The 57671-nt window shown below is 45.0% G+C and carries 56 protein-coding genes (1 of these 56 only partly in view); 19 read left to right on the plus strand and 37 right to left on the minus strand.

What is annotated here, in order from left to right; all coding sequences use genetic code 11:
• The first annotated feature begins 53 nt into the window (after positions 1–53).
• Together Aso01_RS09035 and Aso01_RS09040 are read left to right on the plus strand one after the other, a co-directional pair.
• Entirely contained in the window at positions 54–1025 is a 972-nt protein-coding gene (locus Aso01_RS09035; RefSeq protein ID WP_039909834.1) for an MBL fold metallo-hydrolase, read from the plus strand.
• A gap of 124 nt (positions 1026–1149) precedes the next feature.
• Complete coding sequence (locus tag Aso01_RS09040) at positions 1150–2517, plus strand: nucleobase:cation symporter-2 family protein (RefSeq protein WP_039910013.1); 1368 nt, start codon at positions 1150–1152, stop codon at positions 2515–2517.
• 101 nt (positions 2518–2618) lie between these two features.
• Here Aso01_RS09040 and Aso01_RS09045 read toward each other — a convergent pair whose 3' ends face one another.
• From Aso01_RS09045 to Aso01_RS09075, 7 genes are all read right to left on the minus strand, one after another.
• Positions 2619–4112 (minus strand): amino acid permease, encoded by a 1494-nt coding sequence (locus tag Aso01_RS09045; protein WP_004935114.1) that lies wholly within the window; start codon positions 4110–4112, stop codon positions 2619–2621.
• A gap of 157 nt (positions 4113–4269) precedes the next feature.
• Complete coding sequence (astE, locus tag Aso01_RS09050; protein WP_004935110.1) at positions 4270–5256, minus strand: succinylglutamate desuccinylase; 987 nt, start codon at positions 5254–5256, stop codon at positions 4270–4272.
• A gap of 35 nt (positions 5257–5291) precedes the next feature.
• Entirely contained in the window at positions 5292–6632 is a 1341-nt protein-coding gene (gene astB, locus Aso01_RS09055) for an N-succinylarginine dihydrolase (protein WP_004935107.1), read from the minus strand.
• A gap of 33 nt (positions 6633–6665) precedes the next feature.
• On the minus strand, positions 6666–8135 hold the full coding sequence (gene astD, locus Aso01_RS09060; protein ID WP_004935105.1) for a succinylglutamate-semialdehyde dehydrogenase: 1470 nt from the start codon (positions 8133–8135) through the stop codon (positions 6666–6668).
• Entirely contained in the window at positions 8135–9178 is a 1044-nt protein-coding gene (gene astA, locus Aso01_RS09065) for an arginine N-succinyltransferase (protein WP_004935102.1), read from the minus strand. The genes astD and astA overlap by 1 nt, the downstream gene beginning before the upstream one ends.
• 19 nt (positions 9179–9197) lie before the next feature.
• Positions 9198–10403 carry an aspartate aminotransferase family protein gene (locus Aso01_RS09070; protein ID WP_004935099.1) on the minus strand — a complete coding sequence of 402 codons (1206 nt, stop codon included), beginning with the start codon at positions 10401–10403 and terminating at the stop codon, positions 9198–9200.
• A gap of 75 nt (positions 10404–10478) precedes the next feature.
• A complete protein-coding gene (locus Aso01_RS09075; RefSeq protein WP_171063738.1) occupies positions 10479–11753 on the minus strand; it encodes a Glu/Leu/Phe/Val family dehydrogenase in 1275 nt (424 codons plus the stop codon).
• Between the two features lie 226 nt (positions 11754–11979).
• Between Aso01_RS09075 and Aso01_RS09080 the strand changes: the two genes are divergently transcribed.
• The gene (locus Aso01_RS09080) at positions 11980–12402 is read left to right on the plus strand and encodes an Lrp/AsnC family transcriptional regulator (protein ID WP_004935092.1); all 423 of its coding nucleotides are present in this window, start codon (positions 11980–11982) and stop codon (positions 12400–12402) included.
• 160 nt (positions 12403–12562) lie between these two features.
• On the opposite strand, the gene Aso01_RS09085 is transcribed toward Aso01_RS09080, so the two are convergent.
• From Aso01_RS09085 to Aso01_RS09095, 3 genes are all read right to left on the minus strand, one after another.
• A complete protein-coding gene (locus Aso01_RS09085; protein ID WP_004935089.1) occupies positions 12563–12754 on the minus strand; it encodes an NF038215 family lipoprotein in 192 nt (63 codons plus the stop codon).
• A gap of 161 nt (positions 12755–12915) precedes the next feature.
• Complete coding sequence (locus Aso01_RS09090; RefSeq protein ID WP_088459361.1) at positions 12916–13497, minus strand: LysE family translocator; 582 nt, start codon at positions 13495–13497, stop codon at positions 12916–12918.
• An 84-nt stretch (positions 13498–13581) separates the two neighbouring features.
• Entirely contained in the window at positions 13582–14346 is a 765-nt protein-coding gene (locus Aso01_RS09095; protein WP_039910011.1) for a class I SAM-dependent methyltransferase, read from the minus strand.
• A gap of 184 nt (positions 14347–14530) precedes the next feature.
• Between Aso01_RS09095 and Aso01_RS09100 the strand changes: the two genes are divergently transcribed.
• The 6 genes from Aso01_RS09100 (at position 14531) to Aso01_RS09125 (ending at position 20781) form a co-directional block, all read left to right on the plus strand.
• Entirely contained in the window at positions 14531–15100 is a 570-nt protein-coding gene (locus Aso01_RS09100; protein ID WP_004935079.1) for a TetR/AcrR family transcriptional regulator, read from the plus strand.
• The gene (locus Aso01_RS09105; protein ID WP_004935073.1) at positions 15093–16754 is read left to right on the plus strand and encodes an MFS transporter; all 1662 of its coding nucleotides are present in this window, start codon (positions 15093–15095) and stop codon (positions 16752–16754) included. Before Aso01_RS09100 ends, Aso01_RS09105 begins: the two co-directional genes overlap by 8 nt.
• A 15-nt stretch (positions 16755–16769) precedes the next feature.
• On the plus strand, positions 16770–17939 hold the full coding sequence (locus Aso01_RS09110; RefSeq protein ID WP_004935071.1) for an HlyD family secretion protein: 1170 nt from the start codon (positions 16770–16772) through the stop codon (positions 17937–17939).
• Between the two features lie 81 nt (positions 17940–18020).
• Positions 18021–18629: an HAD family hydrolase gene (locus tag Aso01_RS09115; RefSeq protein WP_004935067.1), complete on the plus strand. Its 609-nt coding sequence runs from the start codon at positions 18021–18023 to the stop codon at positions 18627–18629.
• A 3-nt stretch (positions 18630–18632) separates the two neighbouring features.
• The gene (locus Aso01_RS09120) at positions 18633–19505 is read left to right on the plus strand and encodes a 1-aminocyclopropane-1-carboxylate deaminase/D-cysteine desulfhydrase (protein ID WP_004935064.1); all 873 of its coding nucleotides are present in this window, start codon (positions 18633–18635) and stop codon (positions 19503–19505) included.
• 79 nt (positions 19506–19584) lie between these two features.
• Positions 19585–20781 carry a BaiN/RdsA family NAD(P)/FAD-dependent oxidoreductase gene (locus tag Aso01_RS09125; RefSeq protein ID WP_004935062.1) on the plus strand — a complete coding sequence of 399 codons (1197 nt, stop codon included), beginning with the start codon at positions 19585–19587 and terminating at the stop codon, positions 20779–20781.
• Here Aso01_RS09125 and Aso01_RS09130 read toward each other — a convergent pair.
• The 3 genes from Aso01_RS09130 to Aso01_RS09140 all read right to left on the minus strand — a co-directional run bounded on the left by Aso01_RS09130 (position 20778) and on the right by Aso01_RS09140 (position 23219).
• Complete coding sequence (locus Aso01_RS09130) at positions 20778–20978, minus strand: hypothetical protein (RefSeq protein ID WP_004935059.1); 201 nt, start codon at positions 20976–20978, stop codon at positions 20778–20780. The two genes, Aso01_RS09125 and Aso01_RS09130, sit on opposite strands and share 4 nt — an antisense overlap.
• Positions 20979–21069: 91 nt before the next feature.
• On the minus strand, positions 21070–22743 hold the full coding sequence (locus tag Aso01_RS09135) for a mechanosensitive ion channel (RefSeq protein ID WP_004935058.1): 1674 nt from the start codon (positions 22741–22743) through the stop codon (positions 21070–21072).
• A gap of 239 nt (positions 22744–22982) precedes the next feature.
• Positions 22983–23219: a flagellar basal body-associated FliL family protein gene (locus tag Aso01_RS09140; RefSeq protein WP_004935055.1), complete on the minus strand. Its 237-nt coding sequence runs from the start codon at positions 23217–23219 to the stop codon at positions 22983–22985.
• A 153-nt stretch (positions 23220–23372) separates the two neighbouring features.
• Between Aso01_RS09140 and Aso01_RS09145 the strand changes: the two genes are divergently transcribed.
• Complete coding sequence (locus Aso01_RS09145; protein WP_004935052.1) at positions 23373–23795, plus strand: hypothetical protein; 423 nt, start codon at positions 23373–23375, stop codon at positions 23793–23795.
• A 47-nt stretch (positions 23796–23842) separates the two neighbouring features.
• Here the strand turns inward: Aso01_RS09145 and Aso01_RS09150 are convergent, their stop codons facing one another.
• The gene (locus Aso01_RS09150; protein ID WP_004935049.1) at positions 23843–24604 is read right to left on the minus strand and encodes a ferredoxin--NADP reductase; all 762 of its coding nucleotides are present in this window, start codon (positions 24602–24604) and stop codon (positions 23843–23845) included.
• Between the two features lie 86 nt (positions 24605–24690).
• Between Aso01_RS09150 and gigC the strand changes: the two genes are divergently transcribed.
• Positions 24691–25584 carry a LysR family transcriptional regulator GigC gene (gene gigC / locus Aso01_RS09155; protein WP_004935044.1) on the plus strand — a complete coding sequence of 298 codons (894 nt, stop codon included), beginning with the start codon at positions 24691–24693 and terminating at the stop codon, positions 25582–25584.
• A gap of 53 nt (positions 25585–25637) precedes the next feature.
• Here the strand turns inward: gigC and upp are convergent, their stop codons facing one another.
• The 14 genes from upp to ndhC all read right to left on the minus strand — a co-directional run bounded on the left by upp (position 25638) and on the right by ndhC (position 41431).
• Complete coding sequence (gene upp, locus Aso01_RS09160) at positions 25638–26273, minus strand: uracil phosphoribosyltransferase (protein ID WP_004935042.1); 636 nt, start codon at positions 26271–26273, stop codon at positions 25638–25640.
• A gap of 108 nt (positions 26274–26381) precedes the next feature.
• Entirely contained in the window at positions 26382–27878 is a 1497-nt protein-coding gene (nuoN, locus tag Aso01_RS09165) for an NADH-quinone oxidoreductase subunit NuoN (protein WP_004935040.1), read from the minus strand.
• Between the two features lie 3 nt (positions 27879–27881).
• Positions 27882–29480, minus strand: coding sequence for an NADH-quinone oxidoreductase subunit M (nuoM, locus tag Aso01_RS09170; protein WP_004935038.1), 1599 nt, complete (start codon positions 29478–29480; stop codon positions 27882–27884).
• 1 nt (position 29481) lies between these two features.
• The gene (gene nuoL / locus Aso01_RS09175; protein WP_004935036.1) at positions 29482–31377 is read right to left on the minus strand and encodes an NADH-quinone oxidoreductase subunit L; all 1896 of its coding nucleotides are present in this window, start codon (positions 31375–31377) and stop codon (positions 29482–29484) included.
• Positions 31374–31682, minus strand: a complete 309-nt coding sequence (gene nuoK, locus Aso01_RS09180; RefSeq protein ID WP_004922503.1) for an NADH-quinone oxidoreductase subunit NuoK — start codon at positions 31680–31682, stop codon at positions 31374–31376. The genes nuoL and nuoK overlap by 4 nt, the downstream gene beginning before the upstream one ends.
• A complete protein-coding gene (gene nuoJ / locus Aso01_RS09185) occupies positions 31682–32200 on the minus strand; it encodes an NADH-quinone oxidoreductase subunit J (protein WP_171063737.1) in 519 nt (172 codons plus the stop codon). Before nuoJ ends, nuoK begins: the two co-directional genes overlap by 1 nt.
• Positions 32200–32742, minus strand: a complete 543-nt coding sequence (nuoI, locus tag Aso01_RS09190; protein WP_004935031.1) for an NADH-quinone oxidoreductase subunit NuoI — start codon at positions 32740–32742, stop codon at positions 32200–32202. The genes nuoJ and nuoI overlap by 1 nt, the downstream gene beginning before the upstream one ends.
• Before the next feature lie 18 nt (positions 32743–32760).
• Positions 32761–33777 carry an NADH-quinone oxidoreductase subunit NuoH gene (gene nuoH, locus Aso01_RS09195; RefSeq protein ID WP_004935029.1) on the minus strand — a complete coding sequence of 339 codons (1017 nt, stop codon included), beginning with the start codon at positions 33775–33777 and terminating at the stop codon, positions 32761–32763.
• 3 nt (positions 33778–33780) lie between these two features.
• The gene (nuoG, locus tag Aso01_RS09200; RefSeq protein WP_004935026.1) at positions 33781–36465 is read right to left on the minus strand and encodes an NADH-quinone oxidoreductase subunit NuoG; all 2685 of its coding nucleotides are present in this window, start codon (positions 36463–36465) and stop codon (positions 33781–33783) included.
• Positions 36466–36476: 11 nt separating this feature from the next.
• Positions 36477–37808, minus strand: coding sequence for an NADH-quinone oxidoreductase subunit NuoF (gene nuoF, locus Aso01_RS09205; RefSeq protein WP_004935024.1), 1332 nt, complete (start codon positions 37806–37808; stop codon positions 36477–36479).
• Positions 37805–38314 (minus strand): NADH-quinone oxidoreductase subunit NuoE, encoded by a 510-nt coding sequence (nuoE, locus tag Aso01_RS09210; RefSeq protein ID WP_004935022.1) that lies wholly within the window; start codon positions 38312–38314, stop codon positions 37805–37807. Before nuoE ends, nuoF begins: the two co-directional genes overlap by 4 nt.
• Positions 38315–38326: 12 nt before the next feature.
• On the minus strand, positions 38327–40114 hold the full coding sequence (gene nuoC, locus Aso01_RS09215) for an NADH-quinone oxidoreductase subunit C/D (protein WP_004935021.1): 1788 nt from the start codon (positions 40112–40114) through the stop codon (positions 38327–38329).
• A gap of 81 nt (positions 40115–40195) precedes the next feature.
• Complete coding sequence (locus Aso01_RS09220) at positions 40196–40873, minus strand: NuoB/complex I 20 kDa subunit family protein (protein ID WP_004935017.1); 678 nt, start codon at positions 40871–40873, stop codon at positions 40196–40198.
• A gap of 6 nt (positions 40874–40879) precedes the next feature.
• Positions 40880–41431: an NADH-quinone oxidoreductase subunit A gene (gene ndhC / locus Aso01_RS09225; protein WP_004935016.1), complete on the minus strand. Its 552-nt coding sequence runs from the start codon at positions 41429–41431 to the stop codon at positions 40880–40882.
• Between the two features lie 451 nt (positions 41432–41882).
• Between ndhC and Aso01_RS09230 the strand changes: the two genes are divergently transcribed.
• Complete coding sequence (locus Aso01_RS09230; RefSeq protein ID WP_004935015.1) at positions 41883–43295, plus strand: GGDEF domain-containing protein; 1413 nt, start codon at positions 41883–41885, stop codon at positions 43293–43295.
• A gap of 94 nt (positions 43296–43389) precedes the next feature.
• Positions 43390–43749: a hypothetical protein gene (locus Aso01_RS09235; RefSeq protein WP_004935014.1), complete on the plus strand. Its 360-nt coding sequence runs from the start codon at positions 43390–43392 to the stop codon at positions 43747–43749.
• 27 nt (positions 43750–43776) lie between these two features.
• Here the strand turns inward: Aso01_RS09235 and bfmS are convergent, their stop codons facing one another.
• On the minus strand, positions 43777–45438 hold the full coding sequence (bfmS, locus tag Aso01_RS09240) for a sensor histidine kinase BfmS (RefSeq protein WP_004935013.1): 1662 nt from the start codon (positions 45436–45438) through the stop codon (positions 43777–43779).
• A 46-nt stretch (positions 45439–45484) separates the two neighbouring features.
• Entirely contained in the window at positions 45485–46201 is a 717-nt protein-coding gene (gene bfmR, locus Aso01_RS09245) for a response regulator transcription factor BfmR (RefSeq protein ID WP_004935012.1), read from the minus strand.
• A gap of 544 nt (positions 46202–46745) precedes the next feature.
• Here bfmR and Aso01_RS09250 point away from each other — a divergent pair.
• The 3 genes from Aso01_RS09250 (at position 46746) to Aso01_RS09255 (ending at position 51178) form a co-directional block, all read left to right on the plus strand.
• On the plus strand, positions 46746–49568 hold the full coding sequence (locus Aso01_RS09250; protein WP_004935011.1) for a ribonucleoside-diphosphate reductase subunit alpha: 2823 nt from the start codon (positions 46746–46748) through the stop codon (positions 49566–49568).
• 60 nt (positions 49569–49628) lie between these two features.
• Positions 49629–49760: a hypothetical protein gene (locus tag Aso01_RS15950; RefSeq protein ID WP_004935008.1), complete on the plus strand. Its 132-nt coding sequence runs from the start codon at positions 49629–49631 to the stop codon at positions 49758–49760.
• Between the two features lie 134 nt (positions 49761–49894).
• A complete protein-coding gene (locus Aso01_RS09255) occupies positions 49895–51178 on the plus strand; it encodes a ribonucleotide-diphosphate reductase subunit beta (protein ID WP_004935006.1) in 1284 nt (427 codons plus the stop codon).
• 107 nt (positions 51179–51285) lie between these two features.
• On the opposite strand, the gene Aso01_RS09260 is transcribed toward Aso01_RS09255, so the two are convergent.
• From Aso01_RS09260 to Aso01_RS09285, 6 genes are all read right to left on the minus strand, one after another.
• Positions 51286–51621, minus strand: coding sequence for a YegP family protein (locus tag Aso01_RS09260; RefSeq protein ID WP_004935003.1), 336 nt, complete (start codon positions 51619–51621; stop codon positions 51286–51288).
• 148 nt (positions 51622–51769) lie between these two features.
• Positions 51770–52174 carry an NUDIX hydrolase gene (locus Aso01_RS09265; RefSeq protein WP_004934999.1) on the minus strand — a complete coding sequence of 135 codons (405 nt, stop codon included), beginning with the start codon at positions 52172–52174 and terminating at the stop codon, positions 51770–51772.
• 45 nt (positions 52175–52219) lie between these two features.
• Positions 52220–52564 carry a zinc ribbon domain-containing protein YjdM gene (locus Aso01_RS09270; RefSeq protein ID WP_004934995.1) on the minus strand — a complete coding sequence of 115 codons (345 nt, stop codon included), beginning with the start codon at positions 52562–52564 and terminating at the stop codon, positions 52220–52222.
• 63 nt (positions 52565–52627) lie between these two features.
• Positions 52628–53197 (minus strand): DUF2939 domain-containing protein, encoded by a 570-nt coding sequence (locus tag Aso01_RS09275; RefSeq protein WP_004934992.1) that lies wholly within the window; start codon positions 53195–53197, stop codon positions 52628–52630.
• A 103-nt stretch (positions 53198–53300) separates the two neighbouring features.
• Positions 53301–53687, minus strand: coding sequence for a ribonuclease E inhibitor RraB (locus Aso01_RS09280; protein ID WP_004934989.1), 387 nt, complete (start codon positions 53685–53687; stop codon positions 53301–53303).
• A 126-nt stretch (positions 53688–53813) separates the two neighbouring features.
• Positions 53814–54473, minus strand: coding sequence for a pseudouridine synthase (locus tag Aso01_RS09285; protein WP_004934988.1), 660 nt, complete (start codon positions 54471–54473; stop codon positions 53814–53816).
• Positions 54474–54663: 190 nt separating this feature from the next.
• On the opposite strand from Aso01_RS09285, the gene ygfZ reads away from it, so the two are divergent.
• Both ygfZ and Aso01_RS09295 read left to right on the plus strand, forming a co-directional pair.
• Positions 54664–55389 carry a CAF17-like 4Fe-4S cluster assembly/insertion protein YgfZ gene (gene ygfZ / locus Aso01_RS09290; protein ID WP_004934984.1) on the plus strand — a complete coding sequence of 242 codons (726 nt, stop codon included), beginning with the start codon at positions 54664–54666 and terminating at the stop codon, positions 55387–55389.
• 144 nt (positions 55390–55533) lie between these two features.
• Complete coding sequence (locus tag Aso01_RS09295) at positions 55534–56241, plus strand: DsbC family protein (protein WP_004934981.1); 708 nt, start codon at positions 55534–55536, stop codon at positions 56239–56241.
• A 21-nt stretch (positions 56242–56262) separates the two neighbouring features.
• Here the strand turns inward: Aso01_RS09295 and Aso01_RS09300 are convergent, their stop codons facing one another.
• Positions 56263–56985, minus strand: coding sequence for an aspartate/glutamate racemase family protein (locus Aso01_RS09300; protein ID WP_004934978.1), 723 nt, complete (start codon positions 56983–56985; stop codon positions 56263–56265).
• 173 nt (positions 56986–57158) lie between these two features.
• Here Aso01_RS09300 and Aso01_RS09305 point away from each other — a divergent pair, with 173 nt between their 5' ends.
• A protein-coding gene (locus Aso01_RS09305; protein WP_004934974.1) for an NCS1 family nucleobase:cation symporter-1 crosses the window boundary here: on the plus strand, positions 57159–57671 show its 5' portion. The gene runs 924 nt beyond the window's last position; the window shows 513 of its 1437 coding nt (coding positions 1–513); its start codon is at positions 57159–57161; the stop codon falls past the right edge of the window.

The following is a 57671-nucleotide window of genomic DNA, read 5'->3' on the forward strand; positions in this document are numbered from 1 at the left end:
GTATTGGTCATGCTAAAACAAAGTTACGTATATCTATTTTTATAAGAATGCTCATGACATTATTAAGATCAACAGTTATAGCGACCAGCCTTGTTTTGGGTACAATTTCCACACTACAGGCTGCAAGTTTGTCTATGCCGACTTCACAAAAACAAGTCGCAGGCTATTACCAATATCAAGCAGGCAATGTTCAAATCACCGCCCTGCTCGACGGTACAAACTTTATGTCCCCTACACTGTTTAAAGATATTCCACAGCAACAAGTACATGAAATTTTAAAGAAATACTATGCCGATCAAGAGAAAGGCGTTCAAACCTCAGTCAATGCATTTTTGGTCAATACTGGAAAATCGCTGGTACTGGTCGATAGCGGTGCTGCCAGTTGCTTCGGGGCGCATTTAGGTTCTGTTTTAACCAATTTAAAAGCAGCGGGCTACCAGCCTGAACAGGTCGATACTATTTTACTGACTCATTTACATCCCGATCATGTTTGCGGTATCAGTAAAAACGGCACTGCCAATTTTCCAAATGCCACCGTATATGCTTCACAAGATGAAGCCAATTATTGGTTAGATGCAAAGCAGGCCAGCAAAGTGCCAGAAGCCAAACGTGCAGGCTACTTGGGTACTGTCGAAAAAATCAAAGCAGCGCTGGCACCGTATCAAGCAAAACAACGCTTTAAAACCTATAAGCTTGGCGACGAAATCCAAGGCTTTAAGGTGATCAGTACCGCAGGTCACACACCGGGACACTTTAGCTATGCCCTTAAAACTGATAGCGAAACCGTGGTATTTATTGGCGATATTGTTCACTCGCATACGGTGCAGTTTGATCGGCCAAAAACAGCCATTGAATATGACATCAACCCACAACAAGCTGTTCAAACACGCTTAAAACAATTTGCAGATTTTGCCAAAAATGGACAAACCATCGCCGCACCACATTTACCCTTTCCGGGAATTGGGCATGTGTATTCGGCAGATGGAAAAAGCTATCAATGGATTCCAGTGCACTTTAAAGATTAACCTATAAACAAGTTGGGTTATATCAATTTCGTTATTTCAAAATTCATGAAATTACGAAGTGGGGATGCGTGGCATGCATGTTGCAAAATTTCTTGAAACTCTATCAAGAACCGAAGCACCTGATATGAACACGAATCCGACAGCATCATCGCCAGAGCACGAGCATCTCGGACTGGCTAAAAATCTGACTTATGGCTTCCAGCATGTACTCACGATGTACGGTGGACTCATTGCAGCCCCACTGGTTGTTGGTCTTGGTATTGGGTTATCTCAAGCCGATATCGGCCTGCTCATTACAGCCTCAATTTTAGTGGCCGGCTTAGCCACTTTGCTTCAAACCCTTGGCGTGAAGTGGTTTGACTCTAAACTGCCAATCGTGCAAGGCACCTCGTTTGCTGCCGTTGCAAGTATGATCGCAATTGGTGCAAATGGAGGGAGCTTTCAGTCCATTCTTGGTGCAATTATCGTCAGTTCAATTTTTGGTGTGGTGATCGCACCATTTTTTTCCAAAATTGTTCGCTTCTTTCCACCGATTGTGACGGGTTCGATTATCACCATTATTGGAGTTTCGCTATTACCTGTCGCGATTCGCTGGATCATGGGCGGTAATCCTAAAGCGCCTAACTGGGGTTCGCTTGAAAATCTGGGACTGGCAGGCATCACACTGGTGTTTTTACTCCTGATTACCAAATTCGGTTCTGCCGCAATACGTCGTTTGGCGGTACTCTTGGCGATTGTTTTTGGTGCTGTCGTGGCATTTACATTAGGACTGGCAGATTTTTCCAAAGTCAGTCAGGGCGCTTGGGTGGCATTACCGAATATTCTGGGCTTTGGTATGCCTGTATTTGAATGGCCAGCAATTTTATCGATGTGTATTGTAACGCTGGTCATTTTGACCGAAACCACGGCGAGCTTGCTGGCAATTGGTGAAATTGTCGAAACCAAAGTAGACAATACCCGTATTGCCGATGGCCTACGTGCAGATATGCTCTCCTCTGCGATTGCACCATTTTTTGGGGCATTTATGCAGTGTGCATTTGTTCAAAATGTCGGTCTGGTTGCCATTACTGGCGTGAAAAGCCGCTTTGTGGTGGCAAGTGCTGGGGCAATTTTAGTGGTACTTGGCTTACTGCCGGTATTTGGTCGCTTGGTGGCGTCTATTCCAATGCCGGTTCTGGGCGGTGCGGGTTTGGTACTGTTTGGTAGTGTTGCCGTCAGTGGTATTCGTACACTGTCTAAAGTCGATTATCAGGTTCAATCCAATATGATTATCGTGGCTGTATCACTCGGTGCTGGCCTCATTCCACTCATCAGTCCTGAATTTTTCCATGCCATGCCAAACGCTATTCAAACCTTATTTCACTCTGGTATCAGTATCACGTGTTTGGCTGCGGTATTACTTAATCTCTTTTTTAATCATTTGCATTTCGGTAAAAAAACAGCCTCGGATGAACTCGGCAAAACCACTGCTACTGCACCTCATTCTTCATAATTCTGAATCAAGATCCGTTCAAAAGCCAGTCTATTCCTAGACTGGCTTTTGTGTGGAGTGACATTTACAACTGACGCCATAAATGCAGGCAGATTTTTGAATTACATTGATGTTTTTTCTTTATAAAAGAAGAAGTAACTGGCATAGCAAGCTGCAATAAACAAGATACAGCACACAAATCCAACTTGCATTGAAGGATCGGCCACCATACTGATACAGGTAATGGTACAAAATACCCCGCCCAATATCGGCGTTAGTGGGAAGAGCGGCGCCGCAAATTTTAGATCTTTAGCGGTTTTACCAGATTTGATCCATTGTCTACGAAAGTTAAACTGGCACACACAAATTGAAATCCACACCACCACCATAGTAAATGCCGCCACGCCTAGCAGATTTTTAAAAATGGTTTCGGGTGCAAAATGTTCAGAAAGCAGACCCGGAATGGCGCCAAACATAGTGACCGTAATTGCTACAATCGGTGTACCTGAAGCAGTGAGCTTTTTGAAAACTTTAGGAAGCTGATTTTTGGCCGACAATGACCACATCATACGAGATGCCGCAAACAAGCCAGAATTGGCTGCCGAAAGTAAGGCGGTAATAATCACAAAGCGAATAATATCTTCGGCATAAGGGATGCCGATGTAGTTAAATACCGTCACAAATGGACTGTTGCTGACACTATTTGAATTCAGCCCCGCCATTTCATACGGTAGCAATGCACAAATCACAATAATTGTGCCGACAAAGAAAATTAATAACCGCCAAATCGCCGCATTGATGGCTTTAGGTACGGTTTGAGCTGGATTTTCAGCCTCACCTGCTGCCACACCAATCAATTCGGTGCCCGAAAAGGCAAAATTGACAATGAGCATTGTGGCAAAGATGGGGAAAACACCATTAGGAAACCAGCCATGTTCGGTTAATTTACTAAATAGCGGCGCAGATTCATGCCCATGATAAGAAATCACCCCAAAAATGGCGGCAAGTCCTAAACCAATAAAGCAGATAATGGTGAGCACCTTCACCAAGGAGAGCCAAAATTCCGATTCTGCAAACAATCGAGTAGAGCTGACATTCAGTGTAAAGATCGACCCTGCAAAAATCAGGGTCCATGTCCACATTGAAACTGAAGGAAACCACTCCTGCATCAGTAAAGCCGCCGCAGTAAATTCGGTTCCCAGTGTGGCGGTCCATGTCAGCCAGTAAAGCCATGTAATCATGTAGCCTGTTCCCGGGCCAATGTACGTTCTGGCATATTCACCAAACGAACCCGACACCGGCATATGCACCGCAAGCTCCCCCAAACAGAGCATGACCATGTAGGCAATCACGCCACCGAGCAAATACGATAAAATAGCTCCCACCGGCCCTGCCTGTGAAATCACATCGCCCGAACCTAAAAAAAGCCCCGTTCCAATGGCACCACCCAATGAAATCATGACCAGATGACGTTTGGTCATAGCACGCTTTAACGGCTTTCCTGTATCGTGATCTCGGGCGATCGCACTGGTTTGTGCGTTACTTCGATCTTGATAGCCTGATTGCTCGTTCAGGAATCCGCCTGCCTGCAATGTCTTTTCATTGTCATTACTCATCCACATTCACTCCAACTATTTTTTTGACAACATGTCCTTGCTGTATATATCGCCCACCGGGCATTTCATCCACGTTCTGGGTCTCAACGTCCGTTTAATGAATCTCCATCTTCATACTCCATGAATGTCTATTCCTGACTGATTGGCCTCTGACGAGTTATTTTTTGTGCTGTGTGGTTTCCTCTAACACCAGTCCGGCACGTAAGCCCTTTTTTACCTGAGGGTTTGGAAATAATATCCAGACCTGCTCGTGTTCAACGATTTGATTTTCGCCTGACTGTATCGCCAGCACATCGCCCTTTTGAAAAGTCGAAAAGTTGGGTGCATCTGCCGCAAGTTGAAGCTGAAAATCATCACTGTGTTTGATGATCGAACTCATCACCTTAAATTCGCGTATTGCAGGCTTATGTCGCACAGGTAAAACCGTGTCGCTTAAAATGGCACGCAGCACTTGATCAATTTGATCAAACTCAGATAAATCATTGTGTCCAAACGCTTTGGCTTTACCCAGTTCGAGCGTGGTACTGGCTGCTTGAAAATGCGTTGCAGTAAATTGGGTAAAGGTTTTGCCAAAACTGTTGTGATAAACCAGCGCATCCAGATCGGCTGCATCCAACTGTGCAAGCAATGCTGCATCATAGGGATGACTTTGATATGGAAACAAAGCAAAGAGAGGCAATCGCGAGGCACGGATGGCAGTGTGCAAATCGTAATGATAAGCCTTGGCCTGCACATCTGAAGTGTGAAAAAAATGCGATGTGATGTGCTCAAGCTCAGCTGCACGGCGAGTTTCTACATCTGCTCTAAGTGCCTCATGAGCGCCACAAAACATCCGGTTCATATCATTTTCAAGATAACGTACACCTTGACGAATCGCCTCCGGATTCCCCAAGACAAACAGCACCCGATGCTTGAGCATCAGTTTTGCAGCAAATAAATCTTTGAGTATGTTGTCGATCAATTCAATTGGGGCCGTTTCATTGCCATGAATTCCGGCAGAAAGCAAAATGGTTTTTTCATAACCCGAAACAGGCGTGCACTGCAGCAATCCCTCGCCTAACCACTGCCAGTGAAATCCTGCTGATTCACCTGTGTCTTGTTCAGGATCACGTTGCGTGAGTGTCAATGCCAATAGATCAACCATATGCTTTCATCCTTTAAAGTCTGCCTTGCCATGTGTTAGCGCTGGAAGTGATACACCGAACCTAATCCTAAAATTTGAGTCAGCTCGTCTAAAGCCGTTCTGCTCTCGATTAATAACTGTGGATCGGCCAGATCATCCTGCGCCAGTCGATCCCGATAATGACGCTCAACCCACTGATTTAACGTGCTAAACAATGCGTCATTCATCATGATGTTCGGATTAACCGCTGCCAATTCGGCATCATTTAGCGCCACGCGCAAACGCAAACACGCAGGTCCACCGCCATTACGCATGCTTTCTCTCAAATCAAAGACTTTGATTTGATCGATTGGTGTTCCCATTTGCAGCAAATCTGTCAGATAAGCCCACACCGACGCATTTTGACGCGACTCCTCTGGCACCACCAGTGTCATGGCACCATCTGGACGGGTCAAAATCTGGCTGTTAAACAGATAGGTCGAGACCGCATCTTGGACCGATACACGTTGCTCAGGTACTTCAATCGCAACAAAGTCTTGCCCAATGGCAGCCATCTTTTCACGAATTTCTGCAAGCGCCTGTGACTGATTTAAAAACGCCTGCTGATGATGAAACAGCACCTGCTGATTACTCACGGCGATCACATCGTTATGAAATACCCCCTGATCGATCACCTCAGGGTTTTGCTGTACAAACACTGTCCGGTCGGCATGCAAACCATGTAGGCGTGCAATTGCTTCGCTTGCTTCACGGGTTTGACGTGCCGGAAACTTTTTGGGTGCAACGGTACCGCCGAGTTGCTGCTGACCGTATACAAATACCTGAATACCTGCCTGATCATAGGCACCGCCCAAACGATTATGGTTGGCAGCACCCTCATCACCAAACAAGGCCGCTTCAGGTAATGCTTCATGATGCGCGAAATATACATCATGATTGAACATGGCTTGTAGGATTCGGCTGGTTGTCTGGTGCTCAATTGAACGATGGAACTTATTATTTAGGTTTGCGGCGGTAAAATGTACACGTCCATCTGCACTGTCGGCCGATGGCGAAACGGTACATGAGTTGGCTGTCCACATCGAAGAGGCCGAGCTGAGCGCAGACAATAACGCTGGTGCGGCGCGCATTGCTGCTGCAATGACGTCGCTATCGCTTCCACTAAAGCCTAATCGGCGAAGCGTAGGCACATGCGGGCGTTCTTGGGGCGCAAATACACCTTGCTTAAGGCCCAAGTCGGCCAAGGCCTTCATTTTGAGTAAGCCTTGCTGCGCCGCCAGCTTCGGATTAGACAGATTGTTGCGGTTGTTGGTTGATGCGACATTGCCAAATGACAATCCTGCATAATGATGGGTTGGGCCCACCAATCCATCAAAATTAATTTCATAACCCGACATGTTTTCTTCCTTTTAGGTGTTATGCAGTCCGTACTAGAGCACAATGCCCGGTGATAATTTCTCTGGTAATGTGAGCTGTTCACTTTCTAGCGATGCCATTGGCCATGCACTATAATCCGCCGCATAAAATGCGCTGGCACGATGGTTGCCCGAAGCCCCCACACCACCAAACGGTGCTGCACTTGAAGCGCCCGTTAACGGCTTATTCCAGTTCACAATACCGGCCCGCGCTTCAATCAGTACGCGCTCAAACAGTTCGCGAGAAGGTGAAACCAAACCTACCGCCAAGCCAAATCGTGTGGCATTGACAAGACTCAAGGCCTCATCAAACTGCTCATAACGATAAATACAGGTGAGCGGGCCAAAATATTCTTCATCTGGTATATCTGAAACCTGCGTGACGTCTAAAATACCCGCCGTTAATAGCGAACTGTGTTCATCTGGTCGGGTCATTTCAAGCAGTGGCTTGGCACCTAGCGCAATCAGCTTGGCTTGCGCTTTGAGCATCATGTCGGCAGCGGCAGATGAAATCACGCCCCCCATAAACGGTTGTGGCTGTGCATCCCACGGCCCAATCACCAACTGCTTGGCCACCTGCGCAAATCTGGCAATAAAGGCATCGCCTTGTGGTCCAGATTTGACCAAAATACGGCGCGCACAGGTGCAACGTTGCCCAGCAGAAACAAATGCAGACTGAATCGCCAGATTGACGACGGCATCCAGATCGACAGCGTCATCAATAATCAAGGCATTGTTGCCGCCCATCTCAAGCGCCAGAATTTTTTCAGGTGCGCCTGCCAGTTGCTTATGTAGCTGATAGCCTGTTGATGCACTGCCGGTAAATAACAGCCCGTCAATTTGCGCTGCTGCGGCAAGCGCCTCACCCGTGCTTCGTCCGCCTTGCACCAAATTAAGTACGCCCTGAGGCAAACCCGCTTCGTACCAAAGCTTAACCGTCTCTTCGGCAGTCCAAGGTGTGAGTTCACTTGGCTTAAACACAAGAGTGTTACCTGCAATCAAAGCCGGAACAATATGCCCATTGGGTAAATGACCCGGAAAATTATAGGGACCAAATACCGCCAAAACACCATGCGGCTTATGGCGTAACGATGCAACACCGTCCGGCATTTGAGTTTGGGTAAATCCGGTACGCTGATGATACGCACGAACTGAAATAGCCACTTTTGCAATCATCGACTGGACTTCGGTGAGCGTTTCCCAGCGCGGTTTACTGGTCTCACGGCTAATCACCTCTGCCAGATGCTGTTTATTTTGCTCAAGTAATGCTGCAAAACGCTCAATTATTTCAATGCGGGCTTCTAGACCTAAACGTGCCCATGCTGGAAAGGCCTCACGTGCCGCCAGACATGCTGTTTCAACCTCTTGGGCAGTTGCTTCGTATCCGCGCCAGATTAACTCGTTACTAATCGGGTCAGTTTTGATCATCACTGCACCAGATCCTTGTCGCCATGTTCCATTGATGGCAAGTGCGCCTGTTGTCATTATTGATTCTCCATTTGATCTAATACTAAAACACGAACCTGATCCTGCTCGGTCACGTGAAGAGCTGCTGCCTGTTCTGGGGTCAGACAAATACTGTGCTCATCGGTTAGTGCGACCTTAAGCAGTAAAACCCGATAATGGTGATAATCGTCGTTGGCGATCAAATAGCATCGCTCTGAAACCGAAACGTGATCTGAAATCACAACGCTTACGCAGCGGCTGTCTTTCACTGCACGTAAATCTGAAGTATTTGCTTCAAGCGTTGGTCCTGCATCGAAAATATCAACATAACCTTGATACTGCAGGCCTTCGGTCATCAACACCTTTGCTGCGGGTAAGGTATGCGGATGCACCTGAGCAATCACGTGACGTGCTGCTTCGGGTAACAACGCCACATAAACCGGAAAGCGCGGCATCAATTCGGCAATAAAGACTTTTTGCCCCACCCCACTTAAATAGTCTGCTGTGGCAAAATCCATATGAAAAAAGTGCGATCCCAAGGCATCCCAAAACGGAGAGTGTCCATTTTGATCGGAATAACCGCGCATCTCTGCAATCAGTTTTTCTTTAAACAGTGAGCGAAATGCGGCAATAAACAAGAACCGAACCTTGGAAAGAAATTTTCCATTTTGATTTTTACGATAATCTGGATCGAGAAATAAGGTACACAGCTCACTACAGCCAGTGTAATCATTGCTCATAAACAACGTGTCGAGCGCGGTATATACATTAAGCTCTTTTGAAGCATGTACCTGTTTGGCAACGCGAAAATTATAAAACGGCTCATTGAGGCCAACCGCGACCTCAATTGCGCTTACCCCAACAATTTTTCCAAGCGCAGTATCTTCAAGTACAAATAAATAGCTGGCCTCGTAGGCTTCAGCTAAACCATCGAGTGTCCGCGTAGTACGGTCAATGCGAGCCGCCAGAATTTCTTTATTTTGTGGCAGTGAAGTCAGACCAATACCTGACTCTCCTGCCCGCCCTGCCAACCGAAAAATATCATCTAAGTCTCGGTGTGCAGCATGTCTCACAATCATCATGATCAGATTCGCTTTTGACTTAAAGACGAGCTAATGCGCGTGCAAAACGATTTAAACCTTCATCGATATCTTCAAATGGAATAATCAGCGACGGCGCAAATCGAACCACGTCCATACCCGCCACCAAAGCCAACAGACCTTCTTCGCCCGCTAAGGTCACGATATTTTTGGCTTTGCCTGCATATTCGTCTTTGAGTACACAGCCTAAAAGCAGACCTTCACCACGGATCTGTTTGAACAGACCCAACTTTTCATTGATGGTGTTAAGCCCAGCAACAAAATGTTGATGACGGTCTTTGACGCCTTGCAGTACCTCAGGCGTGTTGACAAACCCATAGACTGCACTGGCCACCGCAGCGCCCAAAGGATTACCGCCATAGGTCGTGCCATGATCACCGACCACAAACATATTGGCAAAATGATCGGTGGTGAGCATCGCACCAATTGGGAATCCACCTCCTAATGCTTTTGCCGTGGTCAGGATATCAGGCGTAACACCTGTATTCATGTAGGCGTAGAGCGAGCCAGTACGCCCAACACCAGTTTGTACTTCATCAAAAATTAAGACCGCGCCAAACTGATCGCATAGCTCACGTAGCCCCTGTAAAAATTCACGTGTTGCTGGCACCACACCGCCTTCACCTTGGATAGGTTCAACAATCACCGCACAGGTATGTTCATTAATCAGCGCTTTGGCAGCGTCTAAGTCATTAAAAGCTGTGTGCTGAATACCTTCTGGAAGTGGCGCGAAATCTTGCGAATATTTTGGCTGACCGCCTGCGGTCACGGTAAATAAGGTACGACCATGAAAGGCATTTTTAAAAGCCACAATCTGGTTTTTATGCGCCTGACCGCTCATCATGCCGACTTTACGTGCCAGCTTTAGTGCCGCTTCGTTGGCCTCTGCACCTGAGTTGCAAAAGAAGACCTTATCGGCAAAGGTACTTTCAACCAATTGACGTGCCAAATTTAGCACCGGTTCGTTGGTATAACCGTTGCCCACATGCCAAAGTTTTTGAGCCTGTTCGGTCAGTGCGTTCACCGCAACAGGATGCGCATGCCCCAGTGCATTAACCGCAATACCACCTGCAAAATCGATATATTCTTTTTCGTTTTGATCCCAAAGACGCGAGCCTTCACCACGGACCAAAATGAAATTTGCAGGGGCAAATACTGGTACCATCCAGTCATTAAAATTACTACGGGTGATTGCGAGATTACTCATTATGTTCACTTCCTGTTTTTTAGTCGGGCTTGGCCTGATGCTCAAGCCCCGAGTCATCACGATGTATTGCGCTATTTAGCCTGGGAAAATGCCACGTTCCTTACGTGCTTTTAAAATACGCTCGCAGGCCAAAATATAAGCTGCTGTACGCAGGCTGCACCCTTTTTGAGTAGCAGTATTCCAAACATCGGCTGTGGCCTGAATCATGAGCTTGTCCAGACGCTGATTAATTTCGTCTTCACTCCAGAAGTAGCTCGACAAGTCTTGTACCCATTCGAAATAACTCACGGTCACACCGCCAGCATTACAGATAACATCGGGTACCACGGTGATCCCACGGCGAACAAATACATCATCTGCCTCTGGATATGTTGGGCCGTTAGCACCTTCAAGCACCAGTTTGGCTTTGAGCTGCTCTGCACGCTCTACTGTAATCTGACCTTCTAATGCGGCAGGAATCAGAATATCCATATCCACTGTCCAGAAAGCTTCGTCATCAATTACAGTCGCGCCGGCAAAACCCATTACGCCGCCGTGTTCCGTCACATGCTTTTGTAACTCTTTCACGTTTAAACCTTCGGCATTGTAAATGGTGCCCGTATGGTCTTGTACACACACAATTTTGGCCTGTGCATGGCTAAATAAATATGCGGCTTCATTGCCAACATTACCAAAGCCCTGCACCGCAACCTTACTGCCTGCAATTGGCAATTGAATTCGCTCAGCAACCTGCATTCCGGTAATAAACACACCACGTCCTGTCGCACGGACACGACCCAGTGATCCCCCTAAATGCACTGGTTTCCCCGTCACCACACCGGTCACGGTATGACCTTTAATGCTCGAATAGGTGTCCATCATCCAGCCCATAATGTCGGCATTGGTGCCGACATCCGGTGCAGGAATATCAATTTGAGGCCCAATAATTGGACTAATTTCACTGGTAAAACGGCGAGTCAGGCGCTCAAGCTCACGTGGTGACAGCTCTTTTGGGTTGACTCGAATGCCACCTTTGGCACCACCAAAAGGTAAATTCACCACCGCAGTTTTAATGGTCATCCACGCAGAAAGCGCCATCACCTCATTCAGTTCGACATCTTGGTGATAACGAATCCCGCCTTTACCCGGCCCACGCGATAAATTGTGTTGAACACGATATCCTTCAAAATGGCGAATCGAGCCGTCATCCATCACAATTGGAACATCGACAATCAAAGTCCGCTTTGGACTTTTTAATGTGTTAACAAAATTGCTTAAATCCGCATCCAAATATGGTGCCACGCGATCGATTTGCGTGAGATAGGTTTGCCATGCACCATTGGTTTGATCTGCATATGATAAAGACATCACGGTTTCCTTAATTGACTTTGTTCCTGTTGGCTCACGTATCGTCATCTAGGTCATCGAAGATACGTAGCCACGCCTCTTTAAATCATCTATACAGCTTTTGACTGCGTCTCAGATGATCTGGCGTTTTGTGTATGCACTATTATTCACAATCAAATTGACACAGAAAATTTGTCTTAATGACTAAAATGAATTATTTTTTATCAAATTGATTATAGTCAGTAGCAAAATGAATAATCTTGACCAAATGATTTTAGGCTTACTTAAAGACAATGCCCGAATGTCGATTACCGAACTGGCGGCAAAAACACGCGTCTCGAGAGCTACGGTACAAAAGCGAATTGAATACATGGAAACCACTGGAATTATTGCGGGCTATACGGTGCGTTTTCGTCCAGATGTTGAAAATAATATTATTCGGGCGTGGGCCAATATCATGGTGGAAGGCACCAAGGCACAGTCGGTGATTCGTGAATTACGCCTAGAAACAGCGGTTGAGCGCCTGCACACCACCAATGGTAAATGGGATCTTTTGGTCGAATTAAAATCTGATTCACTGGAAAGCTTTGATAAAGCGCTGGAAAGAATTCGAAATATTTCAGGAATTTACAATAGTGAAACCAGTATTTTGCTTTCGACGTATAAAACTTGAGTCAATGAGCAAAAACTGGATAGCATGGTGTATGTGCGTTTAAGTCGCCAATATTAACTGGTCAGAAGTGACCATAAGTTTAAACTTATAGTGCTTTCACAATTGATCAGTTTAATGTTAAAAAGGCTTTCAACCCTGCATAACTGAAAGCCCGATAGTCTTATTTATGTTGCACAGCGCTTTGATTTAGAGCAAGTTCTTGAGATAGTTTGTAGTCTTTTTCATAGACGGGCATACCCGCTATGCTCATGGCACGCTCAGCTTTTGGCGGGCGCATATTGTCTTTCATATTACAGGCTGTGAGTCCAAAGAGCAGCACAGCACCTACAACGACAGCGGATAATTTTTCCATTATATCCTCCATTGTTTTTGTTATTTTATTCAGATTAGCATGTTTAAAACAAAGTGGGATGTTTTATCTATTTCAATTTATAACCAACATATTTTTGAATCGTAATTGATACAAAAAAAGCGCGAATCTATCGCGCTTGATCTCATAAAAATTTAAACTTATTAGCGGCTTGAGAACAACATTTTGAGCCCGAGTAGGGTCACAATACCGCCAGTCACGCGGTCGATCAGGGTTTTGGCCTTGATGTATAGTGTACGTGGTTTTTCCGAAGACAATAACAATGCAACCAGAGAATACCAGCCGGCATCGATGACAAAACAAATCACAGGCAAAGCAACGTAATAATAACTAGGGATGTCTTTTGGCAATAAAGCAGTAAAAACACTGGCCAACACCACCGCAATTTTTGGATTACTTAACTGCGTTAATAAACCATAACGATAGGCACTTGAATAGGTCATTTTAGAGACTACGGCACTTTGTGTATCCATTGGCTGTTTGGCATGCTTTAAAATTTTGTATGCCATCCAAAGTAGATATAACCCGCCCCCGATTTTCAATACCAGATAGGCAGATGGAACTGCCAGCAAAACCGCCTGTAGGCCAATCACGGCCAAAAATCCAAAAATTGCTGCACCCGTCCCCGTGCCCAAGGCCGTAAATAATCCATGCTTACGCGATTTTGCAATTGAGTTCTGAGCTACATAAATAAAGCTCGGGCCAGGACTCATGGCACCCAACATCAATGCAGCAGCAATCGAAAAAAGTGGTATTAAGCTATCCAAGACCGGAGACTCTATAAAAATCAGGCGCGTATTTTAGCAGATTTATTTGATTTTGCTGAGTACCAAATACATCACAGGGCTGACAAAAGAACCATCATTTTGTATTTGATAGTAATTTTTGATTTGGTCTGTGGTGTGCTGCTGTAAATAGCGAAGCGATTCAACTGCATGTAGAGGCGTTTGCATACGTTCTACCCAGCTTCTGAACTCAAGTGGAAGCTGTTGTTGATCTACAGTCTCAATAGCAAATCCGGCATTTTCGGCAAAATTTATCCACTCGCCTAAGCTGTAATTTCGTACATGACTCGGATCTCGCAAGGTTTCCATGCTTTGAAAAAATGTATCGAGTAAAGGCGATGCATGGCCTAAAATATCAACGAATACTGCTTTGCCATGGGGTTTAAGTACCCGCCAAACTTCATTTAAGGCCTGAGGTACACTTTGCCAGTGATGTGCCGAATAGCGACTGACCACCACATCAAAACGCTCTGATTCAAACGGAAGCTTTTCTGCCGGCCCTTGCTGTCCATTTACCTGAAATAACTGACGTTGTTGTGCTTCATGAAGTACGGTTGTGACCATTTCATCGCTTAAATCATAGGCCGTTATTTCATCGACATAGGGTGCAAGCTGATAAGTAACATGCCCACCGCCACAGCCCAAATCCAAAACAGTTTTCAATCTATTCTGCTGGATCAATGCTTGCATTTTTTTAAACTCATCACCTTGTGCATGTACTGCACTACTTAAATAAGCATTTGATTTATTTTGGTATTGCTGCTGATTTATGTCATGTCTTGTGGTCATTTCTTTACGCTTCATTAAGAGATAACCTGACTATACTGAGATTAAAACAAAATAAATAATCATGAATTATTTAATTATAGATAACTAAAAGTAATCAATTATTACAAAACTTATTCAAACAAGTGCTGTTAGTACGGACAATAATGTCCGTAAAATAGTTTCATCCCCTTTCCTTGGTCGTGCCATGAGTAAACACGTGAAACGCGCCGCTCAAAATCGCGAAGATTTGCTCGAGGCCGCAATCGAGATGTTTAAACTGCATGGCATAATGGTGCCGTTGCAGGTCATCATCGATCATGCCCATGTCGGACGCGCTACGTTTTACCGAAATTTTGCAGACCGCAAAGCGCTGATTTATGCCTTGTTGGGACAGGCCTTGCAGGCACTTGAACATCGAGCCAAACCCTATTATGAATCACCCGATGGTTTGATTTTGCTCATTCAAAGTCATGTATTTCACCTTAATCAATTGTCTGTGCTGATGGAATACTGGCGAGTACTGGACTATTCCGACCCCACATTACAACAGCTGATTACCCAGCATAAAATGATTATCCAGCCCCTAATTGATCGTGCGGTTGCACAGCAGTTATGCCGATCAGATTTTAGTTTTGAAGATTATCGCAGCATTATTACCATGCTATCTTCTTGTTTTCGCGGACACGATCAAAGCGAACAAGTTCGTTTGGCCAGCCGTGTAATCGAATTATTGCTCAATGGCATCATTGTCAAACACGAGGTGCAACATGGCTGAGACACCACGTTACCTCGAAACGCCACCGGACTGGACCGATGAAGAACGCCCGGTCATTCCCGGTTCACCGCCCTCAATTGCGCATCCTACACACAAACGGTATTTGTATTTTATTATCGGGACGTTTATTGCGCTGACCGCAGGCTTGAGTAATGGTTTTATCACTGCCAACTTACCACAGCTACAAGGTGAATATGGCCTGACACCTGTCGAATCGGCATGGCTCCCAGCGGCCTATGTCATGGCCAATGTCAGCTCCAATCTTATTTTGTTTAAAGCCAGACAACAATACGGGCTGAGACTGTTTACCGAAATCGGTTTGTTGGCGTTTATTGCGGTGATGATTTTGCATATTTTTGTGCAGAACTATCACATGGCTATTTTTGTGCGTTTTATTAGCGGGATGGTGGCAGCGCCGCTGAGTTCGCTTGGCATGTATTACATCATGCAAGGCTTTAGTAATGCACATCGACTCAAAGGACTATATATCGGATTTGGCTTTGGGCAACTTGGCGTACCACTGGCATGGATTATTTCGCCCGCTTTGGTGACAGTAAACAACTGGACGGTGCTTTATACCTTTGAACTTGGACTGGCTGTGTGCTGTTATGCCATGGTGGTGTCGCTTAAATTACCGCGTAGTTTGCGAATAGCCGTATTTGAACGTCAAGACATTTATACTTTTTTACTGCTTGCGCCCGGATTTGCCTGTCTTTGCGCTGTTCTCACCCAAGGGCCTTTGTTGTGGTGGTTTGATTCGCCTTGGCTGGCCTATGTACTTATGAGTGGTTTTATACTACTGGTACTGGGTTTTTATTACGAACATCATCGTACCAACCCATTATTAATGACTCGCTGGCTGGGCACAGCGGGGGTTTTACGTTTTATTTTTGGTGCTTTTGCACTGCGTTTTTTACTCTCAGAACAAAGTTATGCAGCAGTCAACTTTTTGAAAACTGTCGGAATGGGTCCAGATCAATTTGTGGGCCTGTATACGATTATCTTTTTCGGAATGTTGGCAGGTGTTGTATTTAGTGCAGTGACATTTTCCAGAGAACGTACGATTTTGCATCTGGTTTTGGCTTCATTTTTGATTTTGGTTGCCAGCAAACTCGATGCACATCTCACCAGCGATATTCGCCCCCAAAACTTTTTTCATAGTCAGTTTCTAATTGCCTTTGCCAACGGGTTATTTATCGGGCCGTTGCTGCTGGTTGGCTTTGGGCGCGCCTTAAAAGAAGGCCCGAGCCATGTAGTCACGTTTATTGTGCTGTTTTCAGCGACACAAAATTTTGGGGGATTGGTTGGATCCTCATTTTATAACACCTATCAAAAGCATCAGACACAAATTTATCAGATGGACATTAATCGAAATCTGACACAAACCGATCCCATTGTGGCACAGCGCCTGAGTCAGTATCAGGCTAAATTTACCCCCTCGATTACCGACCCAACGCTTGATCAGCTTCAGGCCGTCAAAACGCTGTCACAAACCGCAAATCGTGAAGCGCAGGTGCGTGCTTACAATGATGTGATTAATTTTAATAGTATTGTGGCTATCGTGCTGTTTTTATGGGGCGTGTGTAATATTTTATGGGGCAAATACTTGGCTTACCGAGAGCGAATCGCGGCTCAACGTTCATCTTCATTTTGAATTCCGAGACTATTTATGAGTGACGAGCAAAAACCAAATTCATCTGATTCATCTGCATCGGGCGAGTCTCATCCACCGCCCGCTAATGCCGAACAGAATTCGGGGGCTTCGCCTTCTCCGCTGAAACAAGTCCCCAGCGTAGGAAAGCTGATTCCAACCAAAAAATCGACTTTGATTCTCATGTTTTTCGTTTTACTGGTTGGGATTGGTTTGATCATGTGGGCATGGCAAATCGGGCCGTTTCAAACCGCTTTACAACAGACCGATAACAGTTATGTTAAGGGTAAAACCACCGTATTGTCTTCTCAAATCAATGGCTACATTAAAACGGTACTGGTTAAAGATTTTGATACGGTCAAAAAAGGTCAGCCCCTGATTTATATCGATGCGACCACGTACGCCCAAAAAGTGACACAGGCACAATCGGCTGTCGAGCAGGCACAAAACAATCTGGCCAACCAGACTCAAACCATTGCCCAGCGGCAGGCCGATATTGTGGCAGCTCAGGCTCAGGTCGATCAGGCTCAGGCCCAGTATCAATTGTCTGTCGATCAGTTAAAACGCTATCAACAACTTGGCGACAGCGGCGCAGTCTCACGCTCTGAACGCGATCAAGTTGCGGCAACTGCAAAGAATGATCTGGCTGCACTCAAAAAAGCACAAGCCAACGTCAAAGTCGCCGAAGAAGCGTTAAAAACAGCACAAGTGGCCCAAGTGGGTTTACAGGCACAAGTCACCAATGCTCAGGCGCAGCTAGATCAAGCCAAAACCACTCAAAACTACAGCATCATTAGCGCGCCAATGAATGGTCAGTTAGGTGAAGTCACGCCACGTGTTGGACAATATGTTGCAGCAGGCTCTCAGTTGTTGTACCTGATTCCACAACAAACTTGGGTGATTGCCAACTTTAAAGAAACCCAGATCGCGAAAATGCGGATTGGCCAAAAGGCAACCTTTACTGTCGATGCACTCGATCATCAAAAATTTACGGGGCATGTCGAACAGATTTCACCGGCTGCCGGCTCAGAGTTTAGTGTGCTCAAAGCAGATAATGCCACAGGTAACTTTACCAAAGTGGTTCAGCGCATTTCGGTAAGGATTGCCATCGATCCGAATCAGGATGGCCTTGCCCGTTTACGCCCCGGCATGTCGGTCATTACATCGGTTGATACCTCAACACCATGAGGATCAACCACGTTGGTGATTTCACCCTATTTCTGGGTTAAACTCGCATGCCCAACAATAAAATAAAACCAAAGGCCTGATTTGAATAACATTGCTTTTTTTGATTTTGACGGCACCATTACCTTGACCGATTCTTATACCCCTTTTATTTTTCAAACCATTCCGGCATCCAGAATGAAGAAAGGAAAGTTTTTACTTGCTCCTTACATTCTGGGTTATCGCTTAAATTTGATTCGCGGTACGGTACTACGCTCAAAAATTTTCAAGCTGGGCTTTGCAGGGCTTGATGTAAACGAACTTCAGCAAAAAGGACTCAGCTTTAGCCAAAGCTATTTGCCACAGATTATCCGCCCACAGGCATTAGAGCGTATTCAGTGGCATTTGGCACAAGGTGATCGTGTCGTGGTGGTGTCTGCATCTATGGATGTCTATCTAAAACCGTGGTGTGCACAATATGGCCTTGATCTGCTTTGCAGTGAAATCGATGCCATCGATGGTAAGATTACGGGAATTTATAAAAACGGCGACTGTAGCCGTGAAGTCAAAAAGCAACGTATCTTGGACAATTATGATTTAAGCCTTTATGCTGCGATTTATGCTTATGGTGATACCATTGAAGATCATGAGATGCTGTCATTGGCCACACATGCCTTTTATCGCTGGCAACCCATCCACCACAATTCACTTTAATTTATGTTTGATGCTTTGGCCCAACAGATTCCCTATCACACGCTTATTGACACCGCTGCTGTACGGCTCGATGTAAAACGGCTTGATCTGATCCATCCACAAATCTCGGGCAACAAATTTTATAAGCTCAAGTACAATCTGATCGAAGCTCAGAAACGTGGCTGTGCGCGTATTTTGACCTTTGGCGGGGCATTTTCCAATCATATTGCCGCCACAGCCTACGCTGCGCATCGCTTTAATTTTCAGAGTATCGGCATCATACGGGGGGAAGAGCTTGCTGATCGTCCACTCAATCCTACGTTAAGCACTGCACAGGCTTTGGGTATGCAGCTTGAGTTTATCTCGCGTGCGCAATATCGTCAGAAGGATCAGCCGGAATTTATTCAGGCCTTGATGCAGCACTATCCAAATACCTATATTGTGCCTGAAGGCGGTACCAATGCGCTGGCAATTCAAGGCAGTAAAGAAATATTAAGCAACTTCGATCGAGAACAGTACGATTTAATTTGTTGCGCTGTCGGAACAGGCGGTACATTGAGTGGATTAATTGAATCAAGTGCTGAATCTCAGCAGCTTCTGGGGTTTTCAGCATTAAAAGGTACTTTTTTATCTGAACAGGTTCGTGGGTTGACTCAAAAGACCAACTGGAAAATTACAGATGATTATTGTTTTGGGGGATATGCCAAAAGCTCGCCACGTTTATTAAACTTTATGGCGAGTTTTGAAGAACGTTATCAGATTCCACTCGAACCGATTTATACCGCCAAAATGTTATACGGCTTGTTTGATCTGATTGAACAACAGGCCTTTGCTCAAGGTATACGCATACTGGCCTTGCACACAGGGGGGCTACAAGGGCGTTTATCTGCAAAGTAGCGAACATAGGCATCTAGTTCTGACATCTGCATCAGAATCTTTTATAATCGCCCCCTTTGTTTTGGCTAGGTAGTTTCAAATGTCGTTTCAGTATGATGTGATCGTTCTGGGTGCAGGCGCATCGGGCCTGATGCTGGCCTCACATGCGGCCAAGCGTGGTCGTTCGGTGCTGATTCTTGAAAAAGCCAATAAAGTCGGCAAAAAAATTCTGATGTCGGGCGGTGGCAAATGTAACTTTACCAACTTATATGTCGAACCCGAGCATTTTATTTCTCATAATCCCCATTTTGTCATTTCTGCACTGAGCCGCTATACCAACTGGGATTTTATTGGCTTGGTGTGTGATTACGGCATTGCCTACGAAGAACGCAAACACGGACAGCTCTTTACCTTAAAAGGTGCAAAAGAGATTTTAAATATGCTGCTTTCGGAGTGTGAGAAAGCGGGCAGTGTCGAGATTCAAACCGACAGTGAAGTCAAGGCTGTAACCAAGCAAGAAAATGGTCGCTTTCAGGTTCGTACCGCACACGCCAGTTATACGGCAGAGTCTGTAGTGGTGGCCTCTGGGGGGCTTTCGATTCCGACACTAGGCGGTTCGGGCTTTGGATACGAGCTTGCCAAGCAATTTGGTCATCACGTTTATCCAACCCGAGCAGGATTGGTGCCCTTTACCTTTTCAGATCAATTTAAAGAAGTCACAACACGTTTAAGTGGTAATGCACTGGATGTGACGCTCTCTAACACTCAAAATAGCTTTAATGAAGCGCTATTGTTTACACATCGCGGATTAAGCGGGCCCAGCGCATTACAGCTTTCTAACTACTGGAACAGTGGCGAAGCATTTCAAATCGATTTCTTTCCAAGTCATGAGTTACTGGCGTATTTCAAAGCGAAAAAACAGCAACAGCCGAAAGTCTTGTTACGCACCTTACTGAGCGAACTGGCCGCCAAAAGCATTGTGCTGGAACTACAACAATTAATCTGGCCAGCACATGCTGAAACCGCAATCGGACAACTCAGTGATGCCTTGCTTGAAGAGATTTGCAAACAGTTGCATGCATTCGCTGTCAAACCATCTGGAACCGAAGGCTACCGAACAGCGGAAGTCACTTTAGGTGGTGTCGATACCACTGAAGTTTCATCGAAAACCATGCAAAGCAAACGCGAGCCAGGCCTGTTTTTTGTTGGAGAAGTGCTTGATGTTACCGGTCATTTGGGCGGTTATAACTTCCAGTGGGCTTGGGCCTCTGCAGTTGCGGCAGCAGAATTTGTCTAACGCTCAGTTGAGGTTTGATCTTCTGAGGAAATTGTCGATGGTTTGGTTTCAATCGATTCATTAGGCGATTGATTCGGGCGTGGTTGTTTTGACGCACTCGATTTAGAAAAAATAAACTTATAGGCACTGGCCAGAAATCCGACCGTAATACCAGCAATCACAATAGGCGCTAAAAAACGATTTGGTTGCTTTTGCATACGATTCTCCTGTCGTTTGATAGTGAAATAAAATACATAAAAGATTAGCCACTCAAACTAGAGTGGCTAATCTTATTGAAAAAATCAAAGTTTATTTAGGTTGGTCGTCGGATTGTCCCGGTAAAGAGATATCGTCACCCTCACCTTTTGAACCATAAGGATTGTTCAGTGGCGTATTGTTCGGATCCACCTCAAAGTTGGTTGGTACGCTATGATCTGAATGTGACGTCACATCTGGCGACGCAAAAGTGGTCTTTTCACGCGCGGTTTGTGCAACAGGATTTGGATCATTACCCTCTGCCTTGACTTTATCGATTAAATCCGTCAGTACACGTTCTGCAGGCTGACGGCCACCTAAACCAAAAGCCAATGCAAAAGCGACGGCTACAGCACCGAGTGTGAGTCCAAAGGCCAGATTGACAATTGAATCGGCAATGCCCATAGCACGAAGTCCCATGGCCAAAACCAGTCCCATAATCAATACACGAACCAAATTACCCAACCAGCGCGAACTGTTGTATTCGCCACGCTGTACCACATTGGCCACAATATTGGCTAACCAGAAACCGATCACCAAAATCACGGCACCAAGCAAGATATTTGCGCCAAAGGCAATGAACATCGCGATCAAATTACTGATCTGCTCAAATCCAAGTCGGTTTGCAGCTTCAGATACGGCAAACAACATGGTAAAAAAGACAATCAGCACAGCAACTACATGTGAAACTTTGGTGCTACCAAAGAAGCGCTGTAAATCAAACTTGGCCGGAATGTCATCAACACCTGTACCCGCCAGAATATCCTGTACCAAATTGGCAATAAAACGCGACACCACATACGCAATAATCAGGATTAAACCTGCTGCAATGATGTTTGGAATGGCATACATGATTTCGTTCAGCATTGAGGTTGCAGGCTGAGAAATCGTTTCGATTCCAAGGGCTTCAAACGCTACAATTAACGCCGTGATCATGACCAGCGCGAAAACAAAAGACCCGAGTACACGGCCCAAATTGCTTTGCTTAAACAGACCAATTTTCTGTGCCTGTTGCTGAAGTCCGATACTGTTGACCAGTCCCTCGACAATACCGCGTACAATTTTTGCCAAGATGTAACCTACAAATACGATCACACCAGCAATGAAAATATTCGGTAAATAGCCAACGGCATCATTGAGCATGTTTTGTACAGGTAGCAAAAGCCCTGTCAATCCAAGAATAGATAGCACGATTGGTAAAAAGAGCAACAAAATCAGCCAGTAAACAATATCGGCGATATTTTCACTCAACGGACGCACACCCACTTCAGAACTGAGCTTTTCATCGAGTTGCGTTCTTGCAAGTACATTGGAAAAACCAGCACGAACCAAACGTGCAATAATCCAACCCACCAAGGCCACAACCGCAGCAGCAATCAAGTTAGGAACAAATACCAGCACTTGTGTGATCATGGCACTAAACGGACCACTCACGCTGTAGATGTTGAGGACATTGAGTGCAGCAATCAGTGCAATCGTCAGTACAAACCAAAACACAAATTTTGAGACGATACGTTCGAAGTCTGGTGTTTTTCCAGTTGCAGAGGACAAACGATGGTTGGTGCCCAAGGCACTGAGTAATTTTTTAACTCCAGCGGCGATCACCAGTGCCAAAATCCAACCAATAATAAACACCACAACGGCTGCTACAATCGGTTGGAAAATGTCCCAGTAATACATCAGATCATAATGAGCACGATTCGGCTCATTTCCAAAGAAATTATTCATGTTGTAGGTATCCTCTTTTTATCTTTTATTGGCTTAGCAATTTATGATTTAACGATAAAGTGAACATCAAAATATCTCTGATTATAAAAATATTGTGATATTTATCACTTTATTTTGAGTGCATTTTTTATTCAATTGTTCTCATAAGAATTACAACAAAATCACTGCAAAACATTGCAAGAAAGGCTCTTGTTCAATCATGAAAAGAGCCTCTCTTACTCAGAATAATGACGAATTCGCTATGACTGCTTAGAATCTGGCGTTGGATTATTCGGCGTAGCAGGCTGCGCATTCGGATTTGGATGATCTGGCGGTGCATCTGCTGCATCTGGCTGATGATCAGCCACCATATAGGCAATTAATGCCACTAGGAAAATCCCCACAACTATAAGAATATAAACAGGCAGCTTACGTTTACGTTCAGTTTCTTCTGGTGATGAAGCATGTGAAGATGGTTTGCTATAATCGTGTTTCATATTTTCACCCTCTTATTTTTTATATCCTTTACCATCATAACAAGCACTTATGTAGCGTTGTGTGAAAAAGCATTGTAGCAACGTGTTCTTTGTTTCATCGTTGTACTAAAAAATAGGCTATACTATGCGATCGATTTTTTTGTTTAAACAGTTATGTCGTACCGTCAGCAAAATGTAACGCTTGATCTTGACACTGACGTCACCCACCAGTGTACATTGCATCACACGCGCGATGAACACCTTATTGGTATAATTGAATTTAGCAAACCAAGCTTTTCGATAAAATGGGGAGATCTGGAATATTTTCGTCGCAGAACTGAAGAATTTTCTGTGATGCCGTTTCCCGATTGCGTTAATGCCATGATCATTGATATTCGTAATGTCAACGCTTTTTTAGACAACGAAGTACCGATTATTCCATGGCGCCTGCTTGAAGAAGAATGTCCGATTCGTCTGATCGTGCCTCACGAACGTCTTGCGCATTATATCGGGGTATTTGAACCCACCTGGATCAATACCGATCTAGACAGTGCAATTAGCGAACTGCGCGAGTTTATGGATATGTTTGTGCACTGAGTGCGCAAACCGCTATACTTAATGTATGGCATGCTGTATTTCACTGATTACCAGTAGTTTTCCACGGCAATATTCCCTTCTCCGCGTCGGTTCATGGTCAAGCCACGGCGCTTCAAGGCTTCTTTGGTGTCGTCTACCATTTGTGGATTACCGCAGAGCATGACATGGCTGCTTGCAGCATTTAATTGCTGACCAACGGCAGCTTCTAGCTCACCGTTTTCAATCAGGATCGGCAGTCGATCATGTAGCTGAGCATGTGGATCACGGGTGATGATTGGCACAAATTTAAAGCCGTTATGTCCCTCTCCAAAACTTAAGGCAATTTCTTCAATCCGCTTCACGTACGCCAGTTCAGAAACCGTTCTTACGCTATAAACCAAGTAAATCTGCTGATAATTTTCCCATGTGGCAAAATCTTGCAACATCGAAATAAATGGAGCTAAACCTGTTCCAGTTGCCAAAAGCCATAAATCTTGTGGCAGCGGCAGTTGATAGCGTGCCAAGGTTAAAAAACCATATGGAATTTTTTCTAGATACAGTTCGTCACCCACCTGCAAATGTTGCAAGTTTGAGGTAAAAGCGCCATCTGGTACTACAATTGAAAAAAACTCGAGTGTTTCATCGTATGGCGAGGACACAATCGAATAAGCACGCACCACCAGATCATCTTTTACTTTTAAGCCAATTCGTGCAAACTGCCCTGCTGCGAACTTAAAATGCGCAGGACGTGTTAGGGTAAAACTAAACAAGGTTGGGGTCCAACGATGTACCGACAACACTTTTTCTACGCTAAATTTTTCAATTGACATAATTTCAACGTGGCACGAAATGGTGTGCTCATGTTAGCATGACACGTCAATTTTTTAATACTTTTTAAAGAGTAAGGCTTCATTCCATGCGCATGACATTACGTCAGTTGGCTGTTTTTGTGGCAGTCGCTCAAGAGGGAACGGTCACCAAGGCCAGTGATGCAGTCCGACTCACCCAAAGTGCAGCCAGTATGGCGCTGGCCGATCTGGAAGATGGCCTGGGCGCACCATTGTTTGATCGTTTGGGCAAACGCCTGCAGCTAAATGATCTTGGCCGCTTCTTATTGCCTCAAGCACTTGAAATTTTAGGGCGCTGTGAAGCATTTGAACAAGCGGCCAAAGGTGAATTACAAAGTATTGATCTGCGTTTGGGTGCGACCCTGACCATCAGTGATTACCTGATTCCCGATCTAATGGCAGACTTTTTACAGATCCATCCGCAAGCGCATTTGCAGCTACAAGTGGGCAATACTCGTCAAATGATTGAAGCCGTCAATCAATTCCAGCTTGATCTGGCACTGATTGAAGGTTCGTGTCATTTACCACAGCTACAGTGTATTCACTGGCTCAACGATGAACTTGCCGTATGCTGCTCGCCAGAGCATCCGCTGGCTCAGCTCAATCGTGCACTCACCCCAGAAGACTTTTTAAACGTGGAGTGGATTTTGCGTGAAGAAGGATCTGGTACGCGTGAAGTGTTTGATAATGCGATCTTGCAAGATGTACCTGATGCCAATATCCGCCTGACACTCGGACATAACGAAGCCATTTTAAAAATTGTCGCCGGTGGTCTGGGTATGTCGTGTATTTCCAAACTGGCAATACAACCGCTCATTGAAAAAGGTCAGTTGGTGATTCTAAAAACACCATTTTGGGAGCTTACCCGCCCGCTGCATCTTTTAGTACATCGTCAAAAGTATCAGGGGCCTGGGCTGAAGGCATTTATGAATTTTTGTGAAAATCGAGTCAATGACATTTAAATCATTCTTATCATCAAGAAATAAAAAAAGCCACGAGAACGTGGCTTTTTTTATTAATCTTTTTGGACGCTACCAAAAATCTTATCTCCGGCATCACCTAAGCCCGGTACAATGTAGCCGTGCTCATTGAGTCCGTCATCAATTGAAGCGGTATAAATCTCAACTTCTGGATGTTTGTCCTGAACCTTTTTAATTCCTTCAGGCGCGGCCACCAATACCATCACACGGATATCTTTACAACCGCTGGCTTTGAGCACATCAATCGCCGCAATCAAAGAGCTACCGGTCGCCAACATCGGATCAATAATCATGGCAATACGGTTAGCAACATCAGGTACCAGTTTTTTGTAATAGGTACGTGCTTCAAGCGTTTGTTCATCACGCTCTAGCCCTAATACACTCACTTTGGCACTTGGAATCAGATTGAGTACGCCATCGAGCATACCTATGCCTGCACGCAAAATTGGCACGATGGTGATTTTCTTGCCTGCAATACGCTGTGTTGCAACTTTACCTGCCCAGCCATCAATTTCATGATCAACCAACAGTAAGTCCTGTGTTGCTTCATAGGTCAGCAACATCGTGACTTCTTGCGCTAATTCACGAAAATTTTTAGTACTAATATCCGCACGACGCAACAAACCAAGTTTATGACGGATTAAAGGATGGCGGATTTCTTTAATGGGCACGAGAGACACCTAAAACTACACTAAACTCCGGGTATTATAGTGGGTTTTAAGCATGAAATATAAAAAAAGCCTCCAAAAATGGAGGCTCTTTTTGTTAAAAACCCATCATTACTGATGATTTGCTAACACAAAGTGCAATGGTGAAAGAATTTCACCCTCAAGTGCCAGCTTGATGATTGGATCAGGATAGATACCAATGATCAACACCAATGCAGCCGCAGCAAGCACCATGATTCCACCAACTTTTTGCCCCCAATGCTTATCAGCATCGATACGAGGAACGTCTGGCGGTGTCATATACATGACGATCATGACACGCAAGTAGTAGTACAAACCAATACCACTACCTACAATAATCATGGCAGCCAAGAACCAATGCTGGGTCGTAACGGCAGCCATAACGACCAAGAACTTCCCGATAAAACCAGCAGTCAATGGAATACCAGCCAAAGATAGCATCATGACGGTTAAGGTGGCAGTCAATACCGGACGACGCCAGAACAAACCACGATAATCGGCCAAGCTCTCTGCTTCATCGATATTGTTATACGGGCTTGACATCAATGCGACGGCACCGAACGCACCAATCGTGGTGAGTACATAAGTAATGATATAAACCGTTACACTGCCTAAGCTCGCATAGGTCATACTCACCAAAGCAATCAGTAAATAACCAAAATGTGCAATCGAAGAATATGCAAGTACACGTTTTAGGTTAACTTGACGTACAGCCAGCAAGTTACCAATCACAATCGACAATACCGCCAAAATGGTAATGATCGTCACGATGGAGTCGATTAGAATCGCGCCAGAAGTGAGCATATAGCGAACAAACAGACCCACTGTCGCCACTTTGGCAGCCGTCGCAAGGAAGGTCACCAATGGTGCTGGTGCACCTGAATAGACATCTGGTGTCCACTTGTGAAAAGGTGCAAGTGACAGCTTGAATGCAACAGCAAAAATGATCAGGCCAAGACCCAAGATCACCATTGGCTGTTTGATTGCTTCAAACAATGCTTGTACTGAATCGTAAAATGCCAGTGAACCCGTATAGGCATAAATGTAAGCCATACCCATCAATAACATGGCAGATGCAGTCGCAGACAGTACCAAATACTTGATACCCGCCTCTAATGAACGGCTACGCTGATAGGTGTAGGCCAGCAAGCCGTACATCGGAATTGACATTAACTCAAGACTGATAAAGAACGACGCATAATGCGCGCTCGCCACCATGAGCATGGCACCCGACACCGAAATAAGCAGCAATAAATACAGCTCTTCACGATTGTCTTTGTAGCTTTCAATATACGCATGCGACAAGGTACAGCACGCCAATGAGGCAACAACAATCAAAAGTTGATAGAGCAATGTAAATGGATCAACCATAAACATGCCCATGATGTTAGACGGAACAAATTGCCCGCCAAACATGGTCAAAAGAATATAAGCCGCTGTTAAATTTAAGCCTACGACTGAGGTGGTCGCGATGAGATTATGATTACGTTTGATCGAAATCAGAATCATGACCACCACTGCAGTGAGAACCACAATCAGGACAGGAGCTAAAGGCATGAGCTGAGAAAACGACATTGTGAAGTTCATGGCTTATTGGATCTCCACATTACTAAGTTGGGCTACTGCCTCTTGAGTAACGTCAACGACTTGTTGTACAGGCACATAACTGTTGCTTAACCACTGCATTGATGAATGCGAGATGTCTAGGAAAGTTTGCGGATACATCCCCAACCAGACTAGGCCAACCACACAAATCATCAAGATCCCTACTTCGCGAGCAGACAAATCTTTAAGCGGGCTATTGTAATGCTGTGCTTGTTCCGGATTCGGCTCACCAAACAATGCGCGGTGAATCAAGATCAAACCGTATAGACCCGCAAACACCAAACTTACAGCTGCAATAATGGTAAAGGTCGGATATTTGTTGAATGAACCCATCAAAATCAGGAATTCACCAATAAAGTTACCTAAACCTGGAATACCAACCAATGCCGCAACAAAGAACATTAAGAAAAATGGCAAGTAACGGAACTGACCGCGAATACCACCCATTAAGCGCATATCGCGAGTGTGCAGACGCTCATAGATTTGACCACACATGATGAACAGTGCAGCAGACGACAAACCGTGTGCCAGCATCATGATCATCAAACCTTGATAAGTCAGAATGTTTCCGGCATAAATCGCGAGCAGTACAAAGCCCATGTGCGAAATTGAGGTATACGCCAATAAACGCTTCATATCGGTTTGCTGGTAAGCACACCAAGCGCCGTAGAAAATACCGATCAAACCAAAGATAATCGCAATATCTGCAAACTGTGCAGATGCTGCTGGAAAAAACGGAATCACAAAACGAAGCAAACCGTAGGCCGCTGTTTTAATCAAGATCCCTGCAAGGTCAACCGAACCTGCCGTAGGTGCCTGTGCATGTGCATCTGGCAACCAACCATGTAACGGGAAAACAGGCAGCTTGACTGCAAAACCAATAAAGAAGCAGAGCATAAATGCATATGCCACACCTGCTGGTAGGTTATTGGCCACGGCAAGCAAGTAGTTGTAATCAAATCCGATCATTCCGGTCATCATGTAACCGTAAACCACCAGACCCAAAATACCAATCAGCATGATCAAACCGCAGATCTGGGTATACAGGAAGAATTTCGTTGCTGCATATACACGCGAGCGTCCATTCGAACCTTTATGTCCCCATAGTGCAATCAAGAAATAGATTGGAACCAGCATCATCTCCCAGAAGAAGAAGAACAGGAACATATCGATGGCTAGGAACACCCCGATCACACCGCCCAATGACCACAGTAAGTTCAGGTGGAAAAAGCCAACGTTTTTCTGGATTTCACCCCAAGAACAACCGACTGCAAGAACACCCAGCAATGCGGTTAAACCCACCATAAGCAGCGATAAACCATCCACTGCCAAATGAATGCTGATACCGAGGGTTTTAATCCAAGGAATATAAAACTCAGATGACCATGTTGGTGTTTTTTCGCCGAGCTCGTAATGATAAGTACCATGCTGCCACAGTGCGATGGTCAATCCCAAAGTGATTAACATGCCAATCAAGGCAATCCAGCGTGGAAGTTGCTGGTCGAGTTTATCGACCAACCAACACACAAAACCAGCAATGAACGGAATCAGAATCAGTGCGGGTAAAATTAAATTGTTTTCCATTTTATTTCCCCACAACCTGAAGAATAATCAGGATCATCAATAACACCACTACACCGAGTGACATGCTTGATGCGTATTCACGCAACGAACCCGTTTGACGTGAGCTGGTGAAGCTATTACCACCACGTACCAACGCTGGAAGCAAGAGCCACAAGCCATCAATCGGATCACGACCTAAAATTTTCGCGATGAGTAAATACGGTTTAACAAATACGATGTCATAAAGTGCATCGAAACCAAATGCCGTGCGGCAAATATGCGCCAAACCTAAACCCAGACCAGTTGCAGCAAATGATTTCACTGCATTGTAAGCAAAGGCAAACAATACAATTCCAACAACCAGACCTGCAATTGCAACACCACTTGCCAAGTGCTCAGCATGTGATACCGCAGCTTCCATTGATTCAGGAATCATAAAGGCTGGGATTTTTGCTGCCGTCAAGATATTGAGTACCGGCCCTTGAAGGAAATAACCTACACCTGTTGAAAACACTGCCAAAATAGCCAATGGTCCCCAGTAGGTCACACCATGAATGGCATGTGCTTCGGTTTTTTCTTCGCCAAAGAACACCACCCAAATAAGGCGGAAAGTATAAATTGAGGTCAGGAATGCACCTGCTACACCCACCCAATATAACGTTGAGTAAAGTGGAAGCTTTGCAATGCTCGACTGTGCGTATACGGCACCCAAAATTGCATCTTTTGAGAAGAAGCCAATCGTTACGATCGGTAGTGCAGCCAATGCACCGCCACCAATCACGAAACACCAGAACACAAATGGAATCTTCTTACGAAGCCCACCCATTTTGAAAATGTTTTGTTCGTGATGACATGCCAGAATTACAGCACCAGACGATAGGAACAATAATGCTTTGAAGAATGCATGTGCAAGCATATGGAACAATCCGGCTTGGTACGCTTCTGCACCCACAGCCATAAACATATAACCGAGCTGACTCATGGTTGAGTAAGCCAAGATACGTTTGATATCGGTTTGTACCAGTGCTGCAAAACCTGCTACGAGCAGCGTTACTGCACCTGTAATTGAAATAAACTGCATCACCGCAGGTGCCATTTCAATCACCGAATGCATACGGCTGGTAAGGTATACCCCTGCGGTCACCATGGTTGCTGCGTGGATCAATGCCGAAACAGGTGTAGGACCTGCCATCGCATCTGCCAACCACGTTTGTAGTGGAATCTGTGCTGATTTACCCGCTGCACCCAAGAACAACATCAATGCAGTCCAGATCGAAAGTGATGAACTCTGTGTCATCAACGATGCTGCATTTTCCACAATGTATTGCGTATTGAGCGTACCAAACTGTTGGTAAAGCAAGAAGAGTGCAATCAGCAAGAAGACGTCACCCACACGAGTCACGGTAAATGCTTTGATGGCTGCCCATCCGTTGGCTGGATTTGAATAATAAAAACCAATCAACAAATAAGAACACAGACCAACGCCTTCCCAACCCAAGAACAATAACGCAAGGTTATCGCCTAAAACCAGCACCAACATGCTGGCAACAAACAGGTTAAAATACGAGAAGAAACGCGCATAACCATCTTCGCCACGCATGTACCATGATGCAAAGATATGAATTAAAAAACCCACACCCGTGATCATGCCCATCATGAGCAAGGACAAACCATCAAGATGCAGTGTAATGCCTGGCGCAAAGCCACCGACATTAAACCATGTCCATAAATGCTGAACAAAAACAGGTTGACCACTGCTGGTAAATGCGAGTCCCGCCAAAAGCGCGAATAATGCAGATAAACCGACTGAACCAACACCAATAATCGCGGCTACATTTTCAGAAAGTTTGTCGCGACCTGCCGCCAATAAAACAAAGCCGATCAGCGGAAAAAGAATCGTTAAATATAAAGTACTCATCCGCGCATCTCACTTGCAGCATCCACATCCAGATGGTGGAAGCGATGGTAAAACTGAAGGACGATCGCAAGACCGATACATGCCTCTGCAGCAGCAAGTGTCAAAATCAGAATAAACATGATTTGACCGTCAGGCTGTGCCCAAACGCTTCCTGCCAAAACAAATGCCAATGCAGCGGCATTCATCATAATTTCAAGGCTCATCAACATGAACAGTAAGTTACGTCGCACCATTACGCCGTAAAAACCCAGCGCAAAAAGAATGGTCGCGACAATCAATCCATGCTCTAAAGGAATGTTACCCATTATTCTTGTTCCCCTGTTGCACTTGGCTCGCGTTTACCTAAGTGGAAGGCTGCAACCAAAGCTGCAAGCAATAACATCGCGGCAATTTCTACCAATAATAGATAGTGGGTAAAGAGGACTTGACCAACGGCTTTTGGACCAATCACTTCACGGCCCAGCATGAGACCTTGTGTGGTGTATTCGCCGCCGAGCATCCAGATCAATGTCAGTCCGAGCAAAAAGCTCATGAGCGCAGGAATCGCCCACGCATCTGAACTTAACCATTTACGTTCTTGTTCAACGGTGTTGTGCCCAAGATTGAGCATCATCACCACAAAAACGAACAACACCATAATGGCACCGGCATAAACAATGATTTCAAGTGCACCAGCAAATGGCGCACCCACGATCATGAAAATCCCCGCAACTGCAAGTAATGAAACAATCAGACTTAACAACGCATGTACTGGATTCGAGTTCGTTACTACTCGAATCGTCGAGATAATGGCCACAAGAGCCATCAAATAAAATGGCCACATCATGGTAATAAGCTCCGTACATCAACTGGTGCGCTTTCTTTTTGTGCCTGACCTTTTTCTTTACCATCAATTGCCATACCTGCAACGCGGTAGAAGTTATAATCAGGATATTTACCCGGACCAGAAATCAGTAAGTTTTCTTTTTCATATACCAGGTCTTGACGTACATATTCGGCTAACTCGAAATCTGGCGTCATCTGAATAGCAGTCGTTGGACACGCTTCTTCACACATTCCGCAAAAAATACAACGCGAAAAGTTGATACGGAAAAATTCAGGATACCAACGACCGTCTTCTTTCTCTGCTTTTTGCAAGGAAATACAACCCACCGGACATGCCACCGCACAGAGATTACACGCTACGCAGCGCTCTTCTCCGTCTGGATCACGCGTCAAAACAATACGACCACGAAAGCGAGGTGGTACAATTTCCTCTGCTGGTACTTCTGGATACAGAATTGTGTCACGTTTACGCGTAATGTGAGTGAAGACCATCCACAATGTACGAACGATTGACCCAACTCCAGCTAGAACTTTATACATTTTGTACTCCCTGCTGTCTTAGGCCTGATTCATTAGAATCACAGCACCAGTCACCATAAGGTTGACCAACGCCAGCGGCAAACAAACTTTCCAACCAAAATTCATGACTTGGTCATAACGTGGACGCATCAATGCACCACGTGCCAAGACAAACATCATCACAAAAAATGCTGTTTTTACAATGAACCAGAATGCTGGTGGAATAAACGATACTTCAAGATTGAACGGTGCTAACCAGCCGCCAAAGAACAACGTCACGATCAGTGCAGAAATCAGCACAATGTTGACGTACTCAGCAACGAAGAACATCCCCCATTTCATGCCGCCATATTCGACGTGATAACCTTCTGCCAGCTCTTGTTCGGCTTCAGGTTGGTCAAATGGATGACGGTGAGTTACGGCAACGCCTGCCACAACAAAAATCATGAAACCAAGGAATTGTGGAACAATGAACCACATATCACGTTGAGCTTCGACAATTTCACGCAGATTAAATGAACCCGCAATTGCCACCACGCCCATGAGCGAGATCCCGAGAAACACTTCATAGGAAATGGTCTGAGCCGCTGAACGAAGTCCCCCAAGGAGCGAGTATTTGTTATTCGATGCCCAACCACCAAACAACACGGCATACACTGCAATTCCGGCCATCGCCATAAAGAACAACAGTCCAATGCTCATGTCCGCCACACCCAATGTCGGGCTGACTGGAATCACGATAAAAGACAGCACTGCTGTCGCCATAGCAACCGCTGGTGCAAGACGAAACGTCAGTTTATCTGCAAACTTTGGTGTCCAGTCTTCTTTGAACATGATTTTAAGCATGTCGGCTACAATCTGGAACATCCCGCCCGGACCTACACGGTTCGGACCGTAACGGTCTTGCCACCATGCCAGCAAACGACGCTCGATAAACGACATCAATGCTGCAATTAGAACAACCACCAACAAGATCACAATCGCCTGCACAACGGCATATGCGATTGGCCAATTTTCTGCCCAGAGTGGAGTTTGGCGCATGATTTCTTGATTCATGAATTACACTCCCACCGCAACAGAAACAGGTTCAGCAAGCGAAATCGTCGGTGCCAAACCTACTGGATAACCAATATATCCTGCTGGTAAATACTCAATCACCTGAACGGGTAAGCTCACTGTCGTCTCACCTGCCTGTACTTTGAGTGACGCACCATCTTTTAGATTTAAACGTGCCGCATCTTGTTCACCTACTGCAAAAGCAGCTTCTGGAATACGCGATTCCATCGCAGGTGTCTTGATGGTGAATTCACCAGAGGCAAAAATATGATGCATTGGTACCAAACGGAAGCTTTCAGGATGTGACATCACCGCTGATGGTGCCACATAACTACGTGCCGGACGTTTTGGTAAACGATCAAACAGACGCACACCTGAGTCACCACCTTTCAAATGTCCACCGACTTCGTCTTGATACTTGTTCCAAGATTGCGGTGAGTTCCAACCCGGCGCCCATGCAAATGGAACCAATGATGCTGCTTTTTGAGGGCCTACATAACCTTCCATCGAGAACGTTAATGCTGAGTCGACATCGACAGGTTGCTTTGGCTCATGAACCGAAATCGGGGCACGTAGTGCTGTACGACCTGAATAACGACGTGGTTCACGGGCAATTTTCAGACCATGTACACGATAGCCTGCATCTGGTGCCACATCTTGAATCGCATCGAGTACAGGTACATTTTTCACAACAGAGTCAATGACATCGTCTAGCACAGTCCAGATAATTGACTTACCTTTTAAACCTGTTTCGATGGCATGTAACCAGCGCCAAGATTCTTTAATGGCATATTCCGGTTTGTAGTAGCTTGGATCATAGACCTGATAGAAACGCTGTGCACGTCCCTCTTGGCTTACTACGGTTCCATCGCCCTCTGCAAAGCTTGCAGCAGACAGTACCACATCGGCCTGTTTCACCGTATCTGTTTCACTATGATCAAGCACAACAACAGATTGTGCTTTTTCAAATGCAGCATTGACACGTGTTGCAGGTAAACGGCGATATAAATCGTTTTCAAGCACGACCATCACGTCGTAGTCTTGTGCAAAGGCTTGCTCAAGGCTTAAACCACCCAAAAGCGCTAGACCCATTGAATTGACTTCAGGAACGGTTAGGGATAATCCTGCCGCTGGGCCAAGGTTTTGTGCAACTTGCGCTGCTGCTTCGATAATTGCCGGATCTTGCAGACTTGTGCCCGAGATGATCAATGGCTTTTTCGCTGCTTTTAATGCATCCGCAATGCTTTGTGCAAATGCTTTGGCATCATCGTCTAGTCCAGTCAGTGTTTCACCTTGAACTGCTGCTGCCACTGCAAAACCTAAACGCGCAATATCATTTGGTGATGCAACAACCTCACCCGTTGCCACATCGGCTAAACGTGTTTGGGTGGCTGCCAGAATGTAAATTGGCGATTTGGCATCTTGACCGATACGTTGTACAGGCTCTGCCAACCATTCTGGTGTACGACGATCTGCCGCCATTTGTTTGGCTTTGTTTTTGGCAGCCTGACGAACTGACAACGCCATACGCGGTGCAGTTTGAGTCAGATCTTCACCTAAAATCAAAACTGCGTCGTAGCTTTCGATTTCACGCATGTTCGGGTTGTAAATTCCCTGTGTTTGCATGATAGACGCAGCAAGTTCAACCAAGTTTTGTTCTTTTTGCGAGATACCAGTCGAGAAGTTATCCTGACCAACCAGCTCACGTAGTGCAAAGTTTGATTCAAGGCTAGCGCGCGGAGAACCCACACCCAATACTTTTTTGCCTTGTAAGGTACTGATTACTTGATCAAGTGCTTGATCAACCGACACAGTAGTAACAGACGTGCCCGAACGGAACTGCGGCTGACGCGGACGATCTTCACGGTTCACGTATCCACCACCAAAGCGGCCTTTATCGCAAAGGAAGTATTGGTTTACTTCACCGTTGAAGCGGTTTTCAATACGACGTAATTCGCCGTAACGCTCGCCCGGAGAGATGTTACAGCCCGATGAACAGCCATGACATACGCTTGGTGCGTACTGCATATCCCATTTACGGTTATAACGTGCTGAATGCGTCTTATCGGTGAATACACCTGTTGGACACACTTCGGTGAGGTTACCCGAAAATTCAGATTCCAGCGTTCCAGATTCTGGACGACCAAAGTACACACGTGCTGCATTGGCGTAGACACCAAAATCGGTTCCGCCTGCGTAGTCGTTGTAGTAGCGTACACAACGGTAGCACGCGATACAGCGGTTCATTTCATGTGCAATAAACGAACCCAACTCTTGGTTATAGTGGGTACGTTTTGTGAAACGATAGCGACGACGGTCATGACCGGTCATCACCGTCATATCTTGCAAATGACAGTGACCGCCTTCTTCACACACAGGACAGTCGTGCGGATGGTTGGTCATCAAAAACTCAACCACCGACTCGCGAAACTCAACTGCTTCTTTATCTTCAATTGAGATATAGGTATTGTCTGTTGCAGGTGTCATGCATGACATCACCAGACGCCCACGCGTGTCTTCAGGATTTGCATATTGGGTCACCGCACACTGGCGGCATGAGCCCACAGAACCTAAAGAGGGATGCCAACAAAAATATGGAATATCAAGGCCGAGGGACAAACATGCTTGTAGCAGGTTTTCAGATCCATCAACTTCGTATGATTTTCCATCGACATGAATTGTAGCCATAGTCGAATTCCTTAAGCTTGTGCAACGTTGCTGGCTTGAACAACAGGGCTATTGGCCACTTTTGCTTCAAACTCGCTACGGAAATATTTAAGCGCGCCCATGAGTGGCTCCATCGCACCAGGTGCGTGTGCACAGAATGTTTTACCAATCCATAACTTACGGGTGAGCTCTTGAAGGTGCTGGATATCTTCCATCTTGCCTTCACCATTTTCGAGTGCTTTCAACGCTTTTACAGCCCAAGGGAGACCGTCACGACACGGTGTACACCAGCCACACGACTCACGCGCAAAAAACTCTTCCAAGTTACGTGTTGCAGCAACCATACACTGTGTCTCGTCGACCACCATCAACAAACAGGTGCCCAAACGTGAGCCTGCTTTCATGATAGTTTCTGAGTCCATTGGCAAATCAATGTGTTCTGCCGCCAAGAAGTCAGTCGAGGCACCACCCGGCAACCACGCTTTGAGCTTAAGCCCATCACGCATACCGCCAGCATGCTCTTCAATCACTTCACGCGCCGTTGTACCAAATGGCAATTCCCAAAGCCCTGGGAATTTCACTTTGCCAGATGCCCCATAAATTTTGGTGCCAGGATCTTTCGATTTGCCTGCAGACAGACCGATGTACCACTCTGGACCACGCAACATGATGGCAGGTAAGTTATTGTAGGTTTCAACGTTATTGACAATCGTTGGACGACCCCATGCACCCGCAACTTGCGGGAATGGCGGTTTAGTACGCGGATTGGCACGACGACCTTCAAGCGAGTTGATCAGTGCGGTTTCTTCGCCACAGATATAACGTCCTGCGCCAGTATGTACATACAGCTCGAAGTTCCAGCCTGTATCTAGAATGTTTTCGCCCAAGTAGCCTTTGGCACGCACTTGTTCGAGTGCTTCATTGAGATACTGAGCCGCTTCGATGTATTCGCCACGAATAAAGATATAGCCTTGTGTTGCTTCAAGCGTATAACCTGCGATGAGCATCCCTTCGATCAACTGATGTGGAAGCTGTTCCATCAACAGACGGTCTTTAAAGGTACCTGGTTCCATCTCGTCGGCATTACAAATCAGGTAGCGCGGGCCACCATCGTTTGGCGCCATCAGCGACCATTTAATGCCCGCCGGGAAACCTGCACCACCACGGCCTTTTACTGTGGCTGCTTTTACCACTTCAAGTACTTCAGCAGGTTTCATGCCCAATGCTTTTTTAAAGCCAGCATAACCGTCTAGTGCTTCGTACTCATCGGCATTTCGTACATGTTCCTGTTTACTCAAACGCCAAGTCAGTGGATGAGTTTCAGGGTTACCATCGCCATAAATCGGTTTTGGTTCAGTATTCATACATACTTCTCCAATAACTGCTTGACCGAAGACACGTCCACCAAACCATGGGTATCTTCATCGATCATTAAAGTTGGACCTTTATCGCAATTTCCTAAGCAGCAAATTGGCAATAAAGTAAAACGGCCATCTGGAGTAGTTTGTCCGTACTGGATTCCCAACTCACGCTGAAATGCTTCTGCCAGCGTTTCTGCACCCATTAAGAAACAGGCAATTGAGTCACACAGCAAAATTACATGGCGGCCGACTGGTTGGCGGTAAATACGGTTATAAAAGGTAGCAACACCTTCTAAGTCCGCCACACTAATGCTAAGCAATTGTGCAATTGCATTCATTTGTGCATCGTCAACCCAGCCATTACGGCGCTGTACGCACTTAAGAGCATCCAAAGAGGCCGCACGCGGATATGGATAATGATGAATGTGATGTTCAATTTCATGAATCTCATCAGCAGTCAAAATCCCTTCCACATTCACGCGAGGTTTTTTATCAGTCAAAATCATCATAATCGTTTATCCTTAGCGATCCACGTCGGCCATAACCACATCGATGGTCGCCAAATAAATGATCAAGTCGGACACCAAGCTACCATTAATTACTGACGGCATTTGCTGCAAGTGCGTGAAGGTTGGTGTACGGATACGCGTACGGTAGCTCATGGTGGCTTTGTCTGAGGTGAGATAATAGGTACTCGCCCCTTTGACCACTTCCGTCATGAACGATGCTTCACCCGCAGGCATAACCGGACCCCATGACACACTTAAGAAGTGATTAATCAAGGTTTCGATGTCTTGCAGAGTTTTGTCTTTTGGTGGTGGAACAGCCAATGGATGATCGGCTTTGTACGGACCAGACGGCATGTTGTCTAGACATTGCTGAATGATTTTCAATGACTCAGTGATTTCACGGAAATGCACCATGACGCGCGCGTAAGCATCACCTTCGTACTCGACTGGCACATCAAAATCAAAGTTTTCATAGCCACTGTACGGACGGTATTTACGTACGTCGAAGTCGATACCTGTTGCACGTAAACCTGTACCCGTCACGCCCCAAGCCAATGCTGATTTTGCGTCGTATTGCGCAACATTACGGGTACGACCAATAAATACCGAGTTTTTCAGCGCTGCTGTATGGTATTCATTTAGACGCTTTGGCATCCACTCAAGAAGTTCCTTCACCAGCTTGTGCCAGTTGTTTGGAAGGTCGTGGGCAGTACCGCCGATACGGAACCAAGCCGGGTGCATACGATAACCCGTGATGGCTTCGACGATGTCATACACTTTTTGACGGTCGGCAAACATATAGAATACTGGTGTCATACCACCGGCATCCTGAATGGCTGTACCACAGAACAACAAGTGGTTGTTGATACGGAATAATTCGTTCAACATGACACGAATGACTTGGGCACGCTCTGGCACTTTAATACCGGCAAGCTGCTCAACTGCCATCACATACGGCATGTTTTGCGCACAACCACCCAAGTAATCTACACGGTCGGTATAAGGAATGAACGAGTGCCATGTTTGACGCTCTGCCATTTTTTCCACACCGCGGTGGTGGTAACCGATATCCGGTACGCAGTCTTTAACTTCTTCACCATCAAGCTGCAAGACCACACGGAATGCACCGTGCGCAGACGGATGGTTTGGACCCAAGTTCAAGAACATAAAGTCTTCGTCGGCATTACCGCGCTTTAGACCCCAGTCTTCAGGAACAAAACGCAAATGCTCTTGTTCGAAGTCTTGCTTGGCTTTGTCCTGCATGTACGGCGTGTATTCGGTAGCACGTGCAGAATATTCTTTACGAAGCGGATGGCCTTCCCAATAGGTTGGTAGCAAAATACGACGGAGCATTGGATGCCCTTCGAAATTGATGCCAAACATATCGTAGGCTTCACGTTCGTACCAGTTGGCGTTTGGCCAGATATTGGTCGCTGTTGCAATATTGAGATCGCTCTCATTTAAAGCAACCTTGATTCGGATGTCACTGTTACGTTCTAAAGACAGCAAGTGATAGAAAACAGTGAAATCTGAAGCAGGCAAACCATCGCGGTGTACACGTAAACGCTCATCCATTGCAGACAAATCGAATAACATGACATAAGGACGGTCTACCTTACGTAGAAACATCAAAACTTCTTGTACGCGTGAGCGTTCAACCCAGACAGTTGGAAACTCTTCACAAGTTGTTTGCACATAGAAGTTCTCACCAAATTTGGTCTTGAGCTCTTCTACAATTGCAAATGCTGGGCGTGAATCAACAGCGGTTGATTCTGGCATAGCAATGTCAGTTTCAGCCATTGGTTTGGCTTCCTATTTAATACAAATTCTTTTAGGTTTTTTGATCATCCTGCGCCCTGATGAGCGCAAATTATCAAAAATTTACTCAATTTCATCCATGGAGCGTAAGTTTTTAACCGCAATCCGCTCTGCATTTTTACGATCGCGTTCTGGCATCATCTTTGGCTTATAAATCGGCTGAAGATCATCACCAATTACGGCAGACAACGGACGACGCTCAAGTTGAATTTGGTTTTGCAGCAGCATTAGCGCCTGAATTAATGCTTCTGGACGAGGTGGACACCCTGGGATATAAACGTCGACTGGAATGATTTTGTCTACGCCCTGTACCACTGAGTAGATGTCATACATACCACCAGAGTTTGCACATGCACCCATGGAAATGACCCACTTTGGTTCAAGCATTTGTTCGTACAAGCGCTGAATAACAGGCGCCATCTTGACAAAGCACGTACCTGCGACAATCATTAAGTCAGCTTGGCGCGGTGAAGCACGAATAACCTCGGCACCAAAACGTGATAAGTCATGGACACCGGTTAGGGTTGTCGCATATTCAACATAACAACAAGACGTACCAAAGTTGAAAGGCCAAACTGAATTTTTTCGTCCCCAGTTCACTACGTTATGCAATACATCTTCAAGGCGAGTCATAAATACATTTTTATTGACTTCTTCCTGAAGTGGATCACTGACAACTTGGCGTTCTTGTAATGGATATTGATTAGCATCCGGATTCGCACGGGTTAATGTATATTTCATCCCGAGTTACTCCTGTATAGATGACGGTGCTGTCGATGTGTTTGACTTCATTCGACCAGAGGATTGTGCAGGGATATGACCAGTTGGATCGATGACCAACTCTTCAATTGAATTAAATCGCGTGATCTCTGCAATATTCATGTTTGGAGATCCAATCTTCGGTTTAATTCCTGCTGCCTTACGACGATCTGAAGGCGACCACGTCAGGGCACCCGTCGCAAAGACATAAATCAATGCAATCAGAAGATCTACAACAAAAATCAACATCGTGGTAAAGCCCATCCAACCCACTTCACGCACAGACGTTGCCCATGCATAAAGATAAAGTGCTTCAAGATCAAACACGACAAAGAAAATAGCAACCAAATAAAATTTTGCAGACAAACGAATGCGAGCACCACCTGCGCTCACCACACCCGATTCAAACTGTTCCTGCTTTGCGCGTCCCCATGATTTACCCCCTAGGAGTAAGGGAACAGTAAGCATAAAAACGCACAGAAATGTAACGCCGATCACGAAGGCAATAATTGCCCAATCGTATGGAGTAATGGCACTCATGCGGGGATAACTCCTGGCAGGCCTATTATTTAACAAAGAAATATATGTTTCGGTCTTGGAACCGCACCAAACACAAAATTAATCCCGCCAATTGTACCTGATTTCGCTTTTCTCTTTCTAGTTCAAGCCTCTTCGCCTTTAGCATGGTTTTTATACAATTTTGTCACACAATCACGTTCAACCCCAACGTTCACGTAGATTATCGATTTAACTAATCATTAATCAATTTATGATTATTTTTTTCTTTTTTTAACTTTTTTGTCGTTTATGTCTGTCATTTGAGTCATTGGCATGATTTATCACGTTCAATCCGATTTGCACCACAATAGCGCAAGCATAATAAATTTAAATTATGATTATTCATCCTTTTCATAAATTATGGTTAAATGCGCAGCAGAATGAAAATGTAACATTTTATTAAGAGCGTCATCTTATTTTAAGGCTTGATTCTATGGTTCACTACTTTAGAAATACGTTATCACGCTCTACAAAGCAACATTTTATTTTCTTTTTTATTATTATTTTTCTCTGCTGTACTTTGGGTATTTTAACCCGCCCCTTAAGCTTTCTTGCTTCTTTCTGGCCTGCCAATTCGATTTTTCTTGGTCTCTTAATCCGTTATCCCACTCTGCGCAATCGTTACGCGCTCACAGGTGGAATACTTGGGTATTTAGTATCAGACAGTATTTTTGGTTCAAGTCTGCCCGAAATCCTTGTTCTGACTTTGGCCAATCTGTGTTATATCGCAGTCACCTTTGGGTTATATCATCGTTTTATTCGCAAATTACAAGGCAGCTATCAAGGCTATTTTTATTTGTTTTTATTTAGCTTTTGCGCAATTGGCAGTTTCGCAGGTGCTTTATTTGCAAGCCTATTTGTTCCCATGATTAGCCCGGTATTTATGCATGGTAATTTCTGGATTGAACTGGGCGGCTGGTTTACCGCAGAGATGCAAAATGCCTTGTTGCTATTGCCTATCTTAATTAGCTTGCCATTTCGAAATGAACTTAAGCATTTCTTTCAAACGCCTATCGAATTTCAGCATCTGCTCCCCGTCATGAGCGTGACCGCTGCGCTTGTTTTCTGCTTTTATGACAATGGACCCGGTTCTGTGCTTTATCCGATTGCGGTATTGATCTGGTGTGCGCTGACCTATCGACACTTTTCAGTCACGATCATTACCTCGATTAGTGCCAGTTTGTTACTGTACCATTTGACCCATAATTACATCGCACTGTATCCGCAAGAATATCTTGAAAACAGCATCTCAATTCGTTTGGGTATGATCATGATGGTGATTGCCCCGCTTACCGTGTCGAATATCAACAGCATTCGGAGCCGGTTGATCGAAGATCTAGAGTATATAGCCTCGCACGATGAACTGACCTTAAGTCTTACCCGTCGTTATTTTTATCAGACCGCACGCACACTATTTACGAAAATATTAGGCAACAGCACACCAAGCGCACTGCTGATGCTGGACATCGATCACTTTAAATCGGTGAATGATAACTATGGTCATTTTATTGGTGATCAAGCCATTAAACTGTGCGCGCATACCATCAAATCATGCCTAAGACCCAACGATATTTTGGGCCGCCTAGGAGGAGAAGAGTTTGCTATTCTTTTACCTCAAATTGGAGCACATGAAACCTTCTTACTGGCCGAGTGCATTCGTAAAAAGGTCAGCGAACATCCGATTTACTTATCCAATAACCATCCTATTTATATTCATGTCAGTATTGGCATTAGCTTTTTTCAGCCGAACCACACGGCATCCTTAGAACAAATGCTCAAAGAAGCCGATCAGGCATTGTATCGAGCCAAGCAACATGGACGAAATACCATCTCGAGTTACTCATAACTTGTTTCAATTCAGCTACATGCTTTAATCATCTTTATACACTGACGTGCTGTGTGGATGTGTATGCTGAAAAGACAGAATAAGGAGTAAAAGAATGAGCCTTGAATTTACACATAAACCGAATTATTTCTTTTATGCGCAATTACTTGTTCGCCATATCGAAACCTATGCGCAAAAACACGCCGATGCAGATCACGTTACTTTTGATTTAAAAGAAATTTATCAATTATTTCGTGAAGACTTTGCTTCAACGACCACAAACCTTGAAGGCATTTTAAACATCAGTGATGAATACCGTGTAGAGACATTGGCAGGTGGGGACCAAAAACTAATTAGCCATTACAAGATCGATGCTGAAAACAATACACTGAGCGTAGACTTCAACCAAGATGCATTAGCTGCATTAAAACAAGGTAAACCGTTGATTGCACCGGATGCCAGTCTTTATCAGTAAATTTAACACTTAAAAAAAGAAGGCAGCTTATGAGCTGCCTTCTTTCATTTTAAACTGATTTTTCTTCTTCAACGTTTGATTAAAACGCTTGGCCGGCCAGCGCATGATAAAACGCGCCCCGCCCAAATCTGGACTTTCATCTACTTCAATTGTGCCACCAAACCAGTAAGCAATGCGACTGACGATAGAAAGCCCAAGCCCATAACCACCCGAAGCACGGGTTCGACTGTCATCAAGTCGTGCAAATGCCTCAAAAATTCGTACACGGTCTTCTTCTGCAATGCCCTGCCCGTCATCTTCCACACAGATGTAAGCATTACCGTCGCCTTGAATACCCCCACTGATTCGAACTTTATGATCGCAGTAGCGTACCGCATTACCGACCAAGTTTTGCACCACACGGTGTAAATAACGTCGCTCTGCATCGACCATAATGGCGGTCGCAGGTGGAATCAGCTCGATTTCTTTTTGGGTTTTGAGTGCTTCGGTTTCGACTGCTACCTGACTCAACAAATCGAGCAGAATAATTTCCTCAAAATCCAGCGATGGCGTACCTTGCTCAAGCTTGGCATAAGTCATGATTTCATCAATCAAGGTATTGAGTGCCTCAATATCACGATCAATCATTTCCATTTGTTGAATACGGTAGTCGTAATCGTCTTCTTCTGCGAGCATTTCCATACCAAACCGGATTCGTGCCACTGGTGTACGCAGTTCATGCGAGACAGCTCGCATCAGTTCGCGCTGTGCCTCAATCAACCGCTGAATATGGTCGGACATATTGTTATAACTTGAAGCCAGATTGGCCATTTCATCGCTTCCCTCGATCGGAACACGAAGCGACAAATCTCCTGATTTCATGCGGTTTAAGGCATAACGCACCTGACGGATCTTGCGCTCTAGCGGCAAGATTAAGCCATACACCCCTAAGCTAAGCAGAAACAAGCTAAACAACGTAATACCGGCCGATAACTGAAACGGCATCCAGTTAAACATTGGAACCGGACCGAGCACCAATACATTGAGTGGATTGTTCGGCATAGGTGAAATAATCGAAATGGTCGTACCACGAATGGTGGCATTATCACGGTATAGCATAATGCTTTGATTTTGACGAAGACGACCAATCTGCTCTGAATCAAGATTCAGATCTTTCACATTATAAATATTGATCGGATAAGAAAAATGCGTCTGGATTTTTTCGACGTATTGCTTTTCTTGACCCGGATAATAAATCAAGTAATCCAAAATAAAGATCGGCAGCGCTTTCATCTGGCGCTCACCGATTTTATCGACCTTAATATAGAGAAAATGCTGTGGATCGCTCCGTAGTCCGATAATCACATATGCAATAGAGGTTTCGGCATCATACCGAACCACCGATTTTTGTTCTTCTATACGTTTTTTTTCGGTGCGGGATAACTCGATTTTACTGGCATCGACATAATAAATCGGTAATTCCAGTAAATCTGAGGCATCGGAAATCCAGTCCAGCTTTTGCTGTTTAGTCGGCTGACGAGCAATACTCTCACTGATCACAAAGGAAATACCATCGGTCAATGATTCACGGTATTCCTGTGCGCGCTGATAGTTAATGATCTGGACAAGCAGATAGCCAAATAGGGCCACCAACATGACCAGTACCACCAAACCCGCATAAATACGTAAAAATATACTGTGCTTAAACACTCGATCAGCCTTAAACAAGAAGTGCTCTTGGTCTCAATGGTAAAGATTATAAGCCATTAGTTTCTTTTACAAACAAATAACCTTTACTACGAACGGTTTTAATTCGTTTCGGATTTTCTGGATCGTCACCAATTTTTGGACGAATACGAGAAATACGAACATCAATCGAGCGATCCTGACCATCATATTCGATGCCACGTAAACGCTCGAAAATATCTTCACGCGACAAAATGCGACCAGCATTAGAGGCAAGTAACCACAACAAATCGTATTCGGCGCTGGTAAAATCGACCAGTTCACCATTGAGCGTCACTGAGCGTCCGCCATTATCGATGACTAGATCATCAAATTCGATACGCTGTGCCACTTCGTCTTCTACTGTTTTGTCGGTACGACGCAACAAGGCACGGATACGCGCCAACAATACGCGTGGCTGAACAGGTTTTGCGACATAGTCATCGGCACCCATTTCAAGGCCTAACACCTGATCCATATCTTCGGTACGTGCAGTTAACATCAAAATAGGTTGATGATAATGAGGGCGCACTTCGCGACAAACCGTTAAGCCATCGGCACCAGGCAACATCACATCAAGTACGACTAAATCTGGTTGTTCGCCAATAATACGACGAATCGCGCGATTACCGTCTGTTTCGACCCCCACTTCCAATCCATTACGGATCAAATATTCTTGTGTCAGACGTGCAAGACGCTCGTCATCTTCAACAATTAAAATCTTGGGTAACTTTTCTTCTTGGCTCATACTTTTGCCCCTATCATCTATTAAAGTGTCTTGTTCAAAAACCAACAATTACACCGACATAATAGATTGCAATATACACACGTTTACATTGTAAACAAGTCCTCGTTCACCAAACTGATACACGTCCGTTGTATTTTGTTGCATTTTTATTAAGTGTTGAATTTTCAGGTCTTTTTAAATATTTTTCCGCCTCAGATCACAAGTTCACCAGTCGTCGCAAAGACCGTCCAATTATTAAACAAATTATTTCACCGGACCAAAACAACAGCACTGAACGAGTGTTTTTTGAGTTATCCACACAGTTATCTATACGTGTTTTTAGCAGCCTTTGTTATGCTATGCACCACAGAATCATGCACATAGAATTTGGAAAAAAAATTAAAGAAAAGTCAAGATTGATATCCTGCCAAAATTCCCGTATCTTGTGCCTATAAACTATATTAACCACTAAGTCTTGTGTTTATCCCTCAAACATCGTGCACAAATTTGCCCGGTTCAAATGGTCCATGAACATAAATACAGATCACAATGGAGCTATGCTGACATGAGCGTAATCACTTCAACTCCTGGACAACTTCAGGTGATTAAACGCAATGGAGAAGTTGCTACCTTTGATGCAGAGAAAATCTCTGTTGCGATTGGAAAGGCATTCTTAGCTGTTGAAGGTCAGCAAAGCGCTGACTCAAGTCGTATTCATGACCGAATCAGTCAATTAACCGAAATGGTGATGAACACCTTTAACCGTCGCTTACCTTCTGGCGGTACTATTCATATTGAAGAAATTCAGGATCAGGTTGAACTTGCGCTGATGCGTACTGGCGAACAAAAAGTTGCGCGTGCTTACGTGATTTACCGTGAGCAGCGTAGTACTGCACGCCAGCAAGCAGGCGCCAACCATCACCCAACCTTACAAATCACCGACAATCAAGGTCAGCTTCAACCGCTTGATCTCGATGCACTAAAAGCCACTGTTGAAAAAGCAGCGGAAGGCCTTGAAGGCATTAACATTCAAGCAATTGTCGATGAAACTGTTAAAAACCTGTACAACGGTGTCAAAATTAGCGACATCGCCACCACCATGATGATGGCAACACGTACACGTATTGAACAAGAGCCAAACTATACCTACGTGACTGCGCGTTTATTACGTAACGAACTTGTGGCAAAAGGCCTTGAGTTTTTGGGTTTACCAGAAGACACCCTAGAAAGCGATGCGCTTGAAACTTTCCTGAAAAAAGGGATTGAGCTTGAGCTACTAGACCCAGAACTCTTAAAGTTTGATTTGGCGCAATTGGCGGCAGCGATTAAACCTGAGCGCTCAAACCAGTTTACATACTTGGGCTTACAAACGCTTTACGACCGCTACTTCATTCATTCAGATGGCGTGCGTTACGAATTGCCACAATTGTTCTTCATGCGTGTCTCGATGGGTCTGGCGCTCAACGAAGAAAACCGTGAAGCACGTGCAATCGAGTTTTATAACCTACTTTCAAGCTTTGACTACATGGCGTCTACCCCGACCCTGTTCAATGCCGGCACACTACGCCCACAGTTGTCGAGCTGTTACCTCACCACGATTGGTGATGACCTTTACAACATTTATGGCGCGATCCGCGACAATGCGATGCTGTCTAAATGGGCGGGCGGCTTAGGTAATGACTGGACACCAGTACGCGCACTCAACTCGTACATTAAAGGCACCAATGGTAAGTCTCAAGGTGTTGTACCGTTTTTGAAAGTAGCGAACGATACAGCTGTTGCGGTTAACCAAGGTGGTAAGCGTAAAGGCGCAGTCTGTGCATACCTAGAAACGTGGCACCTCGACATCGAAGAATTCCTAGAGCTTCGTAAGAACACGGGTGATGACCGCCGTCGTACACACGACATGAACACGGCCAACTGGGTACCAGACCTGTTTATGCAGCGTGTGTTTGAAGATGCAGAATGGACGTTGTTTACGCCATCTGAAGTACCAGACCTACACGACTTGACTGGCGAAGCATTTGCAGAGCGTTATGCGCACTACGAAGCGATTGCTAAAGAACAAGAGCTGTTGCACAAAAAAGTCCGTGCGCAAGACTTGTGGCGTAAAATGCTTTCGATGCTGTTTGAAACAGGCCATCCGTGGATTACATTTAAAGATGTATGTAACTTACGTTCGCCACAACAACACGCAGGCGTGGTTCACTCTTCAAACTTGTGTACAGAAATTACGCTCAACACCAGCGAAGATGAAATTGCAGTATGTAACTTAGGTTCGATCAACCTTGTTCAGCACGTACAAGGTGGTTCACTTGACCGTGAGAAACTGGCCCGTACCATCAAAACTGCTGTGCGTATGCTCGACAACGTTATCGACATCAACTACTACGCAGTGCCACAAGCGAAAAACTCGAACTTGAAGCACCGCCCTGTGGGCATGGGCATCATGGGCTTCCAAGATGCACTATATGAATTAGGTCTTGCTTACGGTTCTGATGCAGCGGTTGATTTTGCAGATGAATCGATGGAAGTTATCAGCTACTACGCGATTCAAACGTCAAGCGACTTGGCGGTTGAACGTGGTGTGTACTCAACCTTTAAAGGTTCACTCTGGGATCAGGGTATTTTGCCAATCGACTCACTAGATATCGTAGCAAAATCACGTCCGGAGCGTATGTTTGAAGTAGACCGCACTCAACGCCTAGACTGGGATACTCTACGCGCTAAAGTGCAAAAAGACGGTATGCGTAACTCAAATGTGATGGCGATTGCACCAACCGCCACCATCTCGAACATTTGTGGCGTTTCACAGTCGATTGAGCCAACCTTCCAAAACCTGTATGTAAAATCGAACTTGTCGGGTGAATTTACGGTCATCAACCCATACCTTGTACGCGCTTTGAAAGAACGCGGCCTGTGGGACACCGTGATGGTTAACGACCTGAAACACTTTGAAGGTTCGGTACAAAAAATTGCGCGTATTCCTGAAGAATTAAAAGCAATTTTTGCTACAGCATTTGAAGTTGAGCCACGCTGGATTGTTGATGCAGCCTCTCGTCGTCAAAAATGGATCGATCAAGCGCAATCGCTGAACTTGTACATTGCAGGTGCAAACGGTAAGAAACTTGACATTACCTATAAAATGGCATGGTTGCGTGGCCTCAAAACGACGTATTACCTCCGTGCATTAGGTGCCACTTCTGCCGAGAAGTCGACCATTAACACTGGCGCATTAAACGCAGTTAAAGCTACCGCGGCTGCAGCACCAGTGGCAGCAGTTGCGCCAGAAGTAAAAGCAGAAACCACTGAAGATGGCTTTACACAAGCTGCTCCAGTGCCAATGGCTTGCTCAATCGATAATCCTGACTGCGAAGCGTGTCAGTAAAACATCCCTTCAGGAACGTTTCGGTTTGAGGCGTTCCTGATTGAACATGAGGACAACACAATGTGGCATCTGACTCACAACTATATGCTTGGTTTGGCGGTGCTCATTGTGGCCTCAATTGTGTTCTACACGCCCTTGGTTTACGCGTTTTTGAAAATTCGTGAACAACAGCGTAATCAAAATAAGTCGTAGGGATATTTGTTCTATTCAGTAATTTTAGAGCAGTTATCGATAAAACTTAATTTTGCTTACACAGAATAAGCGTATAGTAAAGATATCTTCCAAAAGATATCGAAAACGATATTAACAACGAAGAGAGAATTGATATGTCTATCCTGAGTTGGGACGATTTAGAAGATGATTCGCAAAAACCGGCTGCACATGAACACCAGTCTGCGCCCGTCGATACGAAAGAAGCGCCAGCTACGCCGTTGGTATCTGCTACAGAGCCATCATCGCCGAGTGTGGCAAATGTACAATCCACTGGAACCGATTCCGTGCGATCAACAGATCCAACCGATCCGGTGGCTCGAGCATCTGAATCCTTAAAGCATCTGGATATCAGCGCTGGTTTGCAAGAGATCGAAACAGGTGCAGCGCGTGTACAGGTTGACGACAAGGCAATGATCAACTGCCGTGCAGACTTAAACCAGCTTGTGCCGTTTAAATACGAATGGGCTTGGCAGAAGTACCTAGACGGATGTGCTAATCACTGGATGCCACAAGAAGTTAACATGAACCACGACATCGCGCTTTGGAAGTCTGAAAATGGCTTGACTGAAGACGAGCGTGTGATTGTGAAACGTAACTTGGGCTTCTTCTCGACTGCCGACTCTTTGGTCGCGAATAATCTGGTTTTAGCGATTTACCGTTTGATTACCAACCCAGAGTGCCGTCAGTACATTTTACGTCAGGCGTTTGAAGAAGCAATTCACACCCATGCGTACCAGTACTGTATCGAATCGTTGGGTATGGATGAAGGCGAAATCTTCAATATGTATCACGAGATTCCAAGTGTCGCGCGTAAAGCGGCATGGGGCCTTAAGTATACACAATCGCTTAGCGATCCTACTTTCCAAACAGGTACACCTGAAACCGATCAGCAGTTACTGCGTAACCTGATTGCGTTTTACTGTGTTCTTGAAGGGATTTTCTTCTACTGTGGCTTTACCCAAATTTTGAGTATGGGCCGCCGTAACAAGATGAACGGTGTATCTGAACAGTTCCAGTACATTTTGCGTGATGAATCGATGCACGTAAACTTCGGTATCGACATGATCAACCAGATCAAGATTGAAAACCCAAGTTTATGGACTGCCGAATTCCAGCAAGAAGTGATTCAGATGATTGTGGAAGGTACTTTGCTTGAAATCGAATACGCTCGTGACACGATGCCACGCGGTGTATTGGGCATGAATGCGGCCATGATGGAAGAGTATTTGAAGTTTATCTGTAACCGTCGTTTGGCACAGCTTGGCTTACCAGAGCAATACCCTGGCGTGAACAACCCGTTCCAGTGGATGTCTGAGATGATGGACTTGCGTAAAGAGAAGAACTTCTTTGAAACGCGTGTGACAGATTACCAAACTGGTGGTGCGTTGAGCTGGTAAAGGCTGAATGCAATATCAAAAGTAAACCGCTCATCGTAGCGGTTTATTTTTACTCTTAAAACGTTAATTCAATCTTTCAATACTTCTTACACCCATTTTCATTCCCTTCACAGCGTCAAATCTTTCACTGTTGTACTGGTGCCATTATTTTTAACCGATTCAATGCCTTTATCACGTGAAGCTTCAGAAGCATAAAACTGGCTGCTGCCTATAATTTGATGATTGGCTGCTTTTAAATTGAAATAGGGTTTACCATTTTTTGCTGTTAAACGATCATAGCGTGCATCATCTGGGCTATTTTTTTGTACCGATGCAATCCCATTTTCCGCCGATGCTTTAGCCTTATAAAGCTCGCTAGTCAAAATAATTTCACCATTGCCTGCTTTAAGCACAAAACGATATTGACCATCGTTTGCCTGACTCAGTTCATACCAACCCGCCATATCTCCTTGCCTCGTATTTGTAATTTTGCTTGTTGATTTATTGTTCAATCAATATAAGACACTTCAAGCAACTTGGGTAGATTGTTTTTTATACATTTTATTGCGAAGATTTGTCGGTTTTATTAAGAGCAGACATCAAACATTATGATTAAAATTTACGAAAAATCACCTCTCCACTAAAGTAAATACAGTCTTCTACGCGCTGGCGCTGAACAGCACTCAATTGCTCAAGATCATGGTAAGCAAAATCGGAATGCTCATGACTCAAGATAATGTCGGCCGCGGCATCTATATGACAACGAAAAATACTTACATGCGCGTTAATTTCAGCATGCAAATAAACACCCGTGAGTGCTTCAACCTCAATCTCGACACCAAGTTCTTCACGGCATTCGCGCTTTAAACCTTCTAAAATGGTTTCATCAGGGTCGATCCCACCGCCCGGTAAGCCCCATGCAAAATCGCCATAAGTGGCTTTGAGCAATAACACTTGACCTGTGCGATTGGTAATGACCGCATGTGCCCCCACGCGGTAAACATCTGAAAATGCCATACATCCTCACTAAAAAAGGGAGTAAAAAATACTCCCTTTTTAATATTATGCTTTTTTTACAAACTCGGATTTGAGCTTGATTTGTCCAATACCTTCAATTTTACAATCGATATTATGGCCATCGGACGAGCCTGCAACCAAACGAATATTTTTGACTTTGGTTCCCACTTTGACCACAGATGATGACCCTTTAATTTTTAGATCTTTAATTACTGTGACGAGATCGCCATCTGCCAGAATATTTCCATGCGCATCTTTAATGGTTTCATTTTCATCGGATGGTGCACTTTCCCCTTCTTTCCACTCATAGGCACATTCTGGGCAAATCAATAAGTCATTCTCTTGATAGGTATATTCTGACTGACACTTGGGACAATGCGGTAAAGACATAAAAAAACTCGAAAAGCTGTATTATGCCGTGAATGCGCTGTTTTTAAAAATCTGGATGCCTTGTTAAAACGGAATTTTGATATCGACCAGCTTCCAAGACCATCCGGAACGGTGCAATATAAACTGGACTTCTTTGTCTTGCTGGGTTTGTAGCGTGACTTCAAAAGCATTCCAAGCTTCGTAATGGCCCGAGTAGCGCATAGCAGGTTGTTCTTCAGCTGTGGTCGCTTTGGGGGCATCCGATTCGGGGTTAGAATGCATATCTTGATTCAAATGTTGCTCAAGGTACGAACGCTCAAAGCGCTCTTTCAGTGCTTTGCCTTGTAACAGTAACATCATACCCTCGGGAGTCAGCGCAACTTCGACCAATCGATCCATTAAGCTTGATGCCACCAAGGCACCTAAAGCATTTGCAGGGCCATTTTGTTGATCTTGCAAATCACCCAAACGAATGTGGATACGTTCTTTTAAATGTGTCTGAACGCTCGGAAAATCGATATAGCGAGATAGCGTCTGTGCATCATTTTTTTGCACAGCATTCTGGATTTGATAAACCACCCAATACGGCGATGCAACCACATACCCCAGAATAACCAGCACCAGAAGTATAAGAAGATATTTAAGCGTTTTCATTGAGTGTGCCAATATCTCCTTTTACTACATGATACTGGTAAAGTCTTATGACTCAGCATAAAACAGAAGCATAGGTTTGAAATACGAATGAACATCTGGCTGCTTAATTATGAAGCTGTTCGTCGTCCTCTTCGTATTCGTACAAGTAGCTCATGCAGCCCCAGCCGTCGTAATCGCCGTTAAACTCCTGCCCGATACGCGTAAACCACTGCTCTAGATCTTCAATATCTTCATATTCCGGAATCATGGTGACATGAATATTGAGCACCCATAAATCTGAGCCTTCAATATGCTGGTCTTCTTGAAAAAAAGACACTTTTTGTTCTTGGTGCAACAAATGCATTGCGCATTTTTCAAGATCGGCCTGCTCTTTAAATACGATCGAAAATTCAAACTCGTGTGGCTCTTTCAGGTCATTGCCATCTTCAACCATCTGCCAGAGCACATTGCCATTGTCGTCGTCTGGAAATAATTCGTAATTTCGGCTCATTCTTTTATCCTTGTTGTGATGGTGCAAAAGTCTGTTTTTAGCTTAGCTTACTTTTATGTCAATTTTAGCGTCGGATACGTTTTATTACTCAATTTTATGTCATGGTATCCAGAGCATATACCAGAATTAAAACGGCACTGTCGAACTCAATTCGAGCGCTAAACCTTTGATCGGATGAGCCAAGCTAAGACGTGTGGCGTGTAGTGCCATACGACCAAGTGCAAAATTCTGCGGTTGCGGATGGTACAGTTTGTCGCCCAGAATCGGATGACCAATATGCATGAGATGCACACGGAGCTGATGCGAACGCCCAGTGACGGGTTCAAGCCGCATACGGCTTTGCTGAGTAAGAGCACAATATTCCAAACGCGCATATAGGGTTTTGGCAGATTTACCCGTTTCAAAATCAATTTTCTGCTTGGGGCGGTTTGGCCAATCGGTGATAAGTGGCGCTTCGATACAGCCTTGGGCGTCGGGGCATCCTTGCACCAACGCAGTGTATTCTTTTTTGATTCGGCGCAATTGAAAGAGTTTGCTGATGGCCACTTCCGCGTCACGATGCTTGGCAAACATGAGTAAGCCGGAGGTAGCCATATCCAGTCGATGTGTCACTCTCGCCTCTGGATACATCGTCAGCACACGTAAATAGGCACTGTCTTGATGCTCAGGCAGACGGCCCATCACCGACAATAATCCCGCAGGTTTATCCACCACAATCAGGTCATGATCTTCAAAGATAATATCGAGTGGATGTTGGGGCGGATTATAAATAAAGCCTGAGCGCATACAGCTGGTGTGTCTTTTACTGGAAACTGGCTGCGCACCATATCAAGCACATTTTTAACTGTCAATTGGGGTGTAAAACTGCTCTTATTTAGAAACAGATGAGACACAAACAATCTGTAAAAGCTGATTTTTTTGATGAAATAGCGCAGAATAGTTAGCATATTTTTATAGAACTCAGGTTAGAAGTTTTATGAGCGATGTCGCTTTTACTGCATTTTCATTGATTGGTGTCGATGCACAAAAATTTTTGCAAGGCCAAGTGTTATTGCATGTCGAACGCTTAGCCGAAAACACCACCCGCTATACCGGAATTTGCGATTTAAAAGGCCGTATTCATTTCGGTCTATGGATCACCAAGTTGAACCCTGAAGAGTTTATTTTGGTCACCACACACGATCAGGGTGAAGAATTTGCCAAGCACATCAAAAAGTACGGTGCATTTTCTAAAATGAAACTGGACACACTCGGCCCGGTTTTCCCTACCATTCAAGACACTACGACCGTATTTTCAAATGCCGAGACAGATGTTGCCGCTTGGCAGCTTGCGGCCATTGAGTCGGGTCAAGCATGGATTTCTCAGGCCACCGAGCATGTGTTTCAACCGCAAGAGTTACGCTTGCATCAACGCCTTGGTGTGGACTACGACAAAGGCTGTTATTTAGGTCAGGAAGTGGTTGCGCGCCTCTGGTTTAAAGCCAAACCTAAGCGCTGGTTACACTTGGTGGCAGGTCAAGGTGATGTACCTGCCGCAGGTCAGCAACTGCATGCAGATGTTGAGGTGGTCAACAGTATCGGCACAGCCACAGGCTTTACCGCTCTGGTGGTGGCCAAGCTAGCAGCATTAGAACAAGCAGCACTTGAGCTACATGAATTACCTGCACATTTAAGTGGTGACGTTGCTCGCCCACAAAGTTAAAGCAAAGCATGAAAGGCTCAAATATCAGCGTCGGTGTTTGAGTCTTTGTTTTTTATACCTTAGCGCTGCATTAATCACATTTTGTAACCAAAACTACGCCATTATTTCGGCATTATGCTTAAAGCATTTTTGTTTGGAATTTTTATGAAACTTTGGCTTCATACATTGGTTTTGAGTTTGGCGGGCATGGGTTTGGCACATGCCGATGTAAACACGGTACAACAAAATTTAAAAAAGAATTATCCAGATATTGCGGTCAGCTCGGTCAACCCGACGCCCGTTAAAGGCATTTACGAAGTATTGACGCAGGGTCAAATTGTTTATACCAGTGACGATGCTCGGTACTTTTTGGTCGGTAACTTGGTTGATCCGAAAAATCAGCGCAACCTCACCGCAGAGCGTATGCAGCAGGCCAATAAAATCAACGTGGCAGATTTGCCTTTAAATCAGGCCATCAAACATGTCAAAGGCAATGGCAAACGGGTGCTGTATGTTTTTAGCGATCCTGATTGTCCATACTGCAAACGCCTTGAAAAAGAGCTGAGTCAAATCGACAATGTGACCATCTATACCTTTCTTTATCCATTAAAGAGCTTGCATCCAAATGCCGAAAAGATTGCAGCTCAAATCTGGTGCTCAAAAAATCCGTATCAGGCATGGCAAGATTACCTGATTCGCGATCAAGCACCGACCGCCTCTGCACAGTGCGCAACGCCTATCCAGAAGAATCTGGCCTTGGGTGAAAAGCTCAACATTTCAGGCACACCGACAATGTTTTTGAAAAACGGCGAACGTCTTGCCGGTGCGATGGATGCCGCAAGTTTGAATACCGTGCTAGATCAGGCCAAATAAGCAGGTTGCTCAGTTTTGGGGTTATTTCGATAATGGATAATCGTAATCACCCCATTTGCTGGTCTGGATTCCCATACCATGTAAACCTTCAATCAGTTTCACCGCAGAACGCACACCATCGATAATCGGAATGCCAATTTCCTGACTCACACGATCGGCCATTTCGGCCATACCACCACAGCCCAGCACAATGGCGCCAATTCCGTCTTGCATTTTGGCCTGCTGACAGCTTTCGAGCAGTTTGATATAGGCATATTCCTTGTCATTTTCTAGGGCGAGAACCGGCAAATCGATACAGCGAATTTTGGCACAGTGCCCTTCAAAGCCATATTGTTGCAATAAATGCTCGGCAATAATTCGGGTACGTGACAAGGTGGTGACAATGGAAAATTTGGTCGCCACCAAAGTCGCCATATGAAACGCCGCTTCGGCAATACCAATTACAGGAGCTTTTGCCAGCTCACGTGCAGCATGTAATGCAGGATCACCGAAACAGGCAATAATGTGCCCATGCACCCCCTGCTCGCGTCCTTCTCGAATTAAATCGAGTACACCAATGGCCGAAATCGCCTCATCGTAGTGCCCCTCAATGGACGGCACGCCTGTTTTTGGATTTTGCGCAATAATCTGGGTAGAAGCTGCGGCCACTTGCTCAGCGGCCAGACCTATAGAGTGCGTCATTTCTTCACATGTATTCGGATTAATCACTTGAATGCGTGTATTTATTGCTTCATTTTTGCGCACGATGCTCTTCCATTTTTGCTCGAGATATTGCCCGATTCTCGCATGTAAATTTTAAAAGACACAAGACATCCTCAATAAAATCATCACTTTCATTATTTTTGATGATGACACGGTGGAATTGGCGTGAATCCTGCATGACTGGTCTGAACAGTTCATCCGCATGATGTAGCACTATGACAGACAATTCAAATTACAGTCCAAAATTGACCAATGAAGATTTGGCACCCGCTAAACAAAACTGGTCGTGGTATAACATTTTTTCATTCTGGATGGCCGACGTACACAGTATGGGTGGCTATATTGTTGCAGCCAGCCTGTTTGCACTCGGACTGGCAAGCTGGCAGGTTTTTCTGGCATTAATCGTGGGTATTGTGATCGTTCAGATCTGCGCCAATTTGGTTGCCAAACCAAGCCAAGTGTCAGGCGTACCGTATGCCGTTATTTCCCGACAAGCCTTTGGGGTCTATGGTGCCAATATCCCGGCATTGATTCGTGGGTTAATTGCCATTTCTTGGTACGGTATTCAAACTTGGCTGGCATCGAATGCGCTGATGCTCATTTTGCTCAAATTTTTTCCAAGTCTGCAACCCCTCACGCTCAATAGCTTTGCTGGCTTAAGTAGCATTGGCTGGATCTGTTTTGGCTTTATGTGGGTATTACAGGCCTTGGTATTTTGGAAAGGCATG

Origin of the sequence: Acinetobacter soli (genome assembly GCF_000760595.1) — a bacterium.
GTDB classification, from domain to species: domain Bacteria; phylum Pseudomonadota; class Gammaproteobacteria; order Pseudomonadales; family Moraxellaceae; genus Acinetobacter; species Acinetobacter soli.

What these genes read in the sequence shown, in the direction of transcription:
- Aso01_RS09230 (WP_004935015.1), top strand. Translation starts at nt 41,883, where the DNA reads ATGGTTCACTACTTTAGAAATACGTTATCACGCTCTACAAAGCAACAT.
- Aso01_RS09090 (WP_088459361.1), bottom strand. Translation starts at nt 13,497, where the DNA reads ATGTTGGGTGCCATGAGTCCTGGCCCGAGCTTTATTTATGTAGCTCAG.
- nuoN (WP_004935040.1), bottom strand. Translation starts at nt 27,878, where the DNA reads ATGAACTTCACAATGTCGTTTTCTCAGCTCATGCCTTTAGCTCCTGTC.
- nuoK (WP_004922503.1), bottom strand. Translation starts at nt 31,682, where the DNA reads ATGGGTAACATTCCTTTAGAGCATGGATTGATTGTCGCGACCATTCTT.
- bfmR (WP_004935012.1), bottom strand. Translation starts at nt 46,201, where the DNA reads ATGAGCCAAGAAGAAAAGTTACCCAAGATTTTAATTGTTGAAGATGAC.
- Aso01_RS09045 (WP_004935114.1), bottom strand. Translation starts at nt 4,112, where the DNA reads ATGAGTAATGACAATGAAAAGACATTGCAGGCAGGCGGATTCCTGAAC.
- Aso01_RS09085 (WP_004935089.1), bottom strand. Translation starts at nt 12,754, where the DNA reads ATGGAAAAATTATCCGCTGTCGTTGTAGGTGCTGTGCTGCTCTTTGGA.
- Aso01_RS09250 (WP_004935011.1), top strand. Translation starts at nt 46,746, where the DNA reads ATGAGCGTAATCACTTCAACTCCTGGACAACTTCAGGTGATTAAACGC.
- Aso01_RS09150 (WP_004935049.1), bottom strand. Translation starts at nt 24,604, where the DNA reads ATGTCAATTGAAAAATTTAGCGTAGAAAAAGTGTTGTCGGTACATCGT.
- nuoC (WP_004935021.1), bottom strand. Translation starts at nt 40,114, where the DNA reads ATGGCTGAAACTGACATTGCTATGCCAGAATCAACCGCTGTTGATTCA.
- astE (WP_004935110.1), bottom strand. Translation starts at nt 5,256, where the DNA reads ATGGTTGATCTATTGGCATTGACACTCACGCAACGTGATCCTGAACAA.
- gigC (WP_004935044.1), top strand. Translation starts at nt 24,691, where the DNA reads ATGCGCATGACATTACGTCAGTTGGCTGTTTTTGTGGCAGTCGCTCAA.
- ygfZ (WP_004934984.1), top strand. Translation starts at nt 54,664, where the DNA reads ATGAGCGATGTCGCTTTTACTGCATTTTCATTGATTGGTGTCGATGCA.
- nuoI (WP_004935031.1), bottom strand. Translation starts at nt 32,742, where the DNA reads ATGTATAAAGTTCTAGCTGGAGTTGGGTCAATCGTTCGTACATTGTGG.
- Aso01_RS09295 (WP_004934981.1), top strand. Translation starts at nt 55,534, where the DNA reads ATGAAACTTTGGCTTCATACATTGGTTTTGAGTTTGGCGGGCATGGGT.
- astB (WP_004935107.1), bottom strand. Translation starts at nt 6,632, where the DNA reads ATGTCGGGTTATGAAATTAATTTTGATGGATTGGTGGGCCCAACCCAT.
- astA (WP_004935102.1), bottom strand. Translation starts at nt 9,178, where the DNA reads ATGATGATTGTGAGACATGCTGCACACCGAGACTTAGATGATATTTTT.
- nuoH (WP_004935029.1), bottom strand. Translation starts at nt 33,777, where the DNA reads ATGAATCAAGAAATCATGCGCCAAACTCCACTCTGGGCAGAAAATTGG.
- Aso01_RS09100 (WP_004935079.1), top strand. Translation starts at nt 14,531, where the DNA reads ATGAGTAAACACGTGAAACGCGCCGCTCAAAATCGCGAAGATTTGCTC.
- Aso01_RS09105 (WP_004935073.1), top strand. Translation starts at nt 15,093, where the DNA reads ATGGCTGAGACACCACGTTACCTCGAAACGCCACCGGACTGGACCGAT.
- Aso01_RS09265 (WP_004934999.1), bottom strand. Translation starts at nt 52,174, where the DNA reads ATGGCATTTTCAGATGTTTACCGCGTGGGGGCACATGCGGTCATTACC.
- nuoG (WP_004935026.1), bottom strand. Translation starts at nt 36,465, where the DNA reads ATGGCTACAATTCATGTCGATGGAAAATCATACGAAGTTGATGGATCT.
- Aso01_RS09130 (WP_004935059.1), bottom strand. Translation starts at nt 20,978, where the DNA reads ATGCAAAAGCAACCAAATCGTTTTTTAGCGCCTATTGTGATTGCTGGT.
- Aso01_RS09095 (WP_039910011.1), bottom strand. Translation starts at nt 14,346, where the DNA reads ATGACCACAAGACATGACATAAATCAGCAGCAATACCAAAATAAATCA.
- Aso01_RS09275 (WP_004934992.1), bottom strand. Translation starts at nt 53,197, where the DNA reads ATGAAAACGCTTAAATATCTTCTTATACTTCTGGTGCTGGTTATTCTG.
- nuoM (WP_004935038.1), bottom strand. Translation starts at nt 29,480, where the DNA reads ATGGAAAACAATTTAATTTTACCCGCACTGATTCTGATTCCGTTCATT.
- Aso01_RS09140 (WP_004935055.1), bottom strand. Translation starts at nt 23,219, where the DNA reads ATGAAACACGATTATAGCAAACCATCTTCACATGCTTCATCACCAGAA.
- Aso01_RS09145 (WP_004935052.1), top strand. Translation starts at nt 23,373, where the DNA reads ATGTCGTACCGTCAGCAAAATGTAACGCTTGATCTTGACACTGACGTC.
- Aso01_RS09080 (WP_004935092.1), top strand. Translation starts at nt 11,980, where the DNA reads ATGAATAATCTTGACCAAATGATTTTAGGCTTACTTAAAGACAATGCC.
- Aso01_RS09255 (WP_004935006.1), top strand. Translation starts at nt 49,895, where the DNA reads ATGTCTATCCTGAGTTGGGACGATTTAGAAGATGATTCGCAAAAACCG.
- Aso01_RS09125 (WP_004935062.1), top strand. Translation starts at nt 19,585, where the DNA reads ATGTCGTTTCAGTATGATGTGATCGTTCTGGGTGCAGGCGCATCGGGC.
- Aso01_RS09040 (WP_039910013.1), top strand. Translation starts at nt 1,150, where the DNA reads ATGAACACGAATCCGACAGCATCATCGCCAGAGCACGAGCATCTCGGA.
- Aso01_RS15950 (WP_004935008.1), top strand. Translation starts at nt 49,629, where the DNA reads ATGTGGCATCTGACTCACAACTATATGCTTGGTTTGGCGGTGCTCATT.
- Aso01_RS09280 (WP_004934989.1), bottom strand. Translation starts at nt 53,687, where the DNA reads ATGAGCCGAAATTACGAATTATTTCCAGACGACGACAATGGCAATGTG.
- Aso01_RS09260 (WP_004935003.1), bottom strand. Translation starts at nt 51,621, where the DNA reads ATGGCGGGTTGGTATGAACTGAGTCAGGCAAACGATGGTCAATATCGT.
- nuoL (WP_004935036.1), bottom strand. Translation starts at nt 31,377, where the DNA reads ATGAGTACTTTATATTTAACGATTCTTTTTCCGCTGATCGGCTTTGTT.
- ndhC (WP_004935016.1), bottom strand. Translation starts at nt 41,431, where the DNA reads ATGAGTGCCATTACTCCATACGATTGGGCAATTATTGCCTTCGTGATC.
- Aso01_RS09235 (WP_004935014.1), top strand. Translation starts at nt 43,390, where the DNA reads ATGAGCCTTGAATTTACACATAAACCGAATTATTTCTTTTATGCGCAA.
- Aso01_RS09110 (WP_004935071.1), top strand. Translation starts at nt 16,770, where the DNA reads ATGAGTGACGAGCAAAAACCAAATTCATCTGATTCATCTGCATCGGGC.
- nuoJ (WP_171063737.1), bottom strand. Translation starts at nt 32,200, where the DNA reads ATGTGGCCATTTTATTTGATGGCTCTTGTGGCCATTATCTCGACGATT.
- nuoF (WP_004935024.1), bottom strand. Translation starts at nt 37,808, where the DNA reads ATGAATACTGAACCAAAACCGATTTATGGCGATGGTAACCCTGAAACT.
- Aso01_RS09120 (WP_004935064.1), top strand. Translation starts at nt 18,633, where the DNA reads ATGTTTGATGCTTTGGCCCAACAGATTCCCTATCACACGCTTATTGAC.
- nuoE (WP_004935022.1), bottom strand. Translation starts at nt 38,314, where the DNA reads ATGATGATTTTGACTGATAAAAAACCTCGCGTGAATGTGGAAGGGATT.
- Aso01_RS09220 (WP_004935017.1), bottom strand. Translation starts at nt 40,873, where the DNA reads ATGAAATATACATTAACCCGTGCGAATCCGGATGCTAATCAATATCCA.
- Aso01_RS09135 (WP_004935058.1), bottom strand. Translation starts at nt 22,743, where the DNA reads ATGAATAATTTCTTTGGAAATGAGCCGAATCGTGCTCATTATGATCTG.
- Aso01_RS09035 (WP_039909834.1), top strand. Translation starts at nt 54, where the DNA reads ATGACATTATTAAGATCAACAGTTATAGCGACCAGCCTTGTTTTGGGT.
- Aso01_RS09285 (WP_004934988.1), bottom strand. Translation starts at nt 54,473, where the DNA reads ATGCGCTCAGGCTTTATTTATAATCCGCCCCAACATCCACTCGATATT.
- astD (WP_004935105.1), bottom strand. Translation starts at nt 8,135, where the DNA reads ATGACAACAGGCGCACTTGCCATCAATGGAACATGGCGACAAGGATCT.
- Aso01_RS09270 (WP_004934995.1), bottom strand. Translation starts at nt 52,564, where the DNA reads ATGTCTTTACCGCATTGTCCCAAGTGTCAGTCAGAATATACCTATCAA.
- Aso01_RS09070 (WP_004935099.1), bottom strand. Translation starts at nt 10,403, where the DNA reads ATGAGTAATCTCGCAATCACCCGTAGTAATTTTAATGACTGGATGGTA.